This is a genomic window from Isoptericola sp. NPDC019693 (assembly GCF_044389085.1).
GTDB lineage: Bacteria > Actinomycetota > Actinomycetes > Actinomycetales > Cellulomonadaceae > Isoptericola.
The window spans coordinates 468,605-525,850 of sequence record NZ_JBIRXP010000004.1; the positions used below are offsets into that span (position 1 = coordinate 468,605).

Annotated in this window: 48 protein-coding genes and 1 riboswitch (2 of these 49 only partly in view); of the genes, 28 read left to right on the forward strand and 20 right to left on the reverse strand. The window is 73.0% G+C overall.

The window, feature by feature from the left end; all coding sequences use genetic code 11:
- Together ACH436_RS14630 and ACH436_RS14635 are read left to right on the forward strand one after the other, a co-directional pair.
- Positions 1-333 carry the end of an FAD-dependent oxidoreductase gene (locus tag ACH436_RS14630; protein WP_430560915.1) on the forward strand. Its footprint begins 1,095 nt before the window's first position, so the window shows 333 of its 1,428 coding nt (coding positions 1,096-1,428); the start codon falls outside the window, past its left edge; its stop codon occupies positions 331-333.
- Positions 330-578: a DUF2630 family protein gene (locus tag ACH436_RS14635; protein ID WP_430560916.1), complete on the forward strand. Its 249-nt coding sequence runs from the start codon at positions 330-332 to the stop codon at positions 576-578. The genes ACH436_RS14630 and ACH436_RS14635 overlap by 4 nt, the downstream gene beginning before the upstream one ends.
- A gap of 430 nt (positions 579-1,008) precedes the next feature.
- Here ACH436_RS14635 and ACH436_RS14640 read toward each other — a convergent pair whose 3' ends face one another.
- From ACH436_RS14640 to ACH436_RS14675, 8 genes are all read right to left on the reverse strand, one after another.
- Complete coding sequence (locus ACH436_RS14640; RefSeq protein WP_430560917.1) at positions 1,009-3,390, reverse strand: GH32 C-terminal domain-containing protein; 2,382 nt, start codon at positions 3,388-3,390, stop codon at positions 1,009-1,011.
- 42 nt (positions 3,391-3,432) lie between these two features.
- A complete protein-coding gene (locus tag ACH436_RS14645) occupies positions 3,433-4,347 on the reverse strand; it encodes a carbohydrate kinase (RefSeq protein WP_430560918.1) in 915 nt (304 codons plus the stop codon).
- Positions 4,344-5,741, reverse strand: a complete 1,398-nt coding sequence (locus ACH436_RS14650; RefSeq protein ID WP_430560919.1) for a glycoside hydrolase family 32 protein — start codon at positions 5,739-5,741, stop codon at positions 4,344-4,346. The genes ACH436_RS14645 and ACH436_RS14650 overlap by 4 nt, the downstream gene beginning before the upstream one ends.
- On the reverse strand, positions 5,738-7,354 hold the full coding sequence (locus tag ACH436_RS14655; RefSeq protein WP_430560920.1) for an ABC transporter substrate-binding protein: 1,617 nt from the start codon (positions 7,352-7,354) through the stop codon (positions 5,738-5,740). Before ACH436_RS14655 ends, ACH436_RS14650 begins: the two co-directional genes overlap by 4 nt.
- Before the next feature lie 40 nt (positions 7,355-7,394).
- Entirely contained in the window at positions 7,395-8,324 is a 930-nt protein-coding gene (locus tag ACH436_RS14660; protein ID WP_430560921.1) for a carbohydrate ABC transporter permease, read from the reverse strand.
- Between the two features lie 40 nt (positions 8,325-8,364).
- The gene (locus ACH436_RS14665) at positions 8,365-9,312 is read right to left on the reverse strand and encodes an ABC transporter permease (protein ID WP_430560922.1); all 948 of its coding nucleotides are present in this window, start codon (positions 9,310-9,312) and stop codon (positions 8,365-8,367) included.
- Positions 9,309-10,364 carry a LacI family DNA-binding transcriptional regulator gene (locus tag ACH436_RS14670; protein WP_430560923.1) on the reverse strand — a complete coding sequence of 352 codons (1,056 nt, stop codon included), beginning with the start codon at positions 10,362-10,364 and terminating at the stop codon, positions 9,309-9,311. Before ACH436_RS14670 ends, ACH436_RS14665 begins: the two co-directional genes overlap by 4 nt.
- Before the next feature lie 209 nt (positions 10,365-10,573).
- Complete coding sequence (locus ACH436_RS14675; RefSeq protein ID WP_430560924.1) at positions 10,574-11,410, reverse strand: GntR family transcriptional regulator; 837 nt, start codon at positions 11,408-11,410, stop codon at positions 10,574-10,576.
- Positions 11,411-11,548: 138 nt separating this feature from the next.
- Here ACH436_RS14675 and ACH436_RS14680 point away from each other — a divergent pair, with 138 nt between their 5' ends.
- From ACH436_RS14680 to ACH436_RS14695, 4 genes are all read left to right on the forward strand, one after another.
- Positions 11,549-12,574, forward strand: coding sequence for a 2-keto-3-deoxygluconate permease (locus tag ACH436_RS14680; RefSeq protein WP_430560925.1), 1,026 nt, complete (start codon positions 11,549-11,551; stop codon positions 12,572-12,574).
- 65 nt (positions 12,575-12,639) lie between these two features.
- Positions 12,640-13,905: a RuBisCO large subunit C-terminal-like domain-containing protein gene (locus ACH436_RS14685; protein WP_430560926.1), complete on the forward strand. Its 1,266-nt coding sequence runs from the start codon at positions 12,640-12,642 to the stop codon at positions 13,903-13,905.
- Positions 13,905-15,281 (forward strand): four-carbon acid sugar kinase family protein, encoded by a 1,377-nt coding sequence (locus ACH436_RS14690; RefSeq protein ID WP_430560927.1) that lies wholly within the window; start codon positions 13,905-13,907, stop codon positions 15,279-15,281. Before ACH436_RS14685 ends, ACH436_RS14690 begins: the two co-directional genes overlap by 1 nt.
- The gene (locus ACH436_RS14695; RefSeq protein WP_430560928.1) at positions 15,278-16,321 is read left to right on the forward strand and encodes an alcohol dehydrogenase catalytic domain-containing protein; all 1,044 of its coding nucleotides are present in this window, start codon (positions 15,278-15,280) and stop codon (positions 16,319-16,321) included. The genes ACH436_RS14690 and ACH436_RS14695 overlap by 4 nt, the downstream gene beginning before the upstream one ends.
- Before the next feature lie 250 nt (positions 16,322-16,571).
- Here the strand turns inward: ACH436_RS14695 and ACH436_RS14700 are convergent, their stop codons facing one another.
- Positions 16,572-17,684, reverse strand: a complete 1,113-nt coding sequence (locus ACH436_RS14700; protein WP_430560929.1) for an epoxide hydrolase family protein — start codon at positions 17,682-17,684, stop codon at positions 16,572-16,574.
- A 63-nt stretch (positions 17,685-17,747) separates the two neighbouring features.
- Between ACH436_RS14700 and ACH436_RS14705 the strand changes: the two genes are divergently transcribed.
- Positions 17,748-18,719, forward strand: a complete 972-nt coding sequence (locus tag ACH436_RS14705) for a helix-turn-helix transcriptional regulator (protein ID WP_430560930.1) — start codon at positions 17,748-17,750, stop codon at positions 18,717-18,719.
- Positions 18,720-18,767: 48 nt separating this feature from the next.
- On the opposite strand, the gene ACH436_RS14710 is transcribed toward ACH436_RS14705, so the two are convergent.
- The gene (locus ACH436_RS14710; RefSeq protein WP_430560931.1) at positions 18,768-19,325 is read right to left on the reverse strand and encodes a small multidrug efflux protein; all 558 of its coding nucleotides are present in this window, start codon (positions 19,323-19,325) and stop codon (positions 18,768-18,770) included.
- Positions 19,326-19,509: 184 nt separating this feature from the next.
- On the opposite strand from ACH436_RS14710, the gene ACH436_RS14715 reads away from it, so the two are divergent.
- From ACH436_RS14715 to ACH436_RS14735, 5 genes are all read left to right on the forward strand, one after another.
- The gene (locus ACH436_RS14715; protein ID WP_430560932.1) at positions 19,510-20,367 is read left to right on the forward strand and encodes a hypothetical protein; all 858 of its coding nucleotides are present in this window, start codon (positions 19,510-19,512) and stop codon (positions 20,365-20,367) included.
- Between the two features lie 215 nt (positions 20,368-20,582).
- Positions 20,583-23,300, forward strand: a complete 2,718-nt coding sequence (locus ACH436_RS14720; RefSeq protein WP_430560933.1) for a polysaccharide lyase family 1 protein — start codon at positions 20,583-20,585, stop codon at positions 23,298-23,300.
- 217 nt (positions 23,301-23,517) lie between these two features.
- Positions 23,518-24,213, forward strand: coding sequence for a GntR family transcriptional regulator (locus ACH436_RS14725; RefSeq protein WP_430560934.1), 696 nt, complete (start codon positions 23,518-23,520; stop codon positions 24,211-24,213).
- Between the two features lie 113 nt (positions 24,214-24,326).
- Positions 24,327-25,664: an MFS transporter gene (locus ACH436_RS14730; RefSeq protein ID WP_430560935.1), complete on the forward strand. Its 1,338-nt coding sequence runs from the start codon at positions 24,327-24,329 to the stop codon at positions 25,662-25,664.
- Positions 25,661-26,584: an ornithine cyclodeaminase family protein gene (locus ACH436_RS14735; RefSeq protein ID WP_430560936.1), complete on the forward strand. Its 924-nt coding sequence runs from the start codon at positions 25,661-25,663 to the stop codon at positions 26,582-26,584. The genes ACH436_RS14730 and ACH436_RS14735 overlap by 4 nt, the downstream gene beginning before the upstream one ends.
- Before the next feature lie 31 nt (positions 26,585-26,615).
- Here ACH436_RS14735 and ACH436_RS14740 read toward each other — a convergent pair whose 3' ends face one another.
- Positions 26,616-29,966 (reverse strand): DUF5979 domain-containing protein, encoded by a 3,351-nt coding sequence (locus ACH436_RS14740; RefSeq protein ID WP_430560937.1) that lies wholly within the window; start codon positions 29,964-29,966, stop codon positions 26,616-26,618.
- A gap of 251 nt (positions 29,967-30,217) precedes the next feature.
- Between ACH436_RS14740 and ACH436_RS14745 the strand changes: the two genes are divergently transcribed.
- On the forward strand, positions 30,218-31,174 hold the full coding sequence (locus ACH436_RS14745; protein WP_430560938.1) for a diguanylate cyclase domain-containing protein: 957 nt from the start codon (positions 30,218-30,220) through the stop codon (positions 31,172-31,174).
- Between the two features lie 285 nt (positions 31,175-31,459).
- Here the strand turns inward: ACH436_RS14745 and ACH436_RS14750 are convergent, their stop codons facing one another.
- Entirely contained in the window at positions 31,460-32,383 is a 924-nt protein-coding gene (locus ACH436_RS14750) for an SDR family oxidoreductase (RefSeq protein WP_430560939.1), read from the reverse strand.
- 80 nt (positions 32,384-32,463) lie between these two features.
- Here ACH436_RS14750 and ACH436_RS14755 point away from each other — a divergent pair, with 80 nt between their 5' ends.
- Entirely contained in the window at positions 32,464-32,970 is a 507-nt protein-coding gene (locus ACH436_RS14755) for a low molecular weight protein-tyrosine-phosphatase (RefSeq protein ID WP_430561031.1), read from the forward strand.
- A 64-nt stretch (positions 32,971-33,034) separates the two neighbouring features.
- Positions 33,035-33,580: a GNAT family N-acetyltransferase gene (locus tag ACH436_RS14760; RefSeq protein WP_430560940.1), complete on the forward strand. Its 546-nt coding sequence runs from the start codon at positions 33,035-33,037 to the stop codon at positions 33,578-33,580.
- Here the strand turns inward: ACH436_RS14760 and ACH436_RS14765 are convergent.
- The 3 genes from ACH436_RS14765 to ACH436_RS14775 all read right to left on the reverse strand — a co-directional run bounded on the left by ACH436_RS14765 (position 33,513) and on the right by ACH436_RS14775 (position 37,753).
- Positions 33,513-34,664, reverse strand: coding sequence for an alpha/beta hydrolase (locus ACH436_RS14765; RefSeq protein WP_430560941.1), 1,152 nt, complete (start codon positions 34,662-34,664; stop codon positions 33,513-33,515). The two genes, ACH436_RS14760 and ACH436_RS14765, sit on opposite strands and share 68 nt — an antisense overlap.
- Positions 34,665-34,727: 63 nt before the next feature.
- Positions 34,728-36,344 (reverse strand): amidohydrolase family protein, encoded by a 1,617-nt coding sequence (locus ACH436_RS14770; RefSeq protein ID WP_430560942.1) that lies wholly within the window; start codon positions 36,342-36,344, stop codon positions 34,728-34,730.
- An 8-nt stretch (positions 36,345-36,352) separates the two neighbouring features.
- On the reverse strand, positions 36,353-37,753 hold the full coding sequence (locus tag ACH436_RS14775) for an amino acid deaminase (RefSeq protein WP_430560943.1): 1,401 nt from the start codon (positions 37,751-37,753) through the stop codon (positions 36,353-36,355).
- A 104-nt stretch (positions 37,754-37,857) separates the two neighbouring features.
- Here ACH436_RS14775 and ACH436_RS14780 point away from each other — a divergent pair, with 104 nt between their 5' ends.
- Positions 37,858-38,274 carry a RidA family protein gene (locus ACH436_RS14780; RefSeq protein WP_430560944.1) on the forward strand — a complete coding sequence of 139 codons (417 nt, stop codon included), beginning with the start codon at positions 37,858-37,860 and terminating at the stop codon, positions 38,272-38,274.
- An 18-nt stretch (positions 38,275-38,292) separates the two neighbouring features.
- Here the strand turns inward: ACH436_RS14780 and ACH436_RS14785 are convergent, their stop codons facing one another.
- From ACH436_RS14785 to ACH436_RS14800, 4 genes are read right to left on the reverse strand one after another with little or no spacing between them, the layout of a single operon-like run.
- Positions 38,293-39,165: a Nif3-like dinuclear metal center hexameric protein gene (locus tag ACH436_RS14785; protein ID WP_430560945.1), complete on the reverse strand. Its 873-nt coding sequence runs from the start codon at positions 39,163-39,165 to the stop codon at positions 38,293-38,295.
- Between the two features lie 57 nt (positions 39,166-39,222).
- Positions 39,223-40,005 (reverse strand): HAD-IIA family hydrolase, encoded by a 783-nt coding sequence (locus ACH436_RS14790; protein ID WP_430560946.1) that lies wholly within the window; start codon positions 40,003-40,005, stop codon positions 39,223-39,225.
- On the reverse strand, positions 40,002-40,571 hold the full coding sequence (locus tag ACH436_RS14795; RefSeq protein ID WP_430560947.1) for an AAA family ATPase: 570 nt from the start codon (positions 40,569-40,571) through the stop codon (positions 40,002-40,004). Before ACH436_RS14795 ends, ACH436_RS14790 begins: the two co-directional genes overlap by 4 nt.
- Before the next feature lie 7 nt (positions 40,572-40,578).
- Positions 40,579-41,118, reverse strand: coding sequence for a DUF1992 domain-containing protein (locus tag ACH436_RS14800; protein ID WP_430560948.1), 540 nt, complete (start codon positions 41,116-41,118; stop codon positions 40,579-40,581).
- Positions 41,119-41,201: 83 nt separating this feature from the next.
- Here ACH436_RS14800 and ACH436_RS14805 point away from each other — a divergent pair, with 83 nt between their 5' ends.
- The 3 genes from ACH436_RS14805 (at position 41,202) to ACH436_RS14815 (ending at position 43,824) form a co-directional block, all read left to right on the forward strand.
- Complete coding sequence (locus ACH436_RS14805; protein WP_430560949.1) at positions 41,202-42,383, forward strand: aminotransferase class I/II-fold pyridoxal phosphate-dependent enzyme; 1,182 nt, start codon at positions 41,202-41,204, stop codon at positions 42,381-42,383.
- 167 nt (positions 42,384-42,550) lie between these two features.
- Entirely contained in the window at positions 42,551-43,330 is a 780-nt protein-coding gene (locus ACH436_RS14810; protein WP_430560950.1) for an endonuclease/exonuclease/phosphatase family protein, read from the forward strand.
- Positions 43,327-43,824, forward strand: a complete 498-nt coding sequence (locus ACH436_RS14815; protein ID WP_430560951.1) for a DUF6328 family protein — start codon at positions 43,327-43,329, stop codon at positions 43,822-43,824. The genes ACH436_RS14810 and ACH436_RS14815 overlap by 4 nt, the downstream gene beginning before the upstream one ends.
- A gap of 34 nt (positions 43,825-43,858) precedes the next feature.
- On the opposite strand, the gene ACH436_RS14820 is transcribed toward ACH436_RS14815, so the two are convergent.
- Positions 43,859-44,314, reverse strand: coding sequence for a hypothetical protein (locus ACH436_RS14820; protein ID WP_430560952.1), 456 nt, complete (start codon positions 44,312-44,314; stop codon positions 43,859-43,861).
- Between the two features lie 184 nt (positions 44,315-44,498).
- Here ACH436_RS14820 and ACH436_RS14825 point away from each other — a divergent pair, with 184 nt between their 5' ends.
- The 9 genes from ACH436_RS14825 to ACH436_RS14865 all read left to right on the forward strand — a co-directional run.
- Positions 44,499-45,407 carry a LysR family transcriptional regulator gene (locus ACH436_RS14825; protein ID WP_430560953.1) on the forward strand — a complete coding sequence of 303 codons (909 nt, stop codon included), beginning with the start codon at positions 44,499-44,501 and terminating at the stop codon, positions 45,405-45,407.
- Between the two features lie 81 nt (positions 45,408-45,488).
- Positions 45,489-46,154, forward strand: coding sequence for an HdeD family acid-resistance protein (locus tag ACH436_RS14830; RefSeq protein ID WP_430560954.1), 666 nt, complete (start codon positions 45,489-45,491; stop codon positions 46,152-46,154).
- Between the two features lie 77 nt (positions 46,155-46,231).
- Positions 46,232-46,335: riboswitch (glycine riboswitch) on the forward strand.
- Between the two features lie 312 nt (positions 46,336-46,647).
- Positions 46,648-49,566, forward strand: a complete 2,919-nt coding sequence (gene gcvP, locus ACH436_RS14835) for an aminomethyl-transferring glycine dehydrogenase (RefSeq protein WP_430561032.1) — start codon at positions 46,648-46,650, stop codon at positions 49,564-49,566.
- Between the two features lie 80 nt (positions 49,567-49,646).
- Positions 49,647-50,810, forward strand: a complete 1,164-nt coding sequence (gene gcvT / locus ACH436_RS14840; protein ID WP_430560955.1) for a glycine cleavage system aminomethyltransferase GcvT — start codon at positions 49,647-49,649, stop codon at positions 50,808-50,810.
- 73 nt (positions 50,811-50,883) lie between these two features.
- Complete coding sequence (gcvH, locus tag ACH436_RS14845) at positions 50,884-51,252, forward strand: glycine cleavage system protein GcvH (RefSeq protein WP_430560956.1); 369 nt, start codon at positions 50,884-50,886, stop codon at positions 51,250-51,252.
- A gap of 250 nt (positions 51,253-51,502) precedes the next feature.
- Positions 51,503-51,733 (forward strand): LuxR C-terminal-related transcriptional regulator, encoded by a 231-nt coding sequence (locus tag ACH436_RS14850; protein ID WP_430560957.1) that lies wholly within the window; start codon positions 51,503-51,505, stop codon positions 51,731-51,733.
- A gap of 121 nt (positions 51,734-51,854) precedes the next feature.
- Positions 51,855-52,295, forward strand: a complete 441-nt coding sequence (locus tag ACH436_RS14855; protein ID WP_430560958.1) for a (deoxy)nucleoside triphosphate pyrophosphohydrolase — start codon at positions 51,855-51,857, stop codon at positions 52,293-52,295.
- 126 nt (positions 52,296-52,421) lie between these two features.
- Positions 52,422-56,144: a DUF4132 domain-containing protein gene (locus tag ACH436_RS14860; RefSeq protein WP_430560959.1), complete on the forward strand. Its 3,723-nt coding sequence runs from the start codon at positions 52,422-52,424 to the stop codon at positions 56,142-56,144.
- A gap of 114 nt (positions 56,145-56,258) precedes the next feature.
- Positions 56,259-57,246 carry the 5' portion of an AAA family ATPase gene (locus ACH436_RS14865; protein WP_430560960.1) on the forward strand. It continues 149 nt past the right edge of the window, so only the first 988 of its 1,137 coding nucleotides appear in the window; it begins with the start codon at positions 56,259-56,261; the stop codon falls past the right edge of the window.

Below are 57,246 nucleotides of genomic sequence, written 5' to 3' on the forward strand. Positions count from 1 at the left end.
GTCGGGCTCACGGAGACCGAAGCTCGGGCTACCGGGCGGCCCCTGCTCCTCGCCGTACGGCAGGTCGCCGACATGGCGACCGTCCCTCGAGCGCGCATCGTGCACGACCCCCGCGGCCTCATGAAGGCCGTCGTCGACGCCGAGACCGACCAGATCCTCGGCGTCACGATGCTCAGCCACGACTCCCACGAAACGATCAACACCGTCGCTCTCGCCATGCGCCACGGCATCACCGCGACGCAGCTGCGCGACGAGATCTACACCCACCCCTCCATGACCGAAGCGTTCAACGACCTCTTCGCCAACCTCAAGCCTCTGCAGGAGCAGTCATGACCACCGACCCCGACATCCGCGCCACCATCAGCACCCTGATCTCCCGCGAGCACGACCTTCGCGCCCGCCGGGCAGCCGGTCTGCTCGACGCCACCGCCGAACACTCCGAGCTGACCCAGACGGAGATCCAGCTCGACCAGTGCTGGGACCTCTTGTGTCAGCGAGAAGCAGCACGGGAGTTCGGCCGCGATCCGAACCAGGTGAAGGTCCGTTCCTCCAGCGTCGTCGAGGGCTACCGGCAGTAGGAGGAGGACTCGCGTGGGCGCACGTCCGCTCGCGTCTGTTCATCGAGACCGAGATCAGGCGCGCAGAAGCTCGCGCCAGGGGCTCGCAGGTGTGCCTGACGGCTGGCTTGAGGTGTGCCTGGAGAGCCGGGGCCCTCCCCATCGGTGCTGGACAGAGCATTTCCGAAACCCCCACGTGAAGCGGGGGATTCCCGCTTTGTAGGGGGCCCAGATGACGGAAAGTCCCGGCCGAGCACACTCGGCCGGGACTTTCGTCGTTCCAGGCAGATTGGCCGGATACCTGGTCGGTGGCGCGCACGTCGCGCATGGCGGGGCAGGGGCCGGGAGACGGCAGCTCCGCCCGTCGGCGAGAGCTTCACGACGGCCCGCCGCAAGGGTCTCCCGGTGCCTGAGCGAGACCTCGAGGTCGCGCTCACGGTGCGGTTCGCTGTCAGTCGATGCTGTTCTTCAGTGGCCAGACGTCGACACTGCTGAATGTGGTCTCCCCTCCTGCGGAGTACAGCAGGATTCCCGTGCTCAGGGCGGCGTCTCCGTCCTTGCGGGTGGGGTAGATGCGGTTGGAGAACGCGGCGGCGTCGTTGATGAAGACGTCGATGACCGAGTGGTCGACGAAGATGTGGAACGTCGAGGGCTTGCCGAAGGCGGCCTCGTCGTAGGGGGCGCGTAGCAGCACGGCCTCTTCGTTGTCGAAGCCGGTGCTCGAGCTGGTCTTGTCGATGACCAGGTCGCCGTCGTCGTAGTAGATCCGGGTGATCTCCTGGTTGTCGGGCGACGCTCCGACGCTGATGCCGTAGGCCGTCCCGGTGCTGGTGGGGTCGACCTGGGCGAGGATCTCGACCTGGTTGCCTGTCGCGGCCAGCCGGTGGTCGCCGCTGACGATGATGTCGTTGTCGGTCGTGACGGTGCCGCGCAGCGTCTGCAGGCCCGGCAGGGCGCGTTGTCCGAGGGACCTGCCGTTGGCCAGCAGGCGCCATTCGCGCGGCAGGCTGTAGGTGTGCGCCCAGCCGAGGTCGAGCTGCATCTGCGAGCTGGACCGTTCGTCGACGATGCCGATCCCCACGAGGTTGCCGTCGGCGTCGCGTGCGACTGCGGGTGACAGGTGCCCATGGATCACGTCCAGCGGCTTGGGCTTGGCCTCGAACGGCGTGAACTGCATCCCGTCCCAGGTGCCGGTCCAGTAGACGCCCCGGGTGTACGGCTCGGTCAGCTTGGACACAGCGCCACCGATGGGGTTGGCCACGAGGATGTACACGTCGGTGCCGTCGTGCGTGCCGAGCTTCTCGAACACCGGCATCTCCCAGATGACCGAGCCGATGTCCATCGACCCGAACCCCACGGTGGAGAACGGCGTCTGCGACCTGGTCCACTGCCCGCCGACGCTCGATGCGGTGTAGTGCGCGAGGCCACCGCCGGTTTCCACGGCGGCGCCGACGATCATGTGCCAGGTGTCGCCGTCCTGGAACAGGTACGGGTCGCGCATGTCGTTGACGCCCGTCTTGTCGAACAGCCCGGCCGCGTCCTTCGTCCACGTGGCCAGGTCCGGGTCGTTGCTGGTGGCCCGGGTGACTCCCGGGTCGAACGGACCGCCGTAGTTCACCGTGGTGAAGAACGCGTAGGCGGTGCCCTCGACCGACACGACGTCACCCGACCAGATGCCCTTCGAGCCCTGCCCGGTGAGGCCCTCGCCGGCCACCGCTCCGAGCGTGGCCTCCCGGTCGTTGAGCTCCGGCAGGAGGGCGTCGTGCTGGTGCTTCCACGTCACCAGGTCGGCGCTCGACATGTGGCCCCAGTGCATCTGCGACTTGAACGGGCCGTTCGGGGTGCGCTGGTAGAACAGGTGGTACCTGCCGCCGTGCTCGACCAGGCCGTGCGGCTCGTTGGTCCAGTTCGCCGGCGGCATCCCGTGGAAACGGGGCCGTAGCACGTCGTCGGCGAACCGCAGCGCCGTGACCTGCAGGGCCTCGTCCGCGGTGCCGGCGCCCTCGATCCCCGCGGTGTACTCAGCGGCAATGGTGGCCTTGTCCCGGGCGACCGTGTAGATCTTCGTGTCGTCGTACGCCGCGTCCAGGGCGTTGACGAGGAAGATGTCCATCATCTCGTCCTCGGCGGCCTTCCCGATGACCAGCGGCGCACCGGTGGCCTGGTCGAAGGTCGAGGCCGTGGGGATCGCCACGCGGGCCTCCTGGGTCCCGGCGCTGCTGTCCATCTGGAGCCGCAGCTCGCCCGCGTCGCCGTCCACGACGGCGGCGACGTGTACCCACTCGTACAACGGGAACAGCCAAGGCGCCTTGAGCGTGCGCGCCTGCCCGTCGATCGTCGCGGTGAACCACCACTCGCCGTAGGTGTTGATGCCGATGTCGAAGCCGGCGCCGTCGGTCTTCTGGTGGATGATCGAAGAGGAGGACAGCTCCTCGTAGGGCTTCTCGGTGCCGGAGGGATAGCTCTCCAGGGCGATCCAGGTCTGCACCGTCATCTGCGAGGTGATCGGCGCGGTGAACTCACCCGTGGCCCACGTCGAGAACCCGTCGGTGCGGAAGGCGTTCCCCTGCACGCCCGGCACGCGCTCGGCCGGGTTCTTCGCCACGTGGGCGCTAAACGTCCGCTGGCCCGCAGTGTCCAGGAACTCGGTGGATCCGTTCGCCTCGTCGTAGGTCAGGTGCAGCACCGGTTCTGTGGCACCGGTCGCGCCGGCGGCGATCGGTCGTGGCACACCTACGGCCGCCGCCGCTGCCATCACCGTCGCGCCGCGCAGGAACGTCCTGCGCCCCAGCACGCGCCCGGTGCCCCGGTGTGTCCGTCGCTGTTCCGTCATCGCAACAAGCTCCTTGTCATTCGGGCCTACTTCTCGGTCTCTTCAGAGTTCCGCCAGGTGCGGCGGGTTCGCCCCGGCGCGGCTCACCGTGACGGCGGCCGCCCGGGAGGCGAAGTCAAGGACGGCTTCGAGGGCCGCTGTGTCGACGCGGCGCAGCGCGTCGCGCCGGTCCGCTCCGGTCAGGCCGCGGCCGTGCAGGGCGGCGAGCAGCCCGCTCATGAACGAGTCGCCCGCGCCGACGGTGTCGACGACGGTCACCGGCCGTGCCGGCGTCACCACAGGGTGGCCGTGTGCCCGGACGGCTGTCGCCCCTCGACCGCCATGGGTCACGACGACGACAGCGCACCCGAGGTCGTCCGCCCACGAGGAGGCGACGTCGAGCGGTGCGGCGTCCGGGTGCAACCAACCCAGGTCTTCCTCGCTCACCTTCACGACGTCGGCGGCGGCGACGAGCGCGTCGACGCGCGCCCGGACCGCCTCGGCGTCGCCCATGATCGACGGCCGCAGGTTGGGGTCGTAGGTGATCGTCGCGGACCGTCGCGCGTCGTGGACCATGCGCAGCAGGGCGTCGGCCGGCACGGTGTCCGCCACCGCGGCGATCGAGCCCGCGTGCACCACGCGTGCGTCGTGCCCCGGCACGGCCGGGGCGAGGTGCCACTCGAGATCGAACTCGTAGGTCGCGCCGCCGTCGGCGTCGAGGCGCGCGAGGGCGCTCGAGGTGCGGGACCCACCCAGCGATTCCGGCAGGACGGTGACGCCGGAGGCCTCGAGGTGGTCGACGACGCCGGCGCCGGCCTGGTCGCGCGCGAGCCACGTCAGCAGATCGACCGACCCGCCGAGCCGCGCCAAACCGAGCGCGACGTTGGCCGGGCTCCCCCCTGGGTGGTGCGCTCGGGCGCCGCTGCGGTCCTCGACGATGTCGACGAGAGCCTCGCCCACGACCAGGAACTCGCTCACGGCGCAGCAACCTCGCGCACCGCGACCTGCGTGAGCGGGGCGCTCGGGAACACGAGCTGGGTGAGCGTGGTGAGCCCACCGCAGGCATAGACCTCGATCACGCACCCGTCGACGACGACGGTCAGGTCGACGGACGACCCGACCTCGCCCAGCGGTGCCGTGTCGACGGACGGGAAGGCAGGATGGAAGTCGACGTCCCCGCTGCGGCGGCGGTCGCTGGTGAGGGTCCGTTCGGCCGGGTCCACAATGAGGACGACGACGTCGGGCCCGTCGCCGTGCAGCACGATCTCGTGGCGCCGTCCGCTGTCGGCCGGGATCTCGAGCTCGTGCACCACGAGCCCGTCGAGGCGTTCCGTGGGGAGCACGGGCCGCTGGACGACACGATCCCGCCCGTCGCAGGTCCGCACGAGGTCCAGCTCACGGGCCAGCGACATCGTCGAGCGCCACGGCGAGGTGGGGGTCTCGTTCGCGTAGTCCCAGTTGCTCGCCCACCCGACGGTGACACGCCTGCCGTCCGCGACGCCGTTGAACGAGACGGGGGCGTAGTAGTCGCGCCCGTAGTCGAGCCAGTCGGCGTCGGACGGCCCGTCCCCCGGTCGGTCGGGAGTGAAGACGGTGCCGTCGAAGTCGCCGACGAAGTACTGCACGCCGGAGCCCCCGGCGACACCGCCTGGGTTGAGGCTGACGATCATGACCCAGCGGGTGCGGTCGGTCCCGCGGACGGGCAGTGGGAACAGGTCGGGGCACTCCCAGACGCCACCGGTGGCGCGCGCGGGTCCGAATGTGGACAGGTGGTGCCACCGCTTGAGGTCGTCGGACCGGTACAGCACGACCTGGCGGTCGACGGCCTCGACGGCGATCATCACCCAGTAGCCGTCGCCGTCCGCGCTGTCGTACCAGAACACCTTGGGGTCGCGGAAGTGTGCGCTCTCCCGGTCGAGCACGGGGTTGCCTTCATAGCGGGTCCAGGTGTGCCCGTCGTCGAGGCTGTAGGCGAGGGACTGCGCCTGCCGGCCGGCGAGAGCGGGGTGCGCGGGCCGGTACGCGCTCGTGTAGATCGCCACGAGCGCGGTCTGTCCGGGTCCGGCGAAGCCCGCGGTGTTCTTGTCGTCGACGACGGCGCTGCCGGAGAAGACCTCCTCGGTGTGGGTGTGCCGGATCGCGACGGGCCGCTCGGTCCACGTCACGAGATCGGGGGACGTCGCGTGGCCCCAGGACATGTTGCCGTGCGTGTCACCGTGCGGGTTGTTCTGGAAGAACAGATGCCAGGTGCCGTCGTGGAACACCAGGCCGTTGGGGTCGTTCAGCCAGGTGTCGCGGGCGGTGAAATGCGCGACCGGGCGCAGGCGCGTGGCGGCACGATCCTGCGCCCGGTCGACGGTGGTGTCTGTCACTGATCGGTCTCCATGAAGCGGTCGTAGGCCTGCTGGTAGGTCGCGGTGACCTCGTCCACCCCGAGGCTCTGGAGCTGGGAGACGTACCCGTCCCATTCGCCGTCGATCGTGCCGTCGACGATCCAGGCGGCAAACTTCTCCTTGACGAGGGTCTTGATATCGGTCTCCGGGTAGGAGACCTTGTCCAGCTCGTCGTTCGAGAGCAGGACCGGGGGGTACTTCTCGTTGGCCGCGAACGGCTCGTAGTACTCCTTGACGAGCTTCTGTCGGTCCGCGGCGCGCGGCTCGGGGGCGACGACGGTCTCGAAGTCCTCAGCCGTGGTGATCCGGGGTCCCATCGGCGCGACCTGCTGACGACGCTCCCCCTCGGAGGTCCCCTCCGGGGCGGGGATCTGTACCAGGAGACCGGACTCGGGGTCCTTCTCGAGGGTCACGCCGATCGGCCCCCACGCGGTCTCGGCCGACATGACGGGGTCGTAGAGCCGGTCCGCCCACCGCATCGTGGCCACCGGAAACTTGTTGGCCCGCGTGATGGCCATGGCCCCGCGGCTGATCTCCTGGTTGTTGGTCACCGACGCGCGCTGCTGGCCGTCGACGCCCTCGAGGACGCCCACGATCGCGTAGTCGTCCAGGCGGTCGGTACCGACCATCTCCTCGAGCTCCCACCAGAAGAACGAGCCCAGGACCGGGGTGTCGGCCTTGCCCTTGGCCAGGTAGGCGACGTCGTCCTGGGAGAAGGACTCAGGGTCGATGAGCCCGTCGGCGTACCACTCCCCGAGCCCCTTGACCCCGGCGCGGTACTCGTCGGTGTTCGCCGTGAACTCGACCTTCCCGTCACGCACGATCCTGTGGTCGTTGTTCTCGGGCTGCCCTCCGAGCGCGGTGATGAGGTCCCAGGGATTGGCGGCGAACGAGTCGGGGCGGAAGCTCAGGGGGATCTCGTCGGCCTTGCCGTTGCCGTTGGGGTCCTCGGTGGCGAAGGCCTCGAGCGCCTGGTGGTACTCCTCGAAAGTGCGCGGCATCTCCAGCCCGAGCTTGTCCAGCCAGGTCTTGTTGATGAAGAGGAAGTTCGGGTACGGCAGGATGCCCAGCTCCTCGACCGACGGCAGCGTGTAGATATGCCCGTCGGAGGCGGTGATCGCCGCCCGGATGTCGGGGCGCTCGTCGAGGATCTTCTTGAGGGTCGGTGCGTGCTCGTCGATGAGGCCCTCCAACGGCAGGAGCGTGCCGTTGGTGCCGTTGTCCACGACCTCGGCGTCGGTCAGACCTGAGTTGAACAGCACGTCCGGGAGGTCACCGGAGGCCAGCATGAGGTTCTTCTTCTCCTGGTAGACCTGGTCGGGCAGGTTCTCCCAGTTGATCGCGATGTTCGTGTCCTTCTCCCACTGCTGGACGAGCTCCATCTCGGAGTAGTCCGGCGCGAGGGCGGACTTCGAGCCGCCGAAGCTCAGGGTGAGGGTCTTGTCGACGATCGGGAGCCCTTCGGTGTTGAGCCCGTAGTCGGCGGACGCGTCCTCGATCTCGGTGACCTGTTCGGACCCGCCGCTGCAGGCGGCCAGGGCCAGCAGGGTGACGGTCGTGACGGCAGGGATGACAAAACGGCTGTGTCTCATCGGTTCGCTCCTCGCGATTGCCATGGTGAATGAAAGGAAGTCAGCTCTTGACGGCGCCGAGCAGGGCGCCCTTGGTGAAGTGCTTCTGCATGAAAGGCAGCGCGACGAGCAGCGGAATCGTGGAGATGACGATCATTCCGTACTTCATCAGCTCGCCCATACGCTGTGCTGCCGCATAGGAATCGACGGCACCTGCGCCGCCGGAAGCGGAGACCTCCGACTGGATCAAGATGTTCCGCAGCACGAGCTGCAACGGGTACTTGTTCTCGTCGTCGAGGAAGATCAGCGCGTCGAAGAACGCGTTCCAGTTCGCCACGAGGTGGATCATGACCATCAGCGCGATCAACGGCTTCGACAGCGGCAGGACGATCCGCCAGAAGAAACGGAAGTCGTTCGCGCCGTCGAGCTGAGCGGCGTCACGGAGCTCGTCGGGGACGTTGCTCTCGAAGAACGTCCGCGCGATGATCAGGTTCCACACGCCGACCGCGCCCGGTAGGACGACGGCCCACATGGTGTTGAGCATCCCGAGCTCCTGCACCACCAGGTACCTGGCGATGAGGCCTCCGTCGATGAACATCGTGATGACGAACAACAGCATGAAGAACGTGCGGCCGAACAGGTCGCGGCGGGAGAGCGCGTAGGCGCCGCAGAGGATCGTGGCGACGCTGATCGCCGTCCCCACCACGGTGTAGAGCACGGAGTTGGCGAAGCCGCGCAGGATCCCCGGGTCGGACAGGATCCGGGCATAGCCCTCGAAGGTGAGTCCTCGGGGCCACAGCCACACGTCACCGTTGAGGATTGCGGACGGTTCGCTGACCGACGCGACGACGACGAAGTACAGCGGGTAGAGGATCACGAGGATCGCGCACAGCAGCGTGACGGTCACGACGATCGTGAAGGCCCTGTCGGCACCGGATTCGCGCTGCCGCCGAGGCCGAGGGCGCTGCGTGCTCGCGTCCGCGGCCGGCACCGTCTTCTCGACGGGGGGATGGATGGTTGTCATGGCGTCATCACCACAGGCTCGTCTTGTTGGCCCGCCGCGCGACCCAGTTGAAGGTCAGCAGGAGGGCGAGGTTGATGAGGGAGTTGAAGAGCCCGATCGCGGCGGAGTAGCTGAACTGGGCGCCCTGCAGGCCGGTCTTGTACACGTAGGTCTGGATGACCTCGGACGTCGGGAGGTTGAGGTCGGTCTGCATCAGCAGGACCTTTTCAAATCCGAGGTTGAAGAGGTTTCCGATCGCCAGGATGAACAAGATCGTGATCACCGGGAGGATTCCGGGGATGTCGATGTGCCACATTCGCTGCCACTTGTTCGCCCCGTCGACACGTGCAGCCTCGTGCAGCGCCGGATCGATCGCGGTCAGCGCCGCCAGGTAGACGATCATCGAGAACCCGGCGTTCTGCCAGATGTCCGACCCGATGTAGAGGGGGCGGAACCACTCGGGCGATCCCATGAAGAAGACCGGCTCGCCGCCGAATGCAGTGATCGCGTTGTTGACGATCCCCGACCGTGGCGAGAACAGCAGGTAGATCATGCCTACGACCACGACGACGGAGATGAACGACGGCGCGTAGAGCACGGTCTGCGTGAACTTCTTGAACCGATCGCTCGCCAGCTGGTTCACGATCAGCGCGAGGATGATCGGCACGGGAAAAGCGATGAGCAGGCCGAGCGCGTTTACCGTCAGGGTGTTCACCATGAGGCGCTCGAACTGGAACGACTCGACGAAACGGGTGAAGTGCTCCAGGCCGACCCACGGGCTGCCCGTGAACCCGTCCACCGGGTTGTAGTCCCGGAAGGCGATCTGCGCGCCGAACATCGGCCAGTACTTGAAGACCAGGACGTAGGCGACGGCCGGAGTAAGTAGTACGTATAACTGCCAGGACCTCAGCGCGCGCCGCCACCAGGGCGTGCGGCGCGCGACAGGCCTCGGTGGGGCCTCTGCTTGAGCTGTCATTCGTGCACCTTCGCACTCGCCACCGATCCCCGAGGGATCAGTGAGCACTCGATCGGATGGTTGTCCGTCTTCTCGGAGCGTGCCCCGAGAAGAGATTCCAGGGCGCTGCGCGCCATCTGCTCGAACGGCAGCGCGACGGTCGTCAGCCCAGGGTCCAGGTACGGAGCGAGCGTCTCCTGGTCGTCGAAACCGACGATCGAGCAGTTGTCGGGGACCTGTAGGCCGAGGGACTCCAGGGCGCGGTAGGCCCCCCAGGCGGTGCGGTCGTTGCCGCAGAAGATCGCGGTCGGCACGACCGGGCCCTCCATGAGATCGCGGGTCAGTGCCAGGCCGTCCTCGACCACACCGCCCCCATGGCGCACCAACCGCTGATCGAACTCCACGCCGGCCTCGTCCAGCGCACGGCGGTACCCCGCCATCCGCCCGATACCGGCGGGGAGGTCGCTCTCGGGGGGCTGGATGTTGATCATCGCGATCCGGGTGTGACCGGCGTCGAGCAGGTGGCGCGTGGCGGTGTAGCCGCCCAGCTCCTCGTCGGGGAAGAAGCTCGGCACCGCGCCGTCCGCCTCCCTCGCGTTGAGGACCACCGCCGGGATGTCCTGCAGGGCGGCGGGAAGCCGCACCACACGGTGATACATCGATCCGTACACGACTCCACGCACGCGGTAGGAGCGCATCATGTCGATCGCCGCCTTCTCGAGGGCGTCGTCGCCGAAGGAGTCGACGCTCAAGATGACGTGCCCGGTCTCCCAGGCCAGCTCCTGAGCCCCCTTCAGGAGGCGCCCAGCGAACGGCGCGCTGGCGACCTCGTCCGAGATGAAGCCGATCAGGCCGGACTCCCCGCTGCGCAGCGACTTGGCAAACGCGTTGGTGCGGTAGTCCAGCTCGCGCACCGCGTCCATGATCCGCTCGCGCGTGGCGTCCGATACCCGCCCCCTCCCGCCGCCGTTGAGAACGAGCGAGACCGACGCCTGTGAGACGCCTGCAAGGCTGGCGACGTCCCACATCGTCGGCTGCTTGGACGAGCTGTTCGCGCCGCGTGGCATGGTCATCACCTCCCTGTGCGTCGGACGTCAACCTTGGCGTCATTCGTATAACCTGTGCGCTGCCAGAACGTTAGAAGCATGGCCCGGTCGTGTCAAGATGCCCGATCGAGGCGGACGTACCGACGGTCTCCAGGGTGCGCGTTCGTCGCGCGTGCATCCTCGTCAGCGGCCACCTGAAACGCTGGTGACCTGTCGCCCACGAGCGTGCGTCGTGATCACGCTTCGAGGATGGCGGCGAGCTCTCGGACGATCCCACGCGCTTCGGCAAGTCGTGCATCCGTCGTCTGCGACCAACCCGTGCTCAAGCCCGTCTGGTCGGGCCCGACGCGGGCGTCGACGTCGAAGACGGTGCTGGGCCCGTGCCAGGCGGAGAACCACTCGACTCCTCGCCCTGTCGCGTCGCGCGTGACGCCTTCGAGCAGGAGGACGGGGGCGCCTACCGGGATCTGGAGGTGTTCGGCGACGAGCTCGTCCGCGGGCACGGCCTGTACCTGACGCGGGCCGCCGATGGGGTCGGTCCCGGTCGATCGCATCCACTCGTGGAGGGAGCCGCCGTCGAGCCCTGCGGCGGTCAAGCTGCTGAACGGCCTGTGAGGCAGCCACGTGCGCATGAAGATCACCGGCTCGTCCTCGACGAAGCGGACCCGTTCGAGCCTCCATGTCGTCCCGGTGCCCAGGGCCTCGGCTGCCGCCGCCGGCGGGGGCATCACCTCGAGAGTCACCACGCGAGTTCGTAGGTGTCGACCGGTGGCCGCGACCTGTTGGCGCAGGCCGCCGGCCTGCTCGGCGCGCCGGCGATGCTCCGGGGCCGGTGCGACGACGCTTCCGCGTCCGCGCTGTCGGGTGATGAGGCCCAGATCGGCGAGCTCGCCGAGCGCTTGGCGCACGACGCTGCGGGAGACGCCGTACTGGACCTGCAGCTCCTCTTCGGTGGGCAGGAGGGTTCCGGGCGGGATCGAGTGACTCTCGATCTGCTGGCGGAGCGCATCACGGATCTGCGCGTACAACGGCGACGGCGCCGCTCGGTCGAGCGCGGAGAGGGGGTGCGTCATCGGCTTGATTCTCCCTGTGTTCGTCCGAAGCGGCACCGTGACGGTCGCGCCTCGGTCGGACGATCTTGACAGGCGGCGCCGGGTCGGTCATCTTGTACGTACTAATTGTACGGACGAAGTTGTCTGGACGGAGCACGCATGAGCACCGAAGCCCTGCCGAGCCGCTCGATCTTCCCCATGTTCCGATGGATGGCGAAGGTCCCCGGTGGCCTGATGATCATCCCGCTGGTCTGCGGGGTCCTGATGAACACGTTCTTCCCGGACGCCCTCGGCATCGGCGGGTTCACTACGGCTCTCTTCCGCGACGGAACGCTGACCCTGATCGCGGTGCTGATCGTGGCCACCGGCGCCCAGATCACCGGGAGCAAGAGCGGCAAGGCTGCCGCCGGCACGACGCTCGTCGTGCTCCTGGCCAAGACGCTCGTACCCATCACCCTGTGCGTGCTGCTGGGCCTCACCGTCGGGATCGAGGGGCTCGCCGGAGTCTCCATTCTCGCCCTCATCACGATCTTCGGGAACAGCAACGGCGGTCTCTGGCTCGCGTTCGCCAGCCGATACGGGGACGAGCGCGACAGCGGTGCCTACGTGGCCAGCGCGTTCGACGACGGACCGTTCCTCGCGCTGATCTTCCTGGGTGCCTCGGGTCTCGGTGACATCCCGATCATCGCGCTCGTCGCGGCGATCGTCCCCTTCGTCGTGGGGCTCGTGATCGGCAAGGTCGACCGGGAGTGGACCGCGGTGCTCGGATCAGTGCCCAACGTCGTCATCCCGTTCATGTCCTTCGCCGTGGGCACCGGCATCGACGTGCGCACCGTCCTGACCGGCGGTCTGTGGGGCGTCGCCCTGGGCGTGGGCGTGGTCCTGCTCACCGGCGGTCTGACCTACCTCGGCTACCGCTTCCTGCTACGGCGCGGGCCGCAGAGCGGCATCGGTTTCGCCGCGGGGACGACGGCAGGAAACGCCGTGGCCGTGCCCGCGGTCGTCGCCGCAGCCGACCCGACATTCGCCCCGTTCGTCGCGACCGCAGCCTCGCAGGCCGCCTCTGCGGTGCTCGTCACAGCCCTGCTGGCCCCGACGGTGGCCGCGTTCGTGATGAAGCGTGCGGGCGGTCTCAAGGACGACACCTCGACGCAGGACCTTCGTGCCACCGCCCTCGCGTCGTAGCGACGCCCGCCCCTCGCGTCTCCCCGAGACCTGCCGCGATCGACCACCCCACACCAGGAGGGCCCATGCGCGACCCGCGCCGGATCACCTGCACCTACTACATCGAGTCCGCCGTCGACCCGGCCCAGGCCGCGGCAGGGCTGGCCGGCGAGCAGTCGAGCGGGACCTTCGTCTCCGTACCCGGCGAGTCGGACCGCCTCCGGCAGCGCCACGGCGCCGAGGTGGTCGCGGTCCGCGAGCTCGGAGAGGTCCCGCCATCGCTCCCGTCGCGCACGATGCCCGAACGGGTCACGGCGGCCGAGGTCGTCGTCGAGTTCCCGATGGAGAACGCCGGGACGGACCTGGCCACGGTCCTGACCATGGTCGCCGGCAACCTGTTCGAGCTGAGTCAGCTCTACGCCTGCCGGCTCACCACCATCCACCTGCCCGAGGCCTTCGCCGACGCCCACCCCGGGCCTGCGTTCGGCGTGCGTGGCACGCGCAAGCTCCTGAACCGGCCTTCCGGCGTGATGATCGGCACCATCGTCAAGCCCAACGTCGGCCTGGCCGAGGACGAGTACCGCGCGGTGGTCCGCGAGCTGGCTCGCGCGTCCATCGACGTCATCAAGGACGACGAGCTGATGACCGACCCTGGATATCTCCCGCTCGAGACGCGGGTCCGGGTCGCGACCGAGGAGATCCGGGCTGCCGAGCAGACGACGGGCCACCCGACGATGTACGCGTTCAACATCACCGGTGACCTGCAGGGTCTGCGACGGCGCCACGACCTCGTCGTCGAGGCCGGGGGCAGCTGCGTCATGCTCAACGTTCCTGTCATGGGCATCCCAGCGCTGGAGCTCCTGCGATCCTTTGCCGAGGTGCCCATCCACGGGCACCGGGCCGGCCTCGCGGCCTCCATGCGCCATCCCGGCCTCGGCGTGGACTATCGCGCCTGGCAGAAGCTGGCACGGCTGGCGGGTGCGGACCACCTGCACGTGAGCGGACTGGGCAGCAAGTTCTACGAGCGCGACGAGGAGGTCGTCGCCAACATCCGCAGTCTCCAGACACCCCTCGGCCACGGCGAGGAGCCGGTGCCGACGCTGTCGTCCGGCCAGAACGTCCATACTGCCGGTCTCACCTTCGACGCCCTCGGCTCGCAGGACGTGCTCATGCTGGCCGGTGGCGGCATCGCCGCTCATCCCGACGGGCCCGCCGCCGGGGTCCGAAGCCTGCGCCAGGCATGGGACGTGGCGGTCGCCGGTCACACCCTGCAGGACGGCGCGCAGCGGTGCCAGCAAGACGGTGACCCTGCACTCGCGCACGCCGTGGACGCCTTCGAGGCGGTCTCCTGATGGCTCGGATCGGATTCTTCGCGGACGACCTCACCGGAGCGGCAGACGTTCTTGCACAGGCTCACGCCCGAGGGCTCGAGGCGATGCTGGTCCTCGACCCCACCAGGGCGATTCCCCGCGACGCCGACGTCGTCGGTATCGCCGGCCCGGCGCGTTCGCTGTCCGGGCGGGAGCTGGACGAGGCCATTCGCAGCAGCCTCGCACCGCTGGCTGCCCTGTCACCGACCGTGCTGATCTACAAGGTCTGCTCGACGTTCGACTCGTCGCCGACCGTCGGCAGCATCGGTCGCGCGATCGAGCTGCTGCACGAGGCTTTCCCCGCCCACGGGCCGATCCCCGTGGTCCCGGCCCAGCCAGGCTTCGGTCGATACACCGCCTTCAGCCAGCACTTCGGCGTCCACGGTGGCCAAGCGCACCGCTTGGACCGTCACCCGGTGATGTCCCGGCACCCAGCGACGCCGATGTCGGAGGCCGACCTCCGACTCGTCCTGTCGACCCAGCTGTCCGACGGCGCCGTGCCGCCGGCGATCCACCTGCCCGCCTACGGCGACGGCAGCTTCATGGACAGATGGGACGAGCTGAGCGGCGGCGATGCGGCGGCCTTCGTCCTCGACGCCGTCGAGGAAGCGCACCTGGACCGGGTCGCCGACGCGCTGTGGCGATCGCACCCGTCGCAGAGCCCGGCACTGGTGGTCGGGTCGGGCGGCATCATGGCAGCCCTCGCCCGCACCGCCGGCAGCCGGACCGCACCGGAGGCCACCCCGATGGCCTCCGGCGGCCCGACGCTCGTGGTCAGCGCGTCGGCATCCGCGACCACCGCCGAACAGATCGACGACGCTGTCGCAGCCGGGTGGGCCGACGTGGCGATCCCGCCCGAGGCGCTCGTGGCCGCGGCGCCGGGTACCGCTCCCGAAGGCGCCTGGGTCGAAGCGGTCACGGCGGCTCTGCGCTCCGGGCGGGACGTCGTCGCGCACACCACCCGTGGCCCGAGCGATCCCCGTCTCGATGCCGGCCGTTCCCGGTCCGCCGCCCAGGTGGGCGGGACGATCGGCCGACTCGCAGGCACCATGGCTCGCCAGGGCCTGACGCGCGACGTGGTCATCTGCGGTGGCGACACCTCGAGCCACGCACTCCTGGCCCTTCGCGTGCGAGAGCTGCGCGTGCGCGACCAGTTCGTCGTCGCGGGCCCCGTCTGCGCCACCGACGAGGACTCGGACGTCGCCGGGTGCCGCCTGCTGCTCAAGGGGGGCCAGGTCGGTGGCTCAGACCTCTTCCGACGCTTCGCCGGCCATGTGCGCGAACCACACGCCGGCGCTGGCTCCGCAGCCGGCCCCACCCCAGACACTGCCACCCACGCCGCCGAGAGGACATCATGAGAGCCGTCGTCAAGACCACCGCCGAGGCCGGGCTCACGTACCGGGAGGACTGGCCCGAACCGACCGCCGGACCCGGGCAGGTCCTGATCGAGGTCGCCGCCGCATCGCTGTGCGGCACGGATCGAGAGCTCTACGAGTGGACGCCGTCCGCGCAGGCGTTCGGCCTCAACCTGCCCGTGGTCCTCGGCCACGAGGGCTCAGGCACCGTGGCGGCGGTCGGCGACGGTGTCACGTCCGTCGCCGTCGGAGACCGGGTCGCGTTCGAGAGCCACCTCGTCTGCGGCCGGTGCTTCCCGTGTCGCACGGGCAGCGCCCACACCTGCGAGCGCACCCAGATCATCGGCATGCACATCGACGGGCTCTTCGCCGAGCGCGTCGCGCTTCCAGAGGATGTCTGCGTCCGCCTGCCCGAGTCGATCTCACTCGAGAGCGGCGCCCTCCTGGAGTCGGCCGGTGTCGCCATGCACGCCGTGCAGCGTTCCGGTCTGGCTGTCGCCGGCCAGAACGTCCTGGTCAACGGCAGCGGGCCTGTCGGCCTGGTCATCGCACAGATCGCCCGCGCCATGGGCGCCGCTCACGTCGTCGTGGTCGAGCCCAACCCCTTCCGCCGCGGGCAGGCCGAGCAGGTCGGTGCCACGGTCGTGGAACCGTCAGACGACGTCGTCTCGCTGTGCCGGAAGCTCGCCGGCGACCGCGGAGGATTCGATGTCGCCTTCGAGGTCTCCGGTGTCCGCGGCGTGCTGCCCCGCATCCTCGACGCCTTGCGCCGCGAGGCGACTCTCGTCACCGTCGGACACCCCAGCGAGCCTGCACCGATCGACATCGCCGCCCACATCAACAAGAAGGGGATCACGCTGCGGGGCATCTTCGGCCGCAGGCTCTGGGACACCTGGGAGCAGCTGCTCCTGCTCGTGGAGTCCGGTCGGGTCGACCTTTCCCAACTCATCACCCACAGGATGTCCCTGCGGGACGCCGATGAGGCCGTCGGCCTCCTGAGCGGCGATGCCGGCAAGGTGCTGCTCCTGCCGCAGCTGCCCTGACCTCGGTCCCCGTGGCCGACGACCTAGGAGACGCCAGAGCAATCACCGACAAGGGACGGTGTGCCTGGCGGGGGCCTCGAGGTGTGCTCGGCCTCGCATCGGTAACGGTCTCCGCACCGGTCAGCGACTTTCGGGAACCACCCACGTGACGTGACGTGAAGAGAAGGTCCCGGTCAGGTACTCCTGGCCGGGACCTTCTGCGTTCCGGGAGGTGCGGTCCGGCTGTGGGCGACGGTCGACCCGACGCCTTTCAGCGCAGTCTGCGGAAGAACCCGCGGATGTCGTCGACCAGCAGGTCGGGCGCGTCGTGCGCCGCGAAGTGGGAGCCGGTGTCGTAGACGTTCCACGACACGATGTTCTTGTGGTCCCGCTCGGCGAACGCGCGGATCGAGTGGAAGTCCCAGGCGAAGTTGGCCAGCCCCAGCGGCACGGTGGTCGGCTCGGTCGGCTTGTCCGTGGCGTGGAAGTCCTCGTAGTAGAGGCGCGCGGACGACGCCGCCGTGTTGGTGAGCCAGTAGATCATCGTGTTCGTGAGCACGTAGTCGGGGTCGAGGTTCGGGCCGAGCAGCTGTGCGTTCCAGCCGAGCTGCCCCACCGGAGAGTCCGCGAGCGCGTGCGAGAGAGTCTGCGGGGCGGTCGACTGCAGCTTGTCGTACGCGCCGCCGTTCTCCAGCCACCACGCCAGGAACTCGACGTTCTTCCGGTCCTCCGGCGACAGGTTCTCCAGCTCGGCGGGATCGCCGGACGGGAACGAGAAGACCTGGGTCACGTGCACCCCGAGCACATGGTCGGGGTCGCAGCGCCCGACCTCGGGCGAGATGAGGGAGCCGCCGTCGTTGCCGTGCGCGCCGTACTGCTCGTACCCGAGGCGGTGCATCAGCTCGGCCCACGCCTGCGCGATCCGGTACCGGTTCCAGCCCCGGTCGGTGGTGTGGCCCGAGAAGCCGAAGCCGGGCACCGACGGGATCACCAGGTGGAAAGCGTCGGCCGGGTCGCCGCCGTGGGCCCGCGGGTCGCTCAGGCGGTCGATCACGTCCAGGTACTCGACGACCGTCGTCGGCCAGCCGTGCGTCAGCAGCAGGGGAGTCGCCTCCGCCTCGGGAGAGCGGACGTGCATGAAGTGCACGTTCTGCCCGTCGATGGTCGTGGTGAACTGCGGGTACCGGTTGAGCCGCGCCTCCCAGGCGCGCCAGTCGTACTCCTCGCGCCAGCGCCGGACCAGACCCTGCAGGTACTCGAGCGACACGCCGTAGTCGGCGCCGCCGTCGGGCAGCTCGTTGGTCCAGCGCACGCGGGAGAGGCGCTGGTCGAGGTCATCGAGGTCGGCCTGGGGGATGTCGATGCGGTACTCGTTGATGTCCATGGATCCCACTCTGGCGGCCTATGAGGAAGACTTGCTTCCTCATGGCGTGCGAATCTTGGTGCCATGTTGGAGACCTCCGCGCGGCTCCTGCGCCTGCTCTCGCTCCTCCAGCTCCCGCGCGACTGGGCCGGTCCCGAGCTGGCCCAGCGGCTCGGGGTGAGCGGGCGGACCGTGCGCGCCGACGTCCAGCGTCTGCGGGACCTCGGCTACCCGGTCGTGGCCACACGCGGGAACGTGGGCGGCTACCGCCTCGGCGCGGGTGCGAACCTGCCGCCGCTGCTGCTCGACGACGACGAGGCGGTAGCGGTCACCGTGGGACTCCGCACGGCCACGGGTGACGCCATCGCGGGCATCGAGGAGGCGTCGCTCCGGGCGCTGGCCAAGCTGGAGCAGGTGCTGCCCTCCCGGCTGCGCCGCCGGGTCGGCACGCTGCAGACCTACACGGTGCCTGTGCCCCGCGACGACACGGGGCCGACCGTCGACACGGAGGTCCTGACGTCGCTTGCCGCCGTCTGCCGCGACCGCGAGCGGCTCCGGTTCGACTACGCGGACCATTCCGGCGCGGCTACCGTCCGCGCCGTCGAGCCGTACCGGCTGGTGAGCTGGGGCCGCCGCTGGTACCTCTTCGCGTGGGACCTGGACCGGGACGACTGGCGGACCTTCCGTGTCGACCGGATGCGGCCGCGCGTCCCTACCGGTCCGCGGTTCGCCCCGCGGGAGCTGCCCGACGACGTCGCGGCGTACGTGTCGAGCCGGGTCTCCGCCGCCGCCTGGCGATACCGGACGCGGGTCACCGTGCACGCCCCTGCCGAGGTGGTGGGGATGCGGATCAGCCCGGCGGTGGGCGTCGTCGAACGCATCGACGATCAGACGTGCGTGCTGGACACCGGAGCCGACACCGTGGAGACGCTCGGCGCGTACCTGGGACTGCTCGACGCGGACTTCGACGTCACCGGCCCGCCGGAGCTCGTCGCACACCTCCGCCGTCTGACCGCGCGCTACGCGCGCTCGACCCCACCCGTCCCCGACCGGTGAGTGCGGAATTCATCGCGCCAATGCTTCGCGCAGCGCGCGGCGACGACCTCAGTAGACGAGGTTCAGCAACCGGCTGGCGACGACGGCGGTGACCGTGGTCCAGCCGATGATCGCCACCGCCTGCCAGACGAGCACGCGGGCCTTGCCGACGCCGGACGCGACGAGCATCGAGGCGGTGAAGTGGGTGGGCAGCAGCAGCGGGCCCAGGAGGCTGACGCCGGGGACGCCGTAGCGCTCGTAGGCGCGCTGGAACTTCGCGCGGCGGGCGCTGCGGCGGTCGTCCGCCGGGGAGGAGGGGCCCGCGGTGGCCTGCGCGGGCCCGGAGCCCACCAGGACGGCGCTGCGCTGCCGGGTCTTGGCCCGACGGCGGTTCACGACGGCGTTGCGGGCGCCGGCGCTGGCCAGCACGACGGCGGCGACGGCGAGGAAGTTGCCGACCATCGCGGCGACGGCCGCGACGACGGGGTTGATCCCGCCGAGGATCCCGATGGTCGCGCCGCCCTCCCCCTCGATGAACGGCACCATCGCCGCGACGGCGACGATGAGCGGCTGGACCAGGTCGGGCACCTGGGCGACCAGGTCCTGGAACGTGGCGACGAGGTTCATGCGGTCCTCCGTAGGGGTGTCGAGCGGTGCGGGGTGATGTACCCAGTCCACCGGCGGTTCCGGCCGCCAGGTAGTGCTGCGCGTCACCGGTTCCCGTGCGGGCCTCCCGGACCGGGCATGACAGGTGTCATGCGCGGCGTCGGGAGCGCTGGTGGCCCGCGACCGTCCGCGCCACGATGACGTCATGCCCGGGCCCGCCGTCGTCGTCGAGATCGCGTGCGACGAGTCGGGGTTCTCCGGCACCAACCTGCTCGACCCGGCGTCGCCGGTGATCGCGCACGCGTCCGCGGACCTCACCCGGGACGAGGCGGCCGCCGTGCTGGCCACGCTCCGCTCGCGGTTTCACCACCGGGGTGCGACGGAGCACAAGGCCCACCTGCTGCTGCGGCCGGGGCAGCCGGAGGCGGTGGCGTGGTTCCTGTCCGAGCTGGCGGGCCGCTCGACGGTGCACGTCGTCCACAAGCGCGACCACGTCGCGGGCCGGGTGCTCGACCTGTTCACGGGCGAGCCGTCCTACCTCGACGGGACGCGCCTCGGCCGCGACCACGGCCGCGCCGCCGCCGTCCTGCGCGGGCGCACCGACGTCCTGGCGGCCTTCGTCGCGATGACGCACCTCAAGCACCGGCGTCGGCCGGACCCGGCCGCGGTCGACCGGTTCCTCGCCCTCGTCCCGGGCGTCGTGGCCGACGGCGTGCCCGGGCTCGCGGGGCTGTCCCGGCGCGACGTGGTCAGCGTGCTGGACCGCCTGCTCGACGGCGACCCGGCCGTCCCGCCGCCGCTCGAGCCGCTCGTGCCCGCGCTGGCCGAGACGGTGCTGCGGTGGAGCCGCGGCGGCCGCTCGGTCGCCGTCGTGCACGACGAGCAGAGCGCGCTGACGCCGCAGCGCACCGCCGTCCTGGCCGCGACCCTCGCGGCGGCGGTCTCGCCGGCTCCCCCGCCGCTCCTCGGCGTGCGGCAGGTGGACTCGCGGTGCGACCCGCGCGTGCAGGTGGTCGACCTCCTGGCGGGGTGGGCGCGGCGGACCGCGGGACCCGCGGCCTGACGCATCCGGCTCTGGTCCGTCAAGAGCGCCTCGGGCGACGACGGGGTGAAATTGGGGGTTGCGCTCCGGGAAACCGGTCCCCTACGGTCAAGAAACCGGTTGCTGTGATCTGTTCGTGACCAACGTGGGTCCCGGACAGCGGTCGTCCCGCCGCGCGGGAGGGCCCGGCACTGGCCCGCAGGTCCCGCGTTCGACGACGAAGGTGAGGCAGCAAGATGAGACGGACAGCAGCACGACGACTCCTGGCGGCGGGGGTGACGACCTCCCTGGCCGCCGCGATCGGAGTGACCGCTCTGGCTCTCCCGGGTGCCCAGGCGGCGGAGAGCGGCCCGACCGGGTTCGCCACCCAGAACGGCGGCACGACGGGCGGCGCCGGAGGCGCCGTGGTCCGGGCGACGACCGGCACCCAGATCCACGAGGCGCTGTGCAGCCGAGCGTCCGAGGACACCCCGATCACGATCCAGGTCGAGGGCACGATCAACCACGGCAACACCAGCAAGGTCTCGGGAGACAGCTGCAACACCGCGGACGGCGTGATCGAGCTCAAGCAGATCAGCAACGTCACGCTCGTCGGGGTCGGCAGCGGCGCCACGTTCGACCAGGTGGGCATCCACCTGCGCGAGGCCAGCAACATCATCATCCAGAACGTCACGGTCAAGAACGTCAAGAAGTCCGGGTCCCCGACGTCGAACGGCGGCGACGCGATCGGCATGGAGTCCGGCGTCTCGAACGTGTGGGCCGACCACGTGACGCTCGAGGCGTCCGGCGGGGAGTCCGAGGGCTACGACGGCCTCTTCGACATGAAGGGCGACACGACGTACGTGACGCTCTCGTACAGCATCCTGCGCGGCTCGGGCCGCGGCGGCCTCGTCGGGTCGGGCGACAGCGACCTCGGCAACGGGCCCGTCACCTACCACCACAACCTCTACGAGAACATCGACTCGCGCCTCCCCCTGCTGCGCGGGGCGACCGCCCACATCTACAACAACCACTACGTCGACATCCACGAGTCGGGCATCAATGCCCGCGCCGGCGGCAAGGCGAAGGTCGACAACAACTACTTCCAGGACTCGAAGGACGTGCTCGGCACGTTCTACACCGACCTGCCGGGCTACTGGCAGGTCGCCGGGAACACCTTCGACAACGTCACCTGGTCGGAGCCGGGCGAGGACAACAACCCCGCCGGCCCGAACCCGACGTCCACGACGACCGTCGGCATCCCCTACGACTACGCGCTCGACGACGCGGGGTGCGTGCCCGACGTCGTGGCGGCGACCGCCGGGGCGAACACGGGCCTCAAGGTGTCCGACGGCTCGTGCGAGGCGCAGACGCCGGAGCCCACCGACCCGCCCACCGAGGAGCCCACGGACCCGCCCACCGAGCCCACCGACCCGCCGACCGAGGAGCCGAGCGGGACCAACCTCAGCCTCGGCGCGGGCGCGGACGGCTCGAGCAAGGCCTCGGGCACCAGCTACGGCAACGTGGTCGACGGCGACCTCGGCACCTCCTGGTCGCCCTCGAGCAGCACCGGCCGCGTGTCGGTGAAGTGGGCCACCCCGCAGACGGTGGCGCAGGCCAGGGTCGTCGAGGCTCCCGGATCCGAAGGCACGATCACCGGCTACCGCATCGTCAACCACGACACCGGCGCCGTGCTGGCGACCGGCACCCGGGCCGGTGTCGTCAACCTGCCCACGACCACCCTGAGCAAGCTGAACCTCGAGATCACCAGCGCCTCCGGCACGCCGAAGGTCGCCGAGCTCGAGACCTACGCCGACCAGGGCTCGACCGACCCGACGGACCCGACCGACCCGACGGATCCCACCGACCCGACCGACCCCACCGACCCGGTGACGGGCGCGCCGGAGCCCGGACCGGGCGCCATCGTCGCGTCCCCGGACGGCACGGACTCCGCCGCCGGCACCGAGGCCGACCCGACGACGCTCCCCGCGGCCATCGCCGCGGTGGAGCCGGGCGGGCAGATCTTCCTGCGCGGCGGCCAGTACGACCTCGACGACACGGTGACCATCGAGCCGGGCAACGACGGCACGTCGTCGGCGCGCACCGTCCTGGCCGCCTACCCGGGCGAGAAGCCGGTGCTCGACTTCTCCGCCCAGGCCGAGGACTCCGCGAACCGCGGTCTCGCCATCGGCGGCAACTTCTGGCACGTGTACGGCATCACCGTCCAGAACTCGGGCGACAACGGGATCCTGCTCGGCGGTGACGACAACGTGATCGAGCGCGTCGTCACCCGCGGGAACGCCGACACCGGCCTGCAGATCGCCCGCCTGGTCGCGGGCGCGCCGAAGGCGGAGTGGCCGGCGCGAAACCTGGTGCTCTCCTCGGAGTCCTACGACAACGTCGACTCCGACGGCGAGGACGCGGACGGCTTCGCGGCCAAGCTGACGGTCGGCGAGGGCAACGTGTTCCGGGACTGCGTGTCCCACAACAACATCGACGACGGCTGGGACCTGTACGCCAAGTCCGACACGGGCCCCATCGGCGTGGTGACGATCGAGGACTCGCTCTCCTACGAGAACGGCACCCTGTCGGACGGCTCGCAGGCCGGCAGCGGCGACCGCAACGGCTACAAGCTGGGCGGCGAGGACATCCCGGTGGACCACGTCATCACGGGCAGCATCGCGTGGCACAACGGCAAGCACGGGCTCACGTACAACAGCAACCCGGGCTCGATCACGGTCAGCGACAACGTGAGCATCGGCAACGAGGAGCGCAACTTCAACTTCGACGAGGGCAGCCACCGGTTCAGCGGCAACGTCTCGTGCGACAGCGGCTCCAACGACCGGATCGTCGGCAGCGACGACGGCACCAACCAGTTCTGGTCCGGCTCCGACGGCGCCGCGTGCGGCGCCTACGCGGGCGACCTGGACTGGTCCTTCGCCGCGGACGGCTCGCTGGAGGTGACCTTCGGCTGAGCTGACCCGTCCCTGACGGCACGGTCGTGCCGTCGCCCCGACCCCGGCCGGCCCGTCGACCCCTCCGACGGGCCGGCCGGTCCCGTGCGCGGCCGTCCGCTCTGCGCACACCGTAGCGGACCCGTGGCATCCTGGCCACGTCCGTGACGTCGAGGCCAGGAGACACCAGATGAGCGCCGGTGCGGGCAGTCGTGGCAGGCCGTCGATCCTGGGGTCGATGGACGTGCCCGACAGCATCCGTGCCCGCGTCCTGGTGACGCTGCGGGAGGCGATGGTGGCGGGCGAGCTCGAGCCGGGCGCCATCTACTCGGCCCCGGCGCTCGCCCAGCGGCTGGGCGTCTCGGCCACCCCGGTGCGCGAGGCGATGATGGAGCTCACCCGGGAGGGACTGGTCGAGACGTTGCGCCACCGCGGCTACCGCGTGGTGGAGCTGAGCGACGTCGCGCTCGAGGAGATCCTGCAGGTCCGGGAGCTCATCGAGGCGCCGACCGTAGCGCGGGTCGCAGCCCTGGCGACCCCCGCCCAGGTGGAGGCCCTGCGCCCGCTCGCCGACCGCATCGACGCGACGGCGGCCGCCGGTGAGCTGCAGGAGTTCGTCGCGGCGGACACGGCCTTCCACACCCAGGTGCTGGCCCTGGCCGGGAACGAACGCCTGGTCGAGGAGGTCCGCCGGCTGCGCGGGATGTCGCGGCTGCTCGGGCTGCAGAGCCTGCACGAGCAGGGGCGCCTGGTGGCCACGATCCGGGAGCACCACGAGCTGCTCGACCTGCTGGAGGCGGGCGACGCGGCGGGCGCGGAGGCGTGGATGCGCCGGCACCTGCAGCATGTGCGCGACGTCTGGTCGGGGCAGGGAACGGCCGAGCCGTCCCGGGCCACGGCGGGCACCGCCGACGGCGCCCCCGCCGCCGGCTGACCCGGAGACGCCCTGCTCACGACACGGGAAGCCCTTGCGTCGCCTGACGGTGCAATTGTACGTTGCACCGCATTCGAGGCCCCCGACGTGGTGGGCCGGACGGGAGCAGGCACGTGACTTCGCAGCAGTCCACGGTCGGGAAACCGGCCACCAACATCCGGGTGCTGGTCGGCAGCCTCTCCGGCAGCGCGATCGAGTGGTTCGACTTCTTCCTCTACGCCACCGCGGCAGCCCTGATCTTCGACAAGCAGTTCTTCCCGACGGACGACCCGGCCGTCTCGCTGATGCTGTCGTACCTGTCGCTGTCGCTGACCTTCTTCATCCGCCCGTTCGGCGGCATCGTCTTCTCCCACATCGGCGACAAGATCGGCCGGAAGAAGACCCTGGTCATCACGCTCTCCCTCATGGGCGGCGCGACGATCGCCATCGGCCTGCTGCCCACGTACGCGCAGGTCGGCGTCCTCGCCCCCGTGCTGCTGATCCTCTGCCGCATCATCCAGGGCCTCGCCATCGGCGGTGAGTGGGGCGGTGCGCTGCTGCTCGCCTACGAGTACGCACCGAAGAACCGCCGCGGCTTCTTCGGCTCCGTGCCGCAGACCGGCGTCACCATCGGCATGCTCCTGTCGACGATCGCGTTCGCGCTGGTCAGCTCGCTGCCCACCGCGGCGTTCGAGAGCTGGGGCTGGCGGCTGCCGTTCATCGCCTCCGTGGTGCTCGTGTTCGTCGGGCTGTGGATCCGCAAGGGCCTCGCCGAGACCCCCGCCTTCCGCGAGGCCAAGGAGAGCGGCAACGTCGCCAAGCTCCCGATCAAGGACACGCTGCGCGACCACTGGCGCTCGGTGCTCGTCGCGGTCGGCGCCAAGGTCGTCGAGACCGGCCCGTTCTACATCTTCGCCACCTTCGTCGTGAGCTACGCGACCGGCACCCTCGGCATGCAGCAGTCCGTGGTGCTCAACGCCGTGAGCGCCGCCGCGTTCGTCAGCACCCTCGCGATCCTGGCGATGGGCCGGCTCTCGGACCGGCTGGGCCGCCCCGCCGTCTTCCTCGGCGGCACGGTGCTCATCGCCGTCTTCGCAGCACCGTTCTTCCTGCTGCTCGACCTGCGCGTGGACTGGGCCGTGTACGCCGCCGTCGTCCTCGGGCTGGGCATCGTGTGGCCGCCGGTGACGGCGACTCTCGGCACCCTGATGTCCGAGACCTTCACCACCCGCGTCCGGTACACCGGCGTCACGCTCGGCTACCAGATCGGCGCGGCGCTCGCCGGCGGCACCGCGCCCCTCCTCGCGACCTGGCTCCTCGCGCGGTTCGACGGCGCGTGGTGGCCGATCGCGGTGTACATGGTGGGCCTCGCGGCCGTCGCGCTCGTCGCCGTGTCCCTGTCGGGCCGGGTCGTGCGCCTCGAGCGGGCCCGGATCGAGGAGCGCGAGGCGCGCGAGGCGGTGGCCGCGTGACCGGGCTGCCGTTCGTCGACGCGGACGAGGTGCGCCGCCGCGTCGGGCCCGACGACGCCCGCCGGCTGGTCGAGCGGGCGTTGCGCGACGGGTTCGACCCCGCCGACGACCCGGCACGGTCGTCGGTGGCCGCCGGCGCGGGGCACCTGCTGCTCATGCCGTCGGTGCTGGGCGACTGGGCCGGGGTCAAGATCGCCTCCGTCGCGCCGGGCAACCCCGCTCGCGGGCTGCCGCGCATCCAGGCGACCTACCTGCTGCTCGACGCCGCCACCCTCACCCCGCGGCTGCAGGTCGACGGGTCGGCGCTCACGGAGCTGCGGACGCCCGCGACGTCGGCCGTCGCGGCGGACCACCTCGCCGCGCCGGACGCCCGCCGGCTGGTCGTCCTCGGCACCGGGCCGCAGGCCGTCGAGCACGCGGTCGCGATGGCGGCGGTGCGCGCGCTGGACGACGTTGCGCTCGTCGGCCGCGACCCGGGCCGCCTGGCGGGGGCCGTCGAGACGCTGGCCGCGCGGGGCCTCCCGGCCCGCGCCGGGAGCACGGCCGACGTCGCCGACGCCGACCTCGTGGTGTGCGCGACGTCGGCGGGCGAGCCCCTCTTCGACGGGGCCCTGGTGCGCGACGGCGCGTGCGTCGTGGCGATCGGCTCCCACGAGCCGGACCGGCGGGAGCTGGACGCCGGGCTCATGGGCCGGGCGCTCGTGGTCGTCGAGGACCGCGCGACCGCGATGCGCGAGTGCGGCGACGTCGTGCTCGCCGTCGAGGAGGGCGCGCTGAGCACGGGCGACCTGGTGCCCCTGGCCGACGTCGTGCGGGGGCACGCCCGGGCCACGGACCGGCCGAACGTCTTCAAGGGGTCGGGCATGTCGTGGCAGGACCTCGCCGTCGCGATCGGCGTCGCGGTCGCTGGCGAGGCCTGAGCGGGCCGTCGGGCGGGCCCTGCCGAGCAGGTCAGGCCCGGAGCCTCCGTGCCACGAGGCGGGCGGCGGCGCCGAGGAGCAGCAGCCCCAGCGCGAGCAGCGGGAGCAGCCCTCCGCCGAAGCCCGTCTCCGGCAGCGCTCCAGGGGTGTCCGGCTGCTGGGGCGTCCCCGGCTGGTCGGGAGTGGTCGGGCGGGCCGTGTTCGTGAGCGTGACGGTGTTCACGCGCCCGTCGTTCGCGTGGATCACGACCCAGCCGTCGTCGTCGGGCTCGAGCGGCTGACCGTCGATCGCCCAGCGCGGCGCGTCCCAGGTGGCGCCCTCCACGCCGGGCGGGTCGGCCTCGCGGATCTCGACCGTGGTGCCCAGCGGGACGTCGTCGGCGACGAACGGGTCACCGAGCACCAGGTCACCCGTCTGCACGGGGCCCTCGTCCACGCGGTACTCGACCGGGAAGGGGGTGCCGTCGGGCAGGTCGGTGCCCTCGACCAGCTTCTCCACGCGCAGGGTCGTGGTGGGGACGGCCGAGTTCGTCACCGTGAACGCGGTGGTGCCGGTGCCCTCGTCGATCGTCAGGCTGCTGCCCGGGGTCCAGGTCGGCACGGCCCAGGTCCAGCCGTCGGGCAGCAGGTCGTCGGACGGCGGCTCCTCGGTGACACGCACCGTCGTCCCGACCGGGAAGTCGCGGTCCGGGGCGGCGGCGGTCCCGTCGGTCGGCACGCGCAGCACGCCCTCGTCGGTGCTGCCGTCGGGCAGCGTCGCCGTCCAGGGGACGTCAAAGCCGTCCGCGCCCACGTCGCCCGGGTCGGCGCCCTCGATGGCCTTCGAGACCTCGAACGTGCCGTGCTCCACGTCGGCGGAGTTGGTGACGGTGACGGCGGCGGCCTCGCCGTCGCCCACCGTGATCTGCGACGGGGAGATCGTCGGGGTGCTCCACTCCCAGCCGGGCACGTCGGGGAGCGTCGGCTCCTCGAACGTCACCGTGGTGCCGGCCGGGAAGTCGATCGGGTCCCCGTCGGCGTCGGCCGGGGTCACCGGCTCGCCGTCCGGCGCCAGGGACGTGGAGCCGCTGGTCGTCGTCCCGTCCACGAAGGTCGCGGTCCACGCGACCGTGAACTCCAGGTCCTCCGGCACGTCCTCGCCGTCCGGCCCCTCGAGCGTCTTGGCCAGGGTGAACGAGCCGGTGGGCACGTGCCCCACGTTCGTCACCTCGAGGGCGATCGTCTCCCCGCCGGTGAGCTCCACGGGGTAGAAGCCGTCCTCGTCCGGGTCGGTGAGGGGCTCGCCGTCGACCGACAGGACCGGGTCCTGCCAGGTGATGCCCTCGTCGAACAGCGGCTCGGGCTCGCGCACCCACACGGTGGCGCCGTCGGGGATCGGCTCGCCGTCCAGGAGCGTCGAGACGGTCACGGGGTCGCCCACGGCGATCTCGCGCTGGCGGGCCTCCCGCGTCCCACCCGGCGGGTCGAACGTGTACTCGACCGAGAACTGCAGGTCCGGGTCCACCGGCCCGTCGACGTCGAGCACCTTGACCACGCTGAACCGCGCCTCGGCGGGCTCGGGGCTCTCGGCGAGGAGGAAGTTGGTGACCTGGTCCTCGACCACCTGGTTCTCGCGCTCGATGGTGATCGTCGTGCCCGGGCTCCACGACTCCGTGCCCCAGAAGGCACCGTCGGGCGGGACGCCCCGGTCCGTCTCCGCGACGGTGACCTGGGTGCCGACCGGGAACGTCACCGCCTCCCCCGCCTCGTCGACGGGGCCCTCCGGCTCGAACGTGCCGTCCTCCCGGGCGACGAGCTCGATGGTGCCGCGGCTCTCGATGCCCTCCGGGTCCACCGCCGTCCACCCCACGGTGACGGTGGTGCCGGCGTCCACGGGGACCGGGTCGTCCATCGTGGCGACCACGGTCTTGACGACCTCGAAGGTGCCACGGGTCCGTTCCGCCGCGTTCGTCACCGCCGCGCTCGCCACGCCGTCGCCCTCGTCCGTGATGGTGAGAGAGGACGGCGAGACGGACGTGCCGACCCAGTCCCAGCCGGGCACGTCGCCGGGCGGCTGCTCGTCGAACGTCACGACCGTGCCGACGGGGAAGGTGCTCAGGGTCCCGTCGACGTCTTGCGGGCGGACGGGGCTGCCGTCGGCGGGCAGGCGGAGCGTGCCGGTGCCGAGCACCTCGCCGGCTGGCGACGTCGCGGTCCAGTCGACCTGGAACGTCGTGCCGTCGGGGAGGTCGTCGGCGTCGATCCCGTCCAGCTCCTTGGACACCTCGAACGTGCCGTGCGGCTCGCCGCACGGCACCGTCCCGGCGAACAGGAACGAGTGCACCTCGCCGCCCCGCATCGTGACGTCCCGCCCGATCACCTGCCCGTCGAGCGGCGCGGCGTCGACCGTCACGTCGGCGTTCGGCGCGAAGACCGACCCGTCCATGCGCTCGCCGGTGTGGGCGACCGTCACGTCGCCGGTGACGGCCGACAGGTCCCACAGGATGTAGGGCGAGTACTGGCCCTGCGGGTCGACGCGCACCCCCTGCACCTCCGTGGTCCCGGCGGGCACACGGATGATCAGCGGGTTCTGCCGGCCGGGCACGGCGCTCCCCGCCGAGAACTGGAGGAGGTCGGCGCCCACGACGTCCTCGTACGCCACGACGTTGGGGCGGTCGGACGCGAGCGGCGACAGCACCTTGCGCGAGCCCACGTCCTCGGCGACCGTCACGTGGTTCGCGTCGTGGCCGTCCGGGTCGGTGATCGTCGCGAGGCACTGGGTGGACTCGTCCAGGGTCGCGTCCTGCGCGGCCTGCACGTACCCGGCCACGACGTCCTGCGTGTCACCGGTCTGCTCGGTGAAGATCGAGGTGTTGCCGCCCGTGGGCGGCTCCGCGTCCGCCGGGTAGGTCTGCGCGGTGGCGTCGATGAGCGGCGGGTTGCCGGCGACGGACTGCCGCACCCAGCCCTCGCCCCGCGCCTCCGTGCGGAACGGCCCGAGGTCGCGGTCCACCGTCTTGAGCGTGCCGACGTTCTCCGGGGTGGTCGCCCCGCGGCTGGTGACGTTCACCTGGCCGACGTTGCGCGTGGTGTCCGGGTCGAACCGCCCGATGAGGAGACGCGTCGGGTCGCCGTCCACCGTGGGGATCGTGTAGTCGGCGGTGCCGGCGGCCACGTGGATCACGGCCCACTGGGCGAGGGTCGTGTCCGTGAGGTTCCGCCCGGCGGCGAGCGAGCCCTCGAGCTCCTGGTTGGCCACGACCGCGTCACGCTGGGCGTAGACGGTGAACCCGCCCGCGGACGAGAACGGGTTGATGTCGCCCTCGGCCGCGGCGGCCGCCGGTGCCGTCGCCGTCTGGGCGCCGAGGCCGACCAGCCCACCCAGCGCGAGCGCGGCGGCCACGAGGCCGCTCGTCGTCCTGCGCCCCGCCGAACCACCCGTGCTTCTCAATGTGCCGCCCCCGAGACGTCGCGAACCTCGCGTACCTGGCGACACTCTAGGGACCGGGAACCCCGGGCGCAGCGTGGTCTCGCTCCCACGTTCGCGCAGGTGGCCGCCGCCCTGGCGCCGGGGGTTGAACGACCGGCGAACGCTCGGCGAACATCTCGGCCGATGACGCCGGACGGCCCCCCGCCGCGGCCATACTGCCGCTTGTGCACGACGAGATCGCCCACCTGGCCCGCCACGTCGCCCCGCGCCGGACCCGCGTCGCGTCGGTCGCCGACCTGGCGCAACCGGTGCTCGTCGTGGGCTCCACGCTGCCGGTCGGGCAGCTCGAGGTCATCTTCCGGCGCCCGGAGGTGAGCGCGGTGGCCGTGCAGGACGACGCCGCACCCGCCCGCACCGGCATCGTCACGCGCGCCGGCCTGACCGCGGCGCTCACGGGGCGGCTCGGGTACGGGCGCGCCGTCCTGGAACGGCGCCCGACGGGGGCGGTCGCGGACTGGTCGCCCCTCGTCGTCGAGCCGGGGACGTCGGTCGCGGACGCCGCGGGCCTCGCGATGGCACGCACCGCGGCCCGGCGGTACGACGACGTCCTCGTGAGCGGCCCCTCGGCCTGGGGCTCCGCGAGCACGGCGGACGTCATGCGGGCGGTCGTCGCCGAGCTGGCCGAGCGCTCCACCCACGACTCGCTGACGCGCCTGCCCGGCCGCCCCGCCACCTGGTACGCGCTGCGTCGCCGGTGCGCGCTGGTGCGCGGGGGCGGGACCCGGGTGGTGCTGGTGCTCCTCGACGTGCGGGAGATGGCGGCGATCAACGCCGGCCACGGGCAGGACGCCGGCGACGAGGTGCTCGCGGAGCTCGCCGTCCGGATCGGTGCGGCGCTGCCGGCCGGCTGCGAGGCGGGCCGGGTGGAGGGCGACGGCTTCGCGGTGCTGGCGACGCTACCGGCGATGGACGACATCCAGGCGGCGGCGTCCGCGGACGCCCTGCGGCAGCACGTTCTCGCGCACGTCGCGTCACCGTCCCCAGGGTTCGGTGCCCGCCCCTGGCCCGAGCTCCGCGCGGCGGCCGCGTGGTCCGTGGCCGGTGCGGCCGACGCGGACGAGCTCGTCGCCCAGGCCGAGCGGCGCCTGCGCAGGGAGCGTCGCGCGGCCGCGCTGGTCTGAGGCCCTGGCGCCATGGTCCCGGGCAGGGCAAAGCCCGCGGGCTGGAGGTCGAGCCTCCTGCCGTGCTGGACGAGGTCACGGCACCCGCGGGCTCCGGTGGTCGCGAGGAACTCGCTACCCGCCCGACGTTCTAGCGCGCGCGACTAGCGCGCGACCACCTCATGGGTCCGAAGAGTCTTCACTGCTCGGATCACCTCCCTTCTCATGTGCCGACGACGCTACGCCCGCCGTCGCGGGGAGGCCAAGGGTTTTCCTCAGGGTGAACTCGGCCCGGGGCACGAGGGCCTACGCGCGCCGCAGGTGCGCCCACTCGCCGGGGTAGTCGTCGAGCCACTGGGCGAGCGAGCGCGCCGGCCGGCCGACGAGCCGGCCGACGTCGTCGGACACGCGCGCCAGCTCGCCCGCGGCGATGGCGGTGTACGACGTCACCCACCCGTCGAGCTCGAACGGCTCCGCCCCGAACCCGGCGCGCGACGCGTACGCCTCCTCCTCGGTCTCCGGGTGGTAGGTGAGGTCGCGGCCGGCGGCGCGCCCGAGGGTGGCGGCCACCTCGTCGAGCGTGAGCGCCTGCGGCCCGGTGACCTCGTAGGTCGCGCCGTCGTGCCGGGCCGGTCGCTCGTCGAGGATGACGGCGGTGGCGACGTCCGCGACGTCGTCGTGCGACACGGCCGCGACGCGCCCGTCCGCCGCCGGGCCCCGGATCACGCCGTCGTGCCCGACGAACGTGCTCAGCGCGTGGAAGTACAGGTTGTCGCGCAGCACCGTCCAGCGCAGCCCGGTGCGCGCCGCGACCTCGGCGAGGTGCTGCTCGGTATGCCAGTGGTCGCGCGCGAACGTGAACACGGCGTCGGGCGCCGCGCCCGCGAAGGACGTGTAGACCAGGCGCTCGACGCCGGCGGCCGCCGCGGCGTCGATCATCGCGGTGTGCTGCGCGACCCGGTCCGGCGCCTCGCGCGCGCTCACGAGGAAGACGGTGCGCACGCCGTCGAACGCGGCGCGCATCGCGGCGGTGTCGCGGTACCCGTCCGCGACCGCGACCTCGGCGACCGGCAGCGGACGGCCGTCGCTGAGCCGCGGCGCCTGCGCCGGGGACCGCACGACCAGCCGCTGCCGGGCGCCCTCGGCCGCGAGCCGGAACGCCAGTCGTGACCCGAGCCGTCCGCTCGCGCCGGTGACGGCGATCAGCCCGTCCGCCGCCCATCTCGCCATGCTTCACGGTAGGCACGGATCGGGAAGAGGGCTCGGCGAGAGGTGAGAATGGGCCCGTGACCGCCACCCCGTACCGCGTGATGACCGTCTGCACCGGCAACATCTGCCGCTCCCCCATGGCCGAGATCGTGCTGCGCGACCGGCTCGAGGCCGCCGGCCTGGGGGACGCCGTCGTCGTGGACTCCTCCGGCGTGAGCGACGAGGAGCGCGGCAACCCCGTCGACAGCCGCGCCCGGCGCACGCTGGCGGCGCACGGCTACCCGACCGGCGACGGCCACCGCGCCCGCCAGGTGACCCGGGCGGATCTCGCCGACCACGACCTGGTGCTGCCCATGACGGCGCAGCACGCGCGCCGGCTGCGGCGCCTGGCCGACGGCGCCGCGGGCTCCCCGGGGCTCGCCGAGATCCGGATGTACCGGTCGTTCGACCCCGCGGCCCCCGTCGTGGAGCCGGGCGGCGACGAGCACGTGCTCGACGTGGACGACCCCTGGTACGGCGACGAGTCCGGGTTCGAGACCACCCTGGCGGAGGTCGAGGCGGCCGCGGACGGCGTCGTCGAGCACGTGCGGGCGCGGCTGGGCGGCTGACCCGGCTCGCGCAGGGCGGAAAAAGCCGGACGAGATGCTCTGGGCCGGGTGCGAGGATCGGGCCATGACGACTCCGCCCGCCCCGCTCACCGTCCGCCGCGCCCGCGAGGACGAGTGGCGCGAGACGCGCGACCTGCGCCTGGCGGCGCTGCAGGACCCGGCGGCGCCGGTGGCGTTCCTCGAGACGCACGAGGTCGCGGCCGCGCGGCCGGACGCGTTCTGGCAGGAGCGGGCGCGCGGCAACGCCACGAGCGACGCGGTGGCCGCGTTCGTCGCCGTCGACCCGGACGGCCGCTGGGTCGCCACGACGACCGGCCTGGTCGAGGAGCCGGGGGCGACCGACGTCCTGGGTGGCCCCGTCGAGCAGCGGCAGGTGCACCTCGTGGGCGTGTTCGTGCGGCCGGAGCACCGCGGAGCCGGCCTGCTGGCGCGGCTGTTCGACGGCGTGCAGGACTGGGCGCGCGACCTCGGCGTCGAGCGGGCCCGGCTCTGCGTGCACGTCGACAACCCGCGCGCGCAGGCCGCCTACCGCAAGCTGGGGTTCACCCCGTCGGGCGCGCGGTTCGTCCTGGAGCAGGGCGAGGAGCTGGAGCTGGTGCGGGCGCTGTGACCGTCCGCCGCGAGGGTCGCCCGCGGCCGAAGGTCCGGCGCCACCAGGCGGCCACGCCCGTCGGCTCCGGCGCGGCGGCGGGCGGCGGGGCGGGCACGTAGGCGGCGACCCAGCGGGAGAGCTCCCGCCACACGACGTCGCGCACCGCGGGCGCGGAGAGCGTGACGTCGTGCAGGGCGCCGTCGATCCTCACGAGGGTGACGTGGCTGCCCAGCGCGGGCACGCGCCGCGCGACGCCGTTCACCTCGAGCACGGAGTCGGTGGTCATCATCTCGGGGCTCCACCGCACCGGCGCCGTCGAGCGGGCCGACAGCAGCACCAGCACGGGCACGTCGATGCCCAGCCCGCGCGACACGCGCTCCTGCCCCTGGAAGATCGCCGCCAGCCACGCCGGGGTGGAGCGCCAGCCGGTGTCCGGCCGCCAGGCGGGGTCGACGGACCACGCGCCGTCGAACCGGTCGGAGATGCTGCGCGCGTAGAACCCGAGGTCCACGTTCACGAGCTGGCTGCGCGGGGCGAGCGCGGCCTGGGCGCGCACGCCCGGCTCCAGCACCCACCGCCCCACGCCACCCGTCTGGAACTCGAGCCAGGGGCTGTTGAGCACCAGCGCGTCGGCGCGTCCCGGGCGGTGCGACACCCAGAGGCTGAGCACCAGCCCGCCCGTGGAGTGGCCCATGAGCACCAGGCGGCGGTCCGAGGCGGCGTCCGGGCCGTGCCCGAGAGCGGCGAGGGCGGCCTCGATGTCCTCGTCGTACGTGGCCAGCGCCGTGACGAACCCGGGCGTCTGGTGCTCGCGCAGGCTGCGGCCGTACTTGCGCAGGTCGAGGGCGTAGAAGCGTGCCCCCTGCCGCTCCCAGAACGCCGCGAGGTGGGTCTGGAAGAAGTAGTCCACCCAGCCGTGCACGTACAGCACGTCGATGCCGGCGTCTCGCTCGGCGTCGTCGTCGACACCCGGCTCCACGGCCCTGCGCACGAGCGTCGCGACGACGTCGCCCTCGAAGTCGGGCTCCAGCGGCAGCGTGAGCCGCTCGAACCCGGGCAGCACGTCGGGCTCCCACGTGCTGCTCGTGCCGGCCTGCTCCACGACCCGAACGTAAGGAACCCGGCGCGCCCGCGCGAGCCGGGTGCCCGCGGGGCTCCTCCTGCGTCAGCGGGTGCCGCTGCCCGTGCGCCGCAGGGCACGCCCGGGGAGGGCGTCGGTGCGCGCGCCGGCGTCGACGACGGCGACGCCGTCGACGAGGACCAGGTCGATGCCCGTGGCCTGCTGCCGCGGCTCGGCGAACGTCGCGGTGTCCTGGACGGTGTCGGGGTCGAGCAGCACGAGGTCCGCGGCGTGGCCGGTGCGGACCAGGCCGCGGTCGACCAGCCGCAGGCGGGCCGCGGGGCGTCCGGTGAGGTGGTGCACGCAGTCCTCGAGGGACAGGACGCCGAGCTCGCGCACGTACCGCGCGAGGTAGCGGGGGAACGTGCCCCACGCGCGCGGGTGCGGGCGGCCGCCCACGAGGATCGCGTCCGAGCCGCCGCAGTGCGTGCGGTGCTGCATGATCGTGCGCACGTTCTCCTCGTGGCCCACGTGCTGCAGGATCGTGGTGCCGAGCCGGTCGGCCACGAGCTGCTCCACGAAGACGTCGCCCGGCGCGCGGCCCTCGTCGCGGGCGATCGCCTCCACGGTGCGTCCCACGCGCCCCGCCAGCGCCGGGTTCTGCACGCCGCTGATCTCGATGGTGTCCCACTCCGCGACACAGCCGTGGCAGCCGTCGGTGCCGACGTGCTCCAGCTCGTACACGATGCGCTCGCGGTCGGCGGGGTCGGCGAGCCGGGACAGCAGCGCGTCCGTGCCGCCCGAGAACGACCAGCTCGGCAGGATCGCGCTGAGCGTCGTCGAGCCCGGCAGGTACGGGTAGGTGTCGAGCGTGACGTCCACGCCGTCGTCCAGCGCCGCGTCGACCAGCGCGAGCAGCTCGCCCGCGCGGCCGCGGTTGGGGGCGAAGTTCATCGTCGCGTGCGTGAGGTGCAGCGCGCAGCCCGTGGCACGGGCCAGGTCGATCATCTCCGCGTACGCCTCGAGCGCGCCCTTCCCGTACGACCGGTGGTGCGGGCTGTAGTAGCCGTCGTGCGCGGCGACGACGCGCAGCAGCGCGGCGAGCTCGTCGTCGTCGGCGTACATGCCCGGCGTGTACGTGAGGCCGCTGCTCATGCCCAGCGCGCCCTCGCGCAGCCCCTGGGCCAGCAGCTCGCCCATCCGGGCGACCTCCGCGGGCGTCGCCGGGCGCTCGTCCGGCCCGACGACGAGGTGGCGCAGCGTGCCCTGCGGCACCAGGTAGGCGGCGTGGCAGGCGATGCCCCGGTCCAGGCGGTCCAGGTAGCCGGCCACCGACTCCCAGTCCCAGGCGAAACCCGGCGGGTCGTCGTTCCAGCCGGCGATCTGGGCGCGGATCGCGGTGCGGGTGCGCTCGTCCACCGGCGCGAACGACAGCCCGTCCTGGCCCAGCACCTCCAGCGTCACGCCCTGGCTCACCTTCGCCGTGTGGTCCGGGTTCGCGAGGATCTGCACGTCCGAGTGGGCGTGCATGTCGATGAAGCCCGGGGTGAGCGCGCGGCCTGCCGCGTCCACCGTGCGGTGCGCGCCGGCCGCCCGGGCGTCCGACCGCCCGGGGTCGACGGCGACGATGCGGCCGTCCGCCACGGCGACGTCGGCGACGACCCCCGGGGCGCCCGTGCCGTCGAGCACCAGCGCGTCGCGGACCAGCAGGTCGGCGGTCATGCTCCCCCTCAGAACCAGGTCCGCACCAGGTCGACGACGACCGGGTCGGCGGCGTCCGCGTCGTCCACCACCGGCACGAGCGTCCACTTGTCCATCGCCGTGCACGGGTGCGACAGGCCCAGGCGCAGCTCGTCGCCGATGCGCAGGTCGGCCCTGTCGGCACCGTCGGCCCTGTCGGCCCTGTCGGCACCGTCGGCACCGTCGGCACCGCCGTCGTGCGCGTCCCACCGCAGGAAGCCGTGCTGGTCGTTCAGTGCGGTGACCTGCACGCCCGCGACGGTCGCCGGCGCGTCCCCGGGCATGCGCGGGCGCCGCAGCTGCACCTCCGGCAGGCCCTCGTCGAACGGCAGGTCGCGCTTGCCGGCGTCGAACAGCGCCAGTCCCGGTTCCGGCCGCGAGCTCACGCGGACCCAGCCGTGCATCGCGCTGCGGAATCCCGGGCCGCCGGTGCGCGGCTCCTCCCCGAGCGGGGAGACGTGCCGGTAGAAGCCGTCGTCGTGCACCACGTAGGCGCCGCTGCGCAGCACCACCCGTGCCCCCGCCGCGACCAGCGGCGACAGCACCTCGTCCACGACGTCGAAGTAGGCGCTGCCGCCCGCCGTCACGACCGGCACCTCCACCTCGTACCGGCCGTCGGCGACCAGCCGCTCGTGCACCTCGACCAGGTCGCGCAGGTAGCCGCGCACCACGTCCCGGCTGCGGGTGTCGGAGTCGTGCGCGAGCGCGCCCTCGTACCCGCCGACGCCCGCCAGGCGCAGGTGCGGGGACGCGGCCACGCGCTCCGCCGTCGCCAGCGCGGTCTCCAGGTCCCGGGCGCCCGTCCGACCGCCGGCGCCGCCGCGCTCGACGAGGACGTCGAGGGGCGGGCGGGAACCGGCCGCGGCGGTGTGCGCCGCGAGCGCGTCGTGCATGAGGTCCACCGCGACCGGCGAGTCCGCCCAGACCAGCACCCGCAGCTCGCGGTCGGCGGCCAGCTCGTCCGCGATCCAGCGCAGCGCCAGGGGCGAGATCACGCTGTTCGCGACCAGCACCCGGCCGATGCCGAACTCGAGGGCCACGCCGAGCTGGAACGGGTTCGCGACGGTGATCGCCCAGGCGCCCGCGTCGACCTGCTCCGCCCACAGCCGCGGCGCCATCGTCGTCTTGCCGTGGGGGGCGAGGTCCAGCCCGCGCTCGGCGCACCAGTCGGCCATCACACGCAGGTTGGTGTCGAGCGCGGACCGGGACAGCGTGAGCAGCGGGGTCGGCAGCTGCGACAGGCGCGGGCGGCGCGCGCGGACCTCGGCGACGGACAGCCCCCAGAGCTCCGGCGGCACCGCCTTGTGGCGCGGGCCGACGCGCTCGTCGTCGAGGGCGGCGATCTTCTCGCGGTCGATCCGACAGGTGTCCACGGCTCCGGTACCGTCCATCGTCAGGCCTCCTCGTTCGCCGTCGACGGTGCGACGATGCCGTACCGCCTGCAGAAATGCACGCCAGGTCCGGGGAGGCCGCCCCACCCCGAAAGGACGAGCACATGGCCGAGCAGACCCCGAAGACCGCGATCTCCACCGACCAGGCCCCCGCCCCGGCGCACACGTTCCACCAGGGCGTCCGGGTCGGCGACCTGCTCCAGGTCTCCGGTCAGGGCCCCGTGGACCCCGCGACCGGCGAGTACCTCCACCCCGGGGACGTCGCCGCGCAGACCACGCGCACCCTGCAGAACGTCGAGGCGATCGTGCGCGCCGGCGGCGGCACCATGGCGGACGTCGTCATGCTGCGGGTCTACCTCACGACGCGCGACGACTTCGCCGCGATGAACGACGCCTACGGCGCGTTCCTCGGCGAGCGGCTCGGCCCGGACGCCGTGCTGCCGTCCCGCACCACGGTGATGGTCGGCCTGCCGCGCGAGGAGATGCTCGTCGAGATCGACGCGCTCGCCTACCTCGCCTGAGCGGCCCAGGCGGCCCGCTCAGCCGGCCGCCGAGGTCGCAGGCCGTCCCGGCGGGAGCGCCGGTCGGGCGAGGTCCGGCGTGGGCAGGAACGTCACCGGCACCTCGGGGACGACGTCGCGCAGCCAGTCGGCGAACAGGGCCATCCCCGCCTGCTCGGCCGGCACGTGCCCGGCCACGACCAGCCCCTTCGGTGCGCCCCGGCCGGTGGTGCCGAGGTGGGCGGCGTCCAGCGCGTACGACTGCGTCTCCCACTCGTGCGCCTCCCCCACGACGACGGCGTCCACGTCGTCCCGGCGCAGCACCGCACGGTTGCGCGCGAAGCCGCGGAAGCCCAGGTCCAGGCCCACGCGCCGCACCGGCTGGTCCGGGTCGCCGACATAGCGGGCCGTGCGCGCGCCGAGCGTCGTCGCGACGTGCGCGGCCAGCTCGCCCAGCGTCGTCGGGCCGACGTCGCACACCGACGCCCCGTCCGCGGCGGGGTCGAGCGACCAGCCCAGCGCACGGGCCGTGCCCTCGTCGACGCCGTCCGGGCGCCGGTCGTGCCAGGCGTCGTGCGCGCGCCACACCACGAGGCCGTGGTCGGCGACGAACGCGCGCTTGGCCGCGAGCACCGGGTCGCCCTCCGCCTCCAGGTCGGGGACGGCGGCGCCGGTGTGGTCGTAGTCGGCCGGCTCGTGCGTGACGACGACGTTGGCGCCCGCGGCGACCGCGCGCTCCAGCACCTCGAGCGAGGCGAGCGTCGTCACGGCGACTCCGCGCACCAGGGTGCCGGGGTCGCCCGCGACGAGGCCGTCGACCGTCGTCGACCGCGGCGACACCGCCAGCGCCGCCGCGGCGCGGGAGACCAGGCATGCGGCGGTGAGGGTCGGGTCGTGCGGGCGCGTCGTCACGGCGCCACGGTAACCGCCGGCCCCGACTCGTCCGGTCGGCACCTCGGGCGCAGTCCCTCAGGCCCGGTGGAGCAGCCCCGGGAGGCCGGTGACGTCGTCGAGCACGTGGTCGGGGCGCGGCAGGGACTCGTCGTCGGCCTGCCGTGCGAACTTGCCCGTGCGCACCAGCACCGTGCGGACACCGGCCGCGCGGCCCATCGCGACGTCCGACGAGCGGTCGTCGCCGACCACCCACGTGTGGTCGAGGGCCGGCGCCGGGCTGACGGTGCCGAGCGCGAGCCGCAGGAACTCCGTGCTCGGCTTGCCCAGCGTGCGGGCCGTCACCTCGGCGCCGTGCTCGATCGCCGCGACCACCGAGCCCGTGTCGAGCGCGGGCCGGCCGTCGCGCAGGAACCAGCGGCCGTGCTGCAGCGCCAGCAGCTCCGCGCCGTCCAGCACGGCGCGGAACGCGGCGTCGAGGGCTGGGTAGTCGAGCACGTCGTGCACGTCGCCGACCAGCACGTGCGTGGGGCCGTCGTCGGGGCCGACGACGTCGACACGCGCCGCGAGCTGGTCGCGGACGGCGGCGGTGGCGAGCACGTGCACCCGCGCGCCCGTGCCGGCGAGGTCCGCGGCCGCGGCGTCCACCGGGGTGAACAGCTCGTTCGGGTCCAGGCCGAGGCCCATCCCGCGCAGGCGCGCGACGATCGACGGCGAGTCCTGGGAGTCGGTGTTGGTCACGAAGCGGACGGCGTGGCCCGCGTCCCGCAGCGCGGTGACCGCGGCGTCCGCGCCAGGGACCAGGTGGTCGCCCTCGTACACCGTGCCCTGCAGGTCGAGCAGCACCGCGTGCCCGGTCACGGCCGCGCTCCCCCGGTCGTGACCGGCCCGGGTACCCGCAGCGCCCCGGCGAGCAGCAGGTCGCGGACCCGCGCCGCGACGTCGCTGGGCGACGCGGCGTCGTCCCGCACGACGGCGTCGTCCGCCGTGCCGTCGACCTCCGCGGCGAACGCGGCGTGCATCGTCCGCGTGGCGACCGGGTCGTCGAAGCCGTGCCCCGTGCGCGTGGCCACGCGGGCGAGGCACACGTCGACCGGCGGCAGCAGGACGGCGCGGTGCACGGCGGCACCCGCCTCCGCCGCGAGGGAGGCGAGGTCCCGGGCGGCGTCGGCGTGCAGGACGCCGTCGTAGACCACCCACGCGTCGGACCGCGCGAACTCGACGGTGGCGGCCATCGCCGCCCGCCCGGCGTGCGCGGTCTGCGGCGCCGCCTCCGGGAGCCACGGGTCGACGCCGCCGCACCGCCACCGGCCGAAGAACCAGTCCGCCTCGAGCAGCGCGGAAGGGTCGAGCAGGTCGGCCAGGGCCGCCCCGACGGCCGACTTCCCCGAGCCCGGCGGGCCCGTCACCACGACGACGTCTCCCACGGCGGCCTCAGAAGATCCCGCGGGCGCGGCGGCGCTCGCGCCACCGCCGCACCTCGCGCTCGACGTCGCGCGTCGGCGTCACGACCGGTGGACCGCCCAGGAGCTGGCGGCGGGCGTCGACGACCCGCGCGTTGAACTCCTCGACGGCCTCCCGGACGCGCCGTTCCTCGGGCTCGCGGTCGAGCGTGTCGTCCAGCTCGGCGTCGTCGCGGCGCAGCTGCGCGGCCGGCAGGACACCGGTGATCTGCTCGCGCTCCACGAGGTTCTTGAGCCACCAGTCCGGGTCGTGCGTGCCGCGCAGCCCGGGGATCGGCTTGCCCTGCAGCGGGAGGTCGTCGAACTCGCCGCGACGGATGGCCTGGTCGACGACGGTGTCCACCCACAGGGCGCGGTCGTCCATGCGGCGGCGGGGCTGCGCGGCGGCGGGCTCCGCGTCGCCGGCCTCCCCGCCCGCGTCGCGTGCCTCCGCCGCGATCTCGCGGTCCACCTGGTACTGGGCGGCCCGGCGAGCCGGGTCGCGCTGGTCGTCGCGGCGGCGTCGGAACATCGGCATTCCTCTCGGGTCGTCTGCGTCCAGACTAGGCGTGGACCGGCCGGCCACGGCCGACCGCGACCCGGCATGATGGCCGTATGAAGGTCTCGCGCCGCAGCCACGTGCCGCCGTTCGCCGTCATGCAGGTGCTGGCGGAGGCCAACGGGCGTCGAGCCGCCGGGCACGACGTGCTCAACCTGTGCGCGGGCGAGCCGTCCACGGGGGCGTCGGACGTCGTGCGGGAGAAGGCGGCGGAGCTGCTGCGCACCGCCGACCTCGGCTACACCGAGTCGATGGGGGTGCCCGCGCTGCGGCGGGAGATCGCCGGGCACTACCGCCGCTGGTACGACGTCGAGGTGGACCCGGCACGCATCGCGGTGACGACCGGGTCGAGCGGTGGGTTCCTGCTCGCGTTCCTCGCCGCGTTCGACGTCGGCGACCGGGTGGCGCTCGCCCGGCCGGGGTACCCGGCGTACAAGAACATCCTCGCCGCGCTGGGGTGCGAGGTGGTGGAGCTCGACTGCGGTCCGGACACCCGCTACCAGCCCACCGTCTCCCAGCTCATGGAGGCCTACTACGAGGGCGGGCTGGACGGGCTGGTCGTCGCGTCCCCCGCCAACCCGACGGGCACGATGCTGCCGCCCGCCGAGCTGGCCGCCCTGGCGCGCTGGTGCGAGGAGCACGAGGTCCGCCTGATCAGCGACGAGATCTACCACGGGATCGCCTACTCCGCTGACGTACAACAGGCCACTGCCGCGATGTACACCGACGCCGGGGCGGTGGTGGTGAACTCGTTCTCCAAGTACTGGGCCATGACCGGCTGGCGTCTGGGCTGGCTCGTGCTGCCCGACGAGCTGGTCGGTCCCGTCGACGCGCTCGCCGGCAACGTCGCGCTGTCGCCGCCGGCGCTGGCGCAGCACGCCGGGGTCGCGGCCTTCTCCCCCGCCGGCTACGCCGCCGCGGCCGAGAACGTCGCCCGGTACGCGGCGTCGCGTGCCGCCCTGCTCGACCGGGTGGAAGAGCTCGGGTGGCGCCCCGTCGCGCCCGCGGACGGCGCGTTTTACCTGTACGGGAACGTGTCCGGGTTCCGCGACGCCGTCGGCGGCGACTCGGTGGCCTACTGCCGGCGCCTGCTCGCCGAGGCCGACGTCGCGATCACCCCCGGCGCCGACTTCGACACCGTGTCCGGCGGCGACTGGGTGCGCCTCTCCTTCGCCGCCGCGCCCGACGTCGTCTCCCGCGCCGTCGACCGCATCGTCGCCTGGCACCGCACCCTCTGACGGCGAGGTAGTTCCGGTCCCCGCGAGGTGGTGCGTGAAGGGCCGGTCGTGGGTGCGAGGCACGGCGTCGTGCGGGAGGCTCGCACTACCTCGGCAGGACCGGAACTACCTCGGCAGGACCGGAACTACCTCGGCGGGAGCGGGACTTCCTCACGGACGGAGGACGGATGATCCGACTGGTGACGGCGAACGTCCAGCACGCTCTCGTGGACGGGGAGCGGGTGGACCTCGACCGGCTCGGGACGGCGCTCGCCGCGCTGGACGCCGACGTCGTGGCGCTCCAGGAGGTGGACCACGGCCAGGCGCGGTCCGACGGCGAGGCGCAGGCGTACCGGATCGCCGGGGCGCTCGGGATGCCGGAGCACCGCTTCGTCCCCGCGGTCCGGGGGGCGCTCGACCCCGCCTGGCGTCGCCGCCGCGCCCCGCGCTCCGCCGAGGGCGACGACGGCCGCCTGCCCGCCCCGGCCGGCTACGGCATCGCGCTGCTGAGCCGCCACCCGGTGCGCGCCTGGCGCGCCATGCGACTGCCCGGTCTCAACCTTCCGGGCGTGCCGCCGCTCGGCGTCGACGAGCCGCGCGTGGCCGTCGCGGCCGCCGTTACGACCCCCGACGGCCCGCTGACCGTCGTCGCCACGCACCTGTCCAAGAGCGAGCCGTGGAAGGCCGCGCAGCTGCGGCGGCTGCGGCAGCGGGTGCGGCACGCGCCGCGCCCGCTGGTGCTGCTGGGGGACCTCAACACCCGCGGCGACCTGCCGGCCCGGCGCACGGGCTGGCGCGAGCTCGTGCACGTTCCGACGTACCCGCGCATGCGGCCCTGGATCCGCATCGACCACGTCCTGGTAGACGGCCCGGTGACGGCCACCGGCGTCGCGAGGGCCGTGGACCTCGGCGTGAGCGACCATCGCGCGGTCGTCGTCGACGTCGCGCTCGGCGGGGAGCCGGCATGACGGACCAGCCGACCGGGGGCGTCCCGGACCGCGGGCACGGCCGCCCGGAGACGCCGGAGCAGCGCTCGGACCGGAACTGGAACGAGCTGCTGCAGGAGCTGCGCGTCATGCAGACGGGCGTGCAGATCCTCACCGGCTTCCTGCTGATCCTGCCGTTCCAGAGCCGGTTCGGGGACCTGGACGACTATCAGCGCACGGTGTACCTGGTGCTCGTGCTCGTGTGCGTCGCGACGACAGGGCTCCTCGTCGCCCCGGTCGCGCTGCACCGGGCGCTGTTCCGCCAGCACCTCAAGCGCTCGGTGGTGACCGGGGGCGACCGGATGGCGCGAGCCGGGCTGGTGCTGCTCGCGATCGCGCTCGCGGGCACCGCGGAGCTCGTGTTCGACGTCGTCGTGGGCCGCGCCGCGGGGATCGTCGTGGGCGCCACGTCGGCCGTCGTGCTGCTGGGCCTGTGGGCGGTGGTCCCCGCGTTCGTGCGGCACCGCGGGCGCTGACGGGAGGCCGTCACCACCCGCGGCGACGACGCCGTCAGGCGGCGAGGTCGACGCGCTCCTGGCGGGGCAGCTCGGCGACGTCGGCCACGTCGGACGCCTCGGTCGCGGCGTCGAGCCGGGCCTCGGTGCCGAGGGCGCCGGCGGTCGCGTCGGCGGACCCGTCGACGACGGTGACGGCGTGCGGCTCGGCGGTCGCCTGCAGCGCGGCGAGCTGTGCGGCGGCCGCCCGCTCGGCGCGGCGGGCCCGGGCGATCGTGCGCATCGCCGCGGCGCCGATGACGACGGCGGCGACGTTCGACAGCGCGGACGGCCAGATGCCGTTCACGATCGCGATGACGAGCATCACGGACGCGCCGGCGACGTTGGACAGCTGGAACGGGAGCGAGTCGGCGGTCCAGCGGCCCTTGCTCACCATGCCGTAGGCGAGGACGACGGCGATGGCGCCGACCCAGCCGAGGGCGGTAATCACGGTCAGCAGGGAGATCGTCATGACGGGCACCTCCGGGGGGTCGGGTGGCACACCTGTGCCACGGAAAGGTCGAGCTGAGAATGTGGGGGACGCCGTTCCCGAGAGCCGGGAACCGGAGAGCTCCGGCCGCGTCGAAACGATTCTGCAGCACGATCTGCGTTCAGCACAATCAAATCCTTCTCCGACCGGCAGTTAGTATTCCTACATGGCTACAGACCCACGGAGACTTGCCTTCCTCCTTGCCGTGCACCGTGCCGGGGGCGTGCTCGCGGCAGCAGATCTTCTGCATGTCACCCCGTCCGCGGTGTCCCAGCAGATCGCCCGCCTGGAGGCCGAGGAGGGCATCGCCGTCCTCGACCGCGGGCCGCGTGGCGTCACCCTCACCGCCGCGGGCCGTGTGCTGGCCGAGGCGGGCGAGCGGATCGAGGCCGAGCTGCTCGAGGCGCGCCAGGCGATCGCCGGGCTCGGCGAGGGCGTGAGCGGCACGGTCGTCCTGGGCGCCTTCCAGACCGCGATCCGGGCCGTCGTGGCCCCGATGCTGCTCGACCTGGCCGAGCAGTACCCGGCGGTCGAGGTGGACGTGCGCGAGCATGAGCCGGCCGAGGCGGTCCGCATGCTGCGCGCCGGCGACCTCGACGTCATCCTTCTCGAGCGCGACGCCGACATGGACTCCCCCGCTCCCCGCGGCGTGCACGACGTCCCGCTGGTCGACGAGCCGTGGTGCGTCGTCGTGCCCGCCGGGCTGCCCATGCCCGAGCGCCTCGACGACCTGGCGAACCTGCAGTGGGTGGGCGCCGAGGCGGACACGGCGTCCGACCGCGCGCTGCGCCGTCTGGCCCGCACGCTCGGCACGACCGTCAGCCAGCGGCACCGGTTCTTCGACTTCGACACCGCGCTCTCGCTCGTCGCGGCGAACCAGGGCGTGGCCATGCTGCCCGCGCTCGCCCTGCAGGGCGGGGACGTGCCGGAGGGCGTCGAGGTCGCGCGGCTCGCGGGCCTCGGCACGCGCCGCATCGTGGCGCGGCACCGCGCGACCCGGCACGAGCCGGGCCCGGCCGTGCGCGCGGTCGTCGACGCGATGGTCGAGGTCACCCGCGACCTCGAGCTCGGCTGAGGGCCGTCCTGCCGGCCAGGTCGCGCGGACGACGTCGCAGGTCGCCGCGCGTCCGGCCGTCTCCGCTCCTACCATCGCGTCATGGGTGAGAGCACGCCGGGCACGCTCCCGGCGGACGGGACGGGACGGGAGCCGACACCCCTGTCGGACCGGACGCTCGGCGTCGCGCGGCGGCTGTGGGGCCTGACGTACCTGCGCGCGCTGCTCTACCTGGTGGCGGGCGTGGTGCTCTTCGCGAACCCCGACCAGGGGCTCACCTGGGTGCGGTGGCTGATCGGGCTGGTGATCGTCGCGCAGGGCGTGCTGCTCACGGTCGAGGGCGCGCCGACGAAGCGCTCGGGCCGGCGCCGGGGCGAGGGCGACGAGGTGAGCTGGCGTCTGCTGGCGGGCGTGGTGAGCATCGGCGCCGGTCTCGTCATCCTGCTGTGGCCGTCCATGTCGGGGCCGGTGATGGTGCTGGTCGTGGCGGTGTGGGCGTGCGCGGCGGGGGTGGCGGGCGTGATCGGTGCGCTGCGCGGGCGCGCGCTGCGCACCACGTCGTGGGACTGGCAGCTCGTCAACGCGGTGCTGTGGATCGTGCTGGGCGTCGTGATGCTCGCCCGGCCCAGCACGAGCGTGGCGACCGCCGCCCAGCTGCTCGCGCTCTACCTGCTCATGGCGGGTGCCGTGCTGGTGGTGGGCGCGTTCTCGGCCGGCACCCGCGCCCACGACGCCCGCAAGGCCCGCGACGGCGGCACGGCCGGGTAGGATCGGCCGCGTCACACCGCAGCCCTGGCTGCCCACAACGCGGCCGCACCCCCGGGTGCGGTTGCCACATAGCCGCTCGAACCGCGACGGGAGAGCTCGTGCCGGGCCCGCAGGGACCGGCCGGCGCCGAAGGAGCAACCCTCCCCGGGAATCTCTCAGGCACCCGTACCGTCACGGCGAGGCAACTCTGGAAAGCGGCCCTGTCCCGTCCTCGTGGCGGGCGTGGGCCCACCGACGGTGCAAGTCGGCGCGCCCCGTCGCCGTCGTAGGTCACGTCTGCGACGACGCCCTGGCGGACCGGCAAAACTCTCAGGTCGACGCACGGCGTCCGATGACAGAGCGGGGAGGACCTGCCAGTCCCCCGCCTGCCCGGCCCGACCCTCGGAGCTTCGACGTGACCACCCTCCCGGACGACTCGCTCACCCTCACCGGCGTCGACCCCGACGTGTTCGCCGACCGGCACGTGGGCCCGCGCGGCCGCGAGGTCGCCACGATGCTCGACACCCTCGGCCACGCGTCCCTCGACGCCCTGGTGGACGCAGCCGTCCCCGCGTCGATCCGCACGGACCGCCCGCTGGACCTGCCGGCCGCCCGCTCGGAGGCCGAGGTGCTCGCCCACCTGCGCGACCTCGCCGGCAAGAACCAGGTCAAGCGCCAGATGATCGGCCTGGGCTACTACGGCACCACCACTCCCCCGGTGATCCGCCGCAACGTGCTCGAGTCCCCCGCCTGGTACACCGCGTACACGCCGTACCAGCCCGAGATCTCGCAGGGCCGCCTCGAGGCGCTGCTCAACTTCCAGCAGGCGGTCGAGGACCTCACGGGTCTCGGGATCGCCGGGGCGTCGCTGCTCGACGAGGCCACGGCCGTCGCCGAGGCGGTCGCCCTCATGTGGCGGGCCTCGCGGGCGAAGAGCGGGTACGTCGTCCTCGACGCCGACCTGTTCCCCCAGAGCCTGTCGGTCACGCGCGGCCGCGCGGAGGCCATCGGGCTGCCCGTCGTGGTGGTCGGTCTCGACGACGGCCTCACGGCCGGGCTGGACGCGTTCGTCGCCGCGGGCGGCACGCTGCCCGACGGCGACCTGGTCGGCGTCGTGGTGCAGCAGGCGGGCGCGTCGGGCCGCGTGCTGGACGCGCGCGGCGTGGTCGCGGAGGCCAAGGAGCGCGGGGCGCTCGTCACGGTGGCCGCGGACCTCCTGGCGCTCACGATCCTGACGTCGCCGGGCGAGCTGGGCGCGGACGTCTCGGTCGGCTCGGCCCAGCGCTTCGGGGTGCCCCTGTTCTACGGCGGCCCGCACGCGGCCTTCATGGCGGTCCGCAAGGGCCTGGAGCGCCAGCTCCCCGGCCGCCTCGTCGGCGTCTCCACCGACGCCGACGGCGCCACGGGCCTGCGCCTGGCCCTGGCCACCCGCGAGCAGCACATCCGCCGCGAGAAGGCCACGAGCAACATCTGCACCGCGCAGGCCCTGCTCGCCATCGTCGCCTCGATGTACGCCGTCTACCACGGCCCCGACGGCCTCCGCGCGATCGCGGAGCGCACCCACGCCCGCGCCGCCGCCGTCGCGGCAGGCCTCCGCGCCGCCGGGATCGCCGTCGAGCACGACATCTTCTTCGACACCGTCCGCGCCGTCGTCCCCGGCCAGGCGGAGCGCATCGTGGCAGCAGCCGCCGACGCCGGCTACAACCTGTACAAGGCCGACGCCGACCATGTACAGATTGCCTGCGACGAGACCACCACCTCCGACGACGTCGCTGCGGTCCTCGCCGCCTTCGCCGCCGTGCTGGGCGACGGCAACACGGTGCAGGAAGCGGGGAGGTCGGCAACCCCTCGCGCGGACGTAGACCTTCCCGAAGTGGAGGGCGCCCAGGCGCCCGTGAACGCGTCCGCGCGAGGGGTTGCCGACCTCCCCGCGGCCGTGACCAGGAGCACGCCGTACCTCCAGCACCCCATCTTCCACATCCACCGCAGCGAGACGTCCATGCTCCGCTACCTGCGGTCCCTCAGCGACAAGGACCTGGCGCTGGACCGCACGATGATCCCGCTGGGCTCGTGCACGATGAAGCTGAACGCGACGGCGGAGATGGAGGCGATCAGCTGGCCGGGGTTCGCGGACATCCACCCGTACGTGCCGGCTGACCAGGCGCTGGGCTACGCGGAGTTGGTGTCGACGCTGGAGGCTCAGCTCGCGGAGATCACGGGGTACGCGGGCGTGTCGGTGCAGCCGAACGCGGGCTCGCAGGGGGAGTTCGCGGGGCTGCTGGCGATCAAGGGGTACCACCGCTCGCGGGGCGAGGAGCACCGCGACATCGTGCTGATCCCGGCGTCGGCGCACGGGACGAACGCGGCGTCGGCGGCGCTGGCCGGGTTGCGGGTCGTGGTCGTGGCGACGGCGGACGACGGCGAGATCCAGCTGGACGACCTGCGCGCGAAGCTGGACCAGCACGGCCCGCAGGTGGCCGGGATCATGATCACGTACCCGTCGACGCACGGCGTCTACGAGGAGCACGTGCGCGAGGTCTGCGATCTTGTACATGAAGCCGGTGGCCAGGTGTACATCGACGGCGCGAACCTCAACGCGCTGGTCGGGCTCGCGCGCCCGGGGGAGTTCGGCGGGGACGTCTCGCACCTCAACCTGCACAAGACGTTCTGCATCCCGCACGGCGGCGGCGGCCCGGGCGTGGGCCCGGTCGCGGTGGCGGCGCACCTGGTGCCGTTCCTGCCGGCCGACCCGACGCCGGGCACCGACGCGCAGGACGGCATCGCGCCGGTGAGCGCGGCGCCGCACGGGTCGGCGGGCATCCTGCCGATCTCGTACGCCTACCTGGCCCTGATGGGCCCGGACGGGCTGACGGAGGCGTCGAAGGCCGCCGTCCTCACCGCGAACTACGTCGCGAAGCGGCTGGACCCGTACTTCCCGGTGCTCTACACGGGGGAGAACGGCCTCGTGGCGCACGAGTGCATCCTCGACCTGCGGCCGATGACCGCCGAGACGGGGGTCACGGCGGAGGACGTGGCCAAGCGCCTCATCGACTACGGCTTCCACGCGCCGACGATGTCGTTCCCGGTGGCGGGCACGCTCATGGTGGAGCCCACCGAGAGCGAGGACCTCGCGGAGCTCGACCGCTTCGTCGACGCGATGATCGCCATCCGCGGCGAGATCGACCGGGTCGCGGCGGGGGAGTGGACCGTGGACGACAACCCGCTGCGCCACGCGCCGCACACCGCGGCGAGCGTCGTCGCCGACGAGTGGGCGCACCCATACTCCCGCGAGCTGGCCGCCTTCCCGCTGCCCAGCCTGCGGGGCGCGAAGTACTGGTCACCCGTGCGCCGCATCGACGGGGCCAAGGGCGACCGCAACCTCGTGTGCGCCTGCCCGCCGCTGGAGTCCTACGCGGAGCCGATCGCCCACTGACCGCTGTGAGCGCGATTTCGGGGACAATTCCGCCCCGAATTGTCCCCGAAATCGCGCTCACAACACCGAAGGGAGCCTCGATGGCCGAGGACCAGCAGGAGACGCAGGACAAGACCACGCCGCTGCACGACGAGCACGTCGCGCTGGGTGCCAGCCTCACCGGCTTCGGCGGCTGGCTGATGCCCCTGCGGTACACCTCCGACCTGGCGGAGCACCGCGCGGTGCGCGAGGCCGCCGGCCTGTTCGACCTGTCGCACATGGGGGAGATCCACCTCGAGGGTGCCCAGTCCGGCGCCGCGCTCGACGCCGCGCTGGTGGGCGCCGCCAGCGCCATCGGGGTCGGCCGAGCGCGGTACGCGATGATCTGCGCCGAGGACGGCTCGGTGCTCGACGACCTCATCGTGTACCGCCTGGCCGACGAGCACTTCCTGGTCGTCGCGAACGCCGGCAACGCGCCGCGCGTGGCGGCCGAGCTGGTGGCGCGGTCGGCCGCGTTCGACACGGTGGTCACGGACCGCTCGGCGGAGACCGCGCTCGTCGCGGTGCAGGGCCCGCGGGCCGAGGAGATCGTCGCGTCGCTGACCGCCGACGGCGACGTCGACACGGTGCGCGGCATGCGGTACTACGCCTCCGCCCGGGCCACGGTGGCGGGGGTCGGCGTGCTCGTGGCCCGCACGGGCTACACCGGCGAGGACGGGTTCGAGCTCTTCGCGCCGGCCGACCGCGCGGTGGAGCTCTGGCGCGCGCTGCTCGCGGCGGGGGAGCCCTTCGGCCTCGTCCCGGCCGGCCTGTCGGCCCGCGACTCCCTGCGGCTCGAGGCGGGCATGCCGCTCTACGGGCACGAGCTGGACGAGACGACCACGCCGTACGAGGCGGGCCTCGGCCGCGTGGTGAAGCTCGACAAGACCGACGCCGACGGCGCCCCGCTGCCGTTCGTCGGGCGCGACGCGCTCGCGTCGCGCGCCCACAGCGCGCCCGCGCGTGTCCTCGTCGGCCTCCGCGGGGAGGGGCGTCGTCCCGCCCGCGCGGGGTACGACGTCGTGCAGCGGGGTCTGGACGGCGCCGCGGGCGCGGTCGTCGGCCAGGTGACGTCGGGCGCGCCGTCGCCGACGCTCGGGTACCCGGTCGCGATGGCGTACGTGACGCCCGAGGTGTCCGCCGAGGGCACCGAGCTCGCCGTCGACGTGCGGGGCCGCGCCGAGCCGTTCGTCGTCGTGGCGCTGCCCTTTTACCAGCGGTCGTAGGACGATCGTCCTGACCTCGCCCTCAGCCCGACCGCCGTCATAGCACGCAGAACCCCCCGAAGGAGCAGTCCCCATGGCCGACTTCCCCGAGAACCTCCGCTACTCAGCCGAGCACGAGTGGGTGGACGACGCGTCGCCCGCGACGATCGGCGTCACGTCCGTGGCCGCCGACGCGCTGGGCGACGTCGTCTACCTCGAGCTGCCGGAGGTGGGCGCGGCGATCGAGGCGGGCGCCGTCGTCGGCGAGATCGAGTCCACCAAGTCGGTCTCGGAGCTGTACTCGCCCGTGAGCGGCACCGTGGTGGAGGTCAACCAGGCGGCCGTGGACGACCCGGCCGTGGTGAACTCCGACCCCTTCGGCGCCGGCTGGCTGTTCAAGGTGGACGTGACCTCCCGCGGGGCGCTGCTGACGGCCGAGGAGTACGCCGCCCAGGCGGGCTGACGCCGTCCCGGGCGTCGTGACCGAATCGTGACCATCGGGTCCAGAATGGGTCGATTGCCCGGGAATACCGCGCTGACCTGCGACGACACGGCCGGCCGCGCCTCGCACGAGGTCGCGGCCGGCCGTCGTCGTCCCGGCGCGGCAACAAAGTGCTGTGTTCTGCGTCATGACGCGGGCCCGTCCGCATCTTCTTCCATGACGGCTTCCCCTGGTCGACCTTCGGTCGGCGGCCGTCGACGGAGGAAGAGCGATGAGCACGATCGAGATGACCCCGGTGACGAACCGTCTGTTGACGCGACGCGAGCGGGTGGTTCTGTCCAACCTGTCCGAGGACGTGACCCTCGAGCAGATCGCGACCAAGCTGTTCGTCACCCGGAACACGGTGAAGTCGCAGGTGCGTAGCGTGTACCGCAAGATCGGCGTCTCGAACCGCGCCGAGGCCGTCGCATGGGCGCGGCAGGCCGGGTTCGGCGTCAGCTGACGCAGTTGCAGGATGCGTGCCCCGCTCGACGGCAGGGGAGGCCGTCGGTGCGGGGCTCTCGCATGTCCGGGCACCGGTCACCGCACGGTTCCGGCGGGGTCCGGGTGGCAGACTCGCGACCATGACAGCACGCCGTCTCGTGGTCGCCGCCGCGATCGTCGACGACCTCGACCGCCCGGGGCGCCTGCTCGCCGCGCGGCGGAGCCGGCCCGAGCACCTCGTGGGCAGGTGGGAGTTCCCCGGCGGCAAGGTGGACCCGGGGGAGACGCCCGTGCAGGCCCTGCACCGCGAGCTCCGCGAGGAGCTGGGCGTGCGGGTGGAGCTCGGCGACGAGCTGCCCGGACCGGACGACGACGGTGGCTGGATCATCACCGACCGGCACGTGCTGCGGCTGTGGCTGGCGGTCGTCGTCGACGGCGAGCCGCGGCCCCTCGTCGAGCACGACGACCTGCGCTGGCTGGGTCGCGACCACCTGCATTCCGTCGACTGGCTCGACGGCGACGTGCGCATCGTGGAGGCGCTGGAGCGGGTGCTGGTCGACCCGGTCGACGCCACCCGCTGACGCCACGCACCCCCGCGACCGGCACCCGCCGACGCCCGGTGGGGTCCGGGCGCCCTCGCCGTGTCGTACCTCCTGGGCAGGATGTCGTCCGCCACCTGCCGCGACGACGTGACGATGAGGTTGAAGATGCTCGAGAAGGTCTTGTTCTGGCGCGGCAGGGCGCGCCCGGCGGACGACGGACCGGACGGTCGGCTCGTCGACGCGCTCCGGGTGCTCGCCGTCGCGTCGCCGGAGCTCGCCGACCGGGCGGTCGCCTACGTGCACGGCGGCGCGGAGCCGGAGGTGCTGCTCGAGCTCGAGGCGCTGCGGGGCGGTGACGTCGAGGCGCTCCTCGCCCGGCCCGGCCAGGCGGCCGTCCCGTTCTGGACGACGGCCGCGCAGGGCCGCCGCCTCGAGGCCGCGGTGCCGGGGTGGACGACCGAGAAGGCGCTCGCGGCCCGTTCCGCCCTCTACGCGCCCGACGGGCCGATGACCGTCCCCCGGCTCGTGCGGTTCGGCAGGGTGCTCAGCGCCGTGTCGTCGCAGGCCGAGCGGGAGCGGCCCACCGACCCGCGCTGGCTCACGGTGCTCGTCAACGACGTGGTCCGGCGCGCGCACGACCGGCGCGTGCGCCACTCCGGTGCGGACGGGTCCGACCGGTGGACGCCCGACCTGCTGGTCGCGCTGGCGACGGAGGGCGGCGTGCCGGAGGCCGAGGTCACGGCGGTCGTGCTGCGTGAGCTCTTCGAGCGTCCGACGTCGTCGGCGTGGGGCGCCGTGGCGCAGCACCGCCCGGCGCTGCTGGGGGAGGCGGCGCGCGACTTCGTGGTCGCGCACCTGGACGTGGCGCTCCAGGTCGTGCCGGGCGTGGGCGCGGCCGGCAGGACGGCGCTGGTCGAGCTCGCGGCGGGGGACCCGGCGACGACGGACGCGTGCGCGCCGCTGCTCGCCCGGCTCGCGGCCGACCCGGGCAAGGAGGTCCGCGAGGCCGCCGTCGCCGCCGTCGGGCAGCTTCCGGGCGACCGGCAGCGGGAGACCCTCGTCCCGCTCCTCACGACGCTCCCGCCGTCCCGGCTCGGCGCTCTCGTCACCCGCCTCGCGCAGCTCGACGGCGGGCTGGACGACCTGGAGCAGGCAGCCGAGCGGTCGACCGGTGCCCGGGCCGCCCTGCTGCGCGACACCGTCGAGCGGGCGCGCGTGCTCGACACGGCGCAGGACGACGACCCCGCCGTCGAGGTCCCGCCCTTCGAGCCGCTGCCGGAGACGGTGCTTGGCGACGAGTTCGTCCGCGCGGCACGGTCCGCGATCGACACCGCCCTCGAGCGGGCCCGCGCCGAGAAGGCGGAGCACCCGGGCAAGGGCGGGGAGGAGTGGCTGCGGTGGCGCCGCGAGGCGGTCGAGGAGGACCTCAAGGAGCTGCCCGGCATCACCGACGACGACATCCGGCACTTCGCCGCGTTCCTCTCCGGGACGAGCTCGCGGCGGCCCGGCAGTGTCGCGTACCGCCGCCTGGCCGCTCCGGGCCTCTTCTCCCGCCTGCCCGGCACGACCCTGATGCACCGGCTGCGCCTCCACGCGGACCAGGTGCGCGGTCGCGCGGGCGGCTTCGCCTGGTACCGGCTCCACGAGGGCGACCTGCTCGACGTCGACCTGCGCGTCCTCGACGAGGCGCTGCGGCGCGTGGGCCGCGAGGACGCCGAGGCGCTCCTCGACGAGCTGTACCTCGCGTCGTGGTGGGCGGCCGACGTCGTCTCGCCCGAGAACGCCTGGCCCTACTACGCGGAACGTCCCGACCGGCTGGCCGCCGCGCTCGACGGCGACGAGCGCACGTACGGCACGTCCAGGACGGCCCGCGCGCTCGACGTGCTGGCGCAGCTGCTCCACGTCCCCCGCCGGTTCCTGCCGCGCCTGACCGAGCTGGCCCTGGGGGAGGGGCGCACGCACCGGGCGTCGGCGCAGGAGGTGCTGAGCGCGCACCCCGGCGTGCGCGGCCTGGCCGAGCAGGGGCTGGGCAGCGGCCGGTCGGCGGTGCGCCGCACCGCGGCGGAGTGGCTGGCCCGGCTCGACGACGCCCGCGCGGTCCCCGCGCTGCGCCGCGCGCTCGCGAAGGAGCGCAGCGAGGTGGTGCGGGCGGCGCTCCTGACGTCGCTCGAGGCCCTCGGCGAGGACATCGCGGCCGACCTGTCGCCGGAGGTGCTCCTCGCCGAGGCGGCCAAGGGCCTGCGCGGCAAGGCGCCGGTGAGCATGGCGTGGTTCGACCCGGGCGCCCTGCCCGGCGCGCGCTGGGCGGCGGACGGCTCTCCCGTGGACCCGGCCGTGCTGCGCTGGTGGGTGGTGCTCGCGGTGAAGCTCAAGGACCCGAGCGGTTCCGGGCTGCTCGAGCGGTACCTGTCCCTGCTCCAGCCGGAGGACCGCGAGCGGCTGGGCGCGTACGTCCTCGCCGCGTGGGTGGCGCAGGACACGCGCAACCCGTCGCCGCAGGAGAGCGAGGCCTACGCGTCGGCCGAGGCCCAGTACCGGTACGACCAGTACCAGGCCTGGGAGCGCCGCACGCCCGGTCTCTACTCGGTCGAGGCGTCGAAGACGGTCGAGGGCCACCACCGCGACCTGTACCGCGAACACCAGGCGACCTACCTCGGTTCGGCGGTCAAGGACAAGGGCATGCTCGCGCTCACCGTCGCGATGCCGGGCGCCGAGCTGGCCGCGACGTTCCAGCGCTACGCCAAGGCGCACCCCGGCCGCCGCGCCCAGACCGAGGCGCTCGTCCAGGCGCTCGCGGCGAACGGGCGGCCGGCCGCCGTCCAGGAGCTCCTCGCCGTGTCCCGCCGGTTCCGGCAGGCCACCGTGCAGGAGACGGCGCAGCGGCTCGCGGCGGAGCTCGCGGACCGGCGCGGCTGGTCGGCGGACCAGCTCGCCGACCGCACCGTCCAGACCGCCGGCTTCGAGGACGACGGCCTGCTGCACCTCGACCTGGGGTCGCGCGAGTACGTCGGGCGGATCACGCGCACGTTCACGCTCGAGCTCACGAGCGACACCGGCACGGTGGTCAAGGCGCTCTCGGCCGCCCGCGCGCAGGACGACCCCGAGCTCGTCGCCGCGGCGAAGAAGCAGCTCACGGCGAGCCGCAAGGAGCTCAAGGCCGTCGTGGCCCTCCAGACGCAGCGCCTCTACGAGGCGATGTGCGTGGGCCGCACCTGGTCGGCGCCGGAGTGGCAGGAGTTCCTGCTCGGCCATCCCGTGATGTCCCGGCTCGTCGAGCGCCTCGTGTGGGTGGAGAACCCGGGGACGGACGGCGCGCGGCCGTTCCGGCCCGACGGCGGCGCGCTCCTCGACGCCGACGACGAGGACGTCGCGCTGGGGGAGGGGTCGACGGTCGGGCTCGCGCACGCGGTGCACCTCGGACCGGACGCGACGGCGGCATGGGCGGCCCACCTGACGGACTACGAGGTCACCCCCCTGTTCCCGCAGCTCGACGTGACGGCGCCCGACGTCCCCGGGGGAGCGACGGCGATCGAGGACCACCGGGGCTGGTTCTCCGACAGCTTCTCGATCCGCGGACGGGCCACCAAGCGCGGGTACGCCCGGTCGCAGGCGGAGGACGCCGGGTGGTTCGGCGCGTACACGAAGACGTTCGCGAGCGCGGGGGTCGTGGTGCGGATCGAGTTCACGGGATCCTTCGTGCCCGAGGAGAACATCGCGGCCGCGGTGACGGCGCTGACGTTCGAGCGCACCGGCCGTGCGTCGCGGCGCGGTCCCGCGGCGGTCGCGGACCTGCCGCCGGTGCTCGTCGCGGAGGCGTACCGCGACTACGTCGCGGTCGCGGAGGCGGGCGCGTTCGACCCCGACTGGGAGCGCAAGAGCGAGTTCTGACCGGCTTCTGGCCGGCTTCTGGCGGCTTGTGACCGGCGTCGTGTGGGACACGGCTCCTACGCTGCGCGCAGGACCACGGGCACGCCGCCCGCGACGGACCGAGGAGGAGCCCGGGTGACGAGCACGACGAGCGGTGACGCGCAGGCGGCGGCCGCAGGACGGGGCGAGCTTCGGCCGCCGGCGGAGGTCCGGTACGCCGACGAGCTCGCGGCGCTCGCGGCCGCCGACGCGCGGCGGGGCGCCGAGGTCCCGCCGGGGTGGCGGCTGAGCCCCCGCGCGGTGCGCGCGTTCGTCGTCGGCGACGCCGAGCTGGGCGTGGGCCGCAAGTTCTTCGGCGACGACCCGCTCGTCGACCGCGCGATCGTGTCGCTCCTCGGGCGGCAGGGGCTCATGCTCGTAGGCGAGCCGGGCACCGCGAAGTCCCTCCTGTCCGAGCTGCTCGCCGCCGCGGTGAGCGGGACGTCGACGCTCACCGTCCAGGGCACCGCGGGCACCACCGAGGACCACGTCCGCTACTCGTGGAACTACGCCCTCCTCATCGCCGAGGGCCCGAGCGAGCGGTCGCTCGTGCCCTCGCCGGTCTACCGGGCGATGGAGGGCGGGCTCGTCGCGCGGTTCGAGGAGATCACGCGCTGCGCGCCCGAGATCCAGGACACGCTCGTGTCGGTGCTCTCGGAGAAGCAGCTCATGGTCCCCGAGCTGGGGGCGGACGCGCGCGTCGCGGCGCGGCCGGGGTTCAACGTGCTCGCCACGGCCAACCTGCGCGACCGCGGCGTCCACGAGATGTCCGCGGCGCTCAAGCGGCGCTTCAACTTCGAGACGGTCGCCCCCGTCCGGGACCGGGCGTTCGAGATGGAGCTCGTCGAGTCCCGGCTGACGGCCGAGCTCGGCCCCGCCGCGGAGCGTCCGGTGCTCGACCGGGACGTGCTCGAGGTGCTCGTGACGGTCTTCCAGGACCTGCGCACCGGCGCCACGGCGAGCGGCGCGCCGGTGAAGCGGCCCGAGACGGTGATGTCGACGGCGGAGGCCGTGAACGTGGCGGTGGCGGCGTCGCTCGAGGCGCGCTACCTCGGTGACGGCACGGTGACCGCGGGCCAGGTCG

What these genes read in the sequence shown, in the direction of transcription:
- ACH436_RS14720 (WP_430560933.1), top strand. Translation starts at nt 20,583, where the DNA reads ATGAGACGGACAGCAGCACGACGACTCCTGGCGGCGGGGGTGACGACC.
- ACH436_RS14670 (WP_430560923.1), bottom strand. Translation starts at nt 10,364, where the DNA reads ATGACCATGCCACGCGGCGCGAACAGCTCGTCCAAGCAGCCGACGATG.
- ACH436_RS14700 (WP_430560929.1), bottom strand. Translation starts at nt 17,684, where the DNA reads ATGGACATCAACGAGTACCGCATCGACATCCCCCAGGCCGACCTCGAT.
- ACH436_RS14695 (WP_430560928.1), top strand. Translation starts at nt 15,278, where the DNA reads ATGAGAGCCGTCGTCAAGACCACCGCCGAGGCCGGGCTCACGTACCGG.
- ACH436_RS14690 (WP_430560927.1), top strand. Translation starts at nt 13,905, where the DNA reads ATGGCTCGGATCGGATTCTTCGCGGACGACCTCACCGGAGCGGCAGAC.
- ACH436_RS14655 (WP_430560920.1), bottom strand. Translation starts at nt 7,354, where the DNA reads ATGAGACACAGCCGTTTTGTCATCCCTGCCGTCACGACCGTCACCCTG.
- ACH436_RS14685 (WP_430560926.1), top strand. Translation starts at nt 12,640, where the DNA reads ATGCGCGACCCGCGCCGGATCACCTGCACCTACTACATCGAGTCCGCC.
- ACH436_RS14860 (WP_430560959.1), top strand. Translation starts at nt 52,422, where the DNA reads ATGCTCGAGAAGGTCTTGTTCTGGCGCGGCAGGGCGCGCCCGGCGGAC.
- ACH436_RS14665 (WP_430560922.1), bottom strand. Translation starts at nt 9,312, where the DNA reads ATGACAGCTCAAGCAGAGGCCCCACCGAGGCCTGTCGCGCGCCGCACG.
- ACH436_RS14750 (WP_430560939.1), bottom strand. Translation starts at nt 32,383, where the DNA reads ATGGCGAGATGGGCGGCGGACGGGCTGATCGCCGTCACCGGCGCGAGC.
- ACH436_RS14780 (WP_430560944.1), top strand. Translation starts at nt 37,858, where the DNA reads ATGGCCGAGCAGACCCCGAAGACCGCGATCTCCACCGACCAGGCCCCC.
- ACH436_RS14855 (WP_430560958.1), top strand. Translation starts at nt 51,855, where the DNA reads ATGACAGCACGCCGTCTCGTGGTCGCCGCCGCGATCGTCGACGACCTC.
- ACH436_RS14830 (WP_430560954.1), top strand. Translation starts at nt 45,489, where the DNA reads ATGGGTGAGAGCACGCCGGGCACGCTCCCGGCGGACGGGACGGGACGG.
- ACH436_RS14715 (WP_430560932.1), top strand. Translation starts at nt 19,510, where the DNA reads ATGCCCGGGCCCGCCGTCGTCGTCGAGATCGCGTGCGACGAGTCGGGG.
- ACH436_RS14760 (WP_430560940.1), top strand. Translation starts at nt 33,035, where the DNA reads ATGACGACTCCGCCCGCCCCGCTCACCGTCCGCCGCGCCCGCGAGGAC.
- ACH436_RS14705 (WP_430560930.1), top strand. Translation starts at nt 17,748, where the DNA reads ATGTTGGAGACCTCCGCGCGGCTCCTGCGCCTGCTCTCGCTCCTCCAG.
- ACH436_RS14810 (WP_430560950.1), top strand. Translation starts at nt 42,551, where the DNA reads ATGATCCGACTGGTGACGGCGAACGTCCAGCACGCTCTCGTGGACGGG.
- ACH436_RS14640 (WP_430560917.1), bottom strand. Translation starts at nt 3,390, where the DNA reads ATGACGGAACAGCGACGGACACACCGGGGCACCGGGCGCGTGCTGGGG.
- gcvT (WP_430560955.1), top strand. Translation starts at nt 49,647, where the DNA reads ATGGCCGAGGACCAGCAGGAGACGCAGGACAAGACCACGCCGCTGCAC.
- ACH436_RS14710 (WP_430560931.1), bottom strand. Translation starts at nt 19,325, where the DNA reads ATGAACCTCGTCGCCACGTTCCAGGACCTGGTCGCCCAGGTGCCCGAC.
- ACH436_RS14755 (WP_430561031.1), top strand. Translation starts at nt 32,464, where the DNA reads ATGACCGTCTGCACCGGCAACATCTGCCGCTCCCCCATGGCCGAGATC.
- ACH436_RS14850 (WP_430560957.1), top strand. Translation starts at nt 51,503, where the DNA reads ATGAGCACGATCGAGATGACCCCGGTGACGAACCGTCTGTTGACGCGA.
- ACH436_RS14680 (WP_430560925.1), top strand. Translation starts at nt 11,549, where the DNA reads ATGAGCACCGAAGCCCTGCCGAGCCGCTCGATCTTCCCCATGTTCCGA.
- ACH436_RS14820 (WP_430560952.1), bottom strand. Translation starts at nt 44,314, where the DNA reads ATGACGATCTCCCTGCTGACCGTGATTACCGCCCTCGGCTGGGTCGGC.
- ACH436_RS14815 (WP_430560951.1), top strand. Translation starts at nt 43,327, where the DNA reads ATGACGGACCAGCCGACCGGGGGCGTCCCGGACCGCGGGCACGGCCGC.
- ACH436_RS14805 (WP_430560949.1), top strand. Translation starts at nt 41,202, where the DNA reads ATGAAGGTCTCGCGCCGCAGCCACGTGCCGCCGTTCGCCGTCATGCAG.
- gcvH (WP_430560956.1), top strand. Translation starts at nt 50,884, where the DNA reads ATGGCCGACTTCCCCGAGAACCTCCGCTACTCAGCCGAGCACGAGTGG.
- ACH436_RS14725 (WP_430560934.1), top strand. Translation starts at nt 23,518, where the DNA reads ATGGACGTGCCCGACAGCATCCGTGCCCGCGTCCTGGTGACGCTGCGG.
- ACH436_RS14775 (WP_430560943.1), bottom strand. Translation starts at nt 37,753, where the DNA reads ATGGACGGTACCGGAGCCGTGGACACCTGTCGGATCGACCGCGAGAAG.
- gcvP (WP_430561032.1), top strand. Translation starts at nt 46,648, where the DNA reads ATGCTCGACACCCTCGGCCACGCGTCCCTCGACGCCCTGGTGGACGCA.
- ACH436_RS14770 (WP_430560942.1), bottom strand. Translation starts at nt 36,344, where the DNA reads ATGACCGCCGACCTGCTGGTCCGCGACGCGCTGGTGCTCGACGGCACG.
- ACH436_RS14800 (WP_430560948.1), bottom strand. Translation starts at nt 41,118, where the DNA reads ATGTTCCGACGCCGCCGCGACGACCAGCGCGACCCGGCTCGCCGGGCC.
- ACH436_RS14825 (WP_430560953.1), top strand. Translation starts at nt 44,499, where the DNA reads ATGGCTACAGACCCACGGAGACTTGCCTTCCTCCTTGCCGTGCACCGT.
- ACH436_RS14635 (WP_430560916.1), top strand. Translation starts at nt 330, where the DNA reads ATGACCACCGACCCCGACATCCGCGCCACCATCAGCACCCTGATCTCC.
- ACH436_RS14675 (WP_430560924.1), bottom strand. Translation starts at nt 11,410, where the DNA reads ATGACGCACCCCCTCTCCGCGCTCGACCGAGCGGCGCCGTCGCCGTTG.